The organism is Roseovarius sp. MS2 (assembly GCF_051447875.1).
Taxonomy (GTDB): domain Bacteria; phylum Pseudomonadota; class Alphaproteobacteria; order Rhodobacterales; family Rhodobacteraceae; genus Roseovarius; species Roseovarius mucosus_A.
On sequence record NZ_JBKHVF010000001.1, the window covers coordinates 1 to 51635 of the forward strand.

Consider the following 51635-nt stretch of genomic DNA (forward strand, 5'->3'; position numbering starts at 1 on the left):
GTAAAGCTCGGCACCGCCAAACTCGAGGAGGAACTCGACCGCGTCTGCCTCGCCGAGGGCCTCGACGTAGGGGCGGATCTGGACCGGGGTAAAAACCTCGCCCTCTGTCATGGTTGGGTCTTCTTGGCGTCGCCGCCCCGGGGGCTGCGTATGACGCCGGGTGACGGTCACAACGCATCCGCCCTCGATCCTGTAGACGAATCCGCCGCTGATCACGCCGCAGGCTCCGGCCTCGAGACCCTCCTCCACCACGCGCCCGATCTCGCGGCGCACCGCGTCGATATCCACGCCCTTGACCCGCTCGAGATAGCGGATCACGGCATGGTCAGAGGCGGGGTGGCGCGGCTTTTTCACCGGCGGTGATCCTCCCAATCGAAGTCGATGTTCTGGCGCTGGCCCCAAGATTTGAGCGCCTGAATGACGTCGTCGATCTGCTGCCACTCGCGCAGCATGTCGACGTCGGCCGGGACCGATCCCCAGACGCCTCCGAACCGGGCGCGAATGAACTTGTTGAGCCCGGCGCGGGAGGGATCGCGCAGCGCGCCCGACTGGCCGAGCTTGCGCCAAAGCACATGGATCATGCGCAGATCGGCGCGCGGTGCAGGCTTGTGGCGCGGATTGCGGGGTTTGTCCTCGAACCCGGCCTGCTTCAGCCGGTTGACGATCAGCTTCAACTCGCCGTCGTTCATGTCGCGCAACGACGTCTTGCCGGTGACGCTGACCTGCAAGTCGCGGCGCGCGTCCTCGTCGAGGCCCAGCTGGCGGCAGGCGGCGAAGATCAGCTGTTGCAGCGCGCGGTTCATGCGGCGGCCCCCCGTGAGAGGGGCCGCGCGGGGTCACTGGCGCGGTTGGAAGTCTTGCAGCGCCTCGCTTGCAGGTTCCAGCCGGTCATAGATGAGGCGCAGCAGGTATTCCAAGCCGCGCCGGTCAACCGGCTCGTCGGCCATGGTGAGCAGGCTGACCACGCCCCAGAGGGCCGTGGTGACCTCGTGCACCTCGTCGCGGGGATCAGGCATTGTCGAACAGCCCGGCTGCATGCCCGTGGGCAGATGCGGGATGAGACCCTGCGCCAGCATCTCGCGCGCCGCCTGCTCCAATTTGAACCGGCTGTAATTCGTGTCCCGCCAGAGCTGGTCGAAGCTCAGACCGGCGTCGACGTAGACCTTTATCCGATTGTAAATCGGCTTCTTCTGAAAGACGTCGCTGCGCAACTTGAGCAACATGCGCTTTGCGTCCGAAATCGCCTGCTCTTCCATCGCGACAATGGCGCGGACGATCTGCACCGAAACTGCATCCGCGACCGGCGTTTTCAAAACCCCAGACAGTGCCAACGCCCCGGCCTTCGTGAAGCCGATCAGAACACCACGGTTCACGCGGCTTGGTCCGCCAAAATGACGGACCAAAACCTGCACTTCGCCCTCGCGAAGCTCGAACCAGAAATCGTCGGGAAACCGGTTGGGGTTGCGCCTGAATTGCCGAACAACATTGTCCGGGGTCGTTTGATAGAAACCCGCCATATGGTGCGACGTCCAGAACTGCGGGCGTCCCGGCAAGAGCAAGGCCTTGTCCTGAATGTCCAGAATGGTCGGTATTCGGCTGTCGTGGGAAGTCATTTTTGATCGTTCCTTCGGTTACGGGGGCACACAGCCCCCGGGTGTTAGCTCGACTGCCGAAGGACAGCCTCCCCACGTCTTTAGGCGTGAGCCCTGGACATGCACGCGGGGCACCCGGAGAAGGATCGTCTCATGTGATGAGACGCCGTGTCGGGGCGTAACCGCCTTCGGTATCGAGGCCCGGGCGAGAGCTACTTCGCTTTCGGACGAGATCAGAATGCAGCGGTTCGCTGAAATTGTCAAATTGTATGGCGGCGACACCGCGTGTAGGCTCGCCGAAACGGAGGAGTTCAAATGATCAGAGCATTCACAATCCTGCTGATAGCCGTGGCGGCACCTGTCAAAGCTGACATAACCGACAGCGCCGCCTCCAAGTATCTCGACGCAAGCTGCGTAGCATTTCTGACGTTCTTGCGCGATCCGGGCCTGCTGAAAGGTGACGCAGTTCTGTTCTACGCTGGCCTGAAGCGGGGCATCGAGTTTAAAGACCGGAGCCAACCGCCTCTTGTCGAGAGATACGCGCGCAGTTGCACTAGCAATCCCACCGCCAATGTCGGGACCGTTTTGAACTGGGCCGTGCAGCAGGCCGAGTGACGCGGCGGAACTACCCATCCCCTCAGACCTTCGCCAGATCGAGAACCACCGTCTGCCACGGGGCCTCTGTGTTTGGCCGGTGCTTGACGCGGACGTAAGTCGCCTTGCCCACCACGCGCATGGCGTCGCGGATGGCGTCCATTGCCCGGTTCCACCGCGCGTCGGCGATGTCGAGCCGCAGGAGCATGAAGATCTCGGCGCGGTTGATTTGACCTTCCTTGTCGGTGTTGAAGGCGCGCGTCACGATGGCCTGAATTTCCGGGCGGCTGTCGGCGGACCATTCATTGAGGCACTCGTCGATCAGGCCCTTGGCGATCTGCAACTCGGGGCCGAAGTCCACCCGGTCCTGCACTTGGACCTGCACCTGAAAGAGCCCGTCATAGGTGGTCAGCGTCTTGTTGCCCTTGGCCCCGCCGACGCTGGTCCCATACTCCTGCGCGAGGATGGCCCCGAAATCCGAGATGTCGTCGAAAGTGTGTTCCTTGAACCGGCGGAGCTGGTCGCTGAGCGCCAGCGCATACCCAGCGATCTTGCGCACCTGTTCGTCTTGCAACTGGTCCTGCGGACGGACGAGATCAAGCGGCACTTCGCGGCCCTTGGCGTCGACCATTTTGCGGCGGCCGTTCTCCTCGATGATGCCTGACGGCACCGGATGGGGGGTGAATTCAGACATTTTACTCTCCTGTTGAAGGGGGTGTTTCGAATTGCTCGCGCTCGAAGGCATAGGCCTGCACGACGGCCATCCGCAGCGTGTCTCGAAGGCTGCAACGCGGCATCACGTCCAAAGACCGATGCAGCATCCATGATCCGAGTTTGAACCGGGCAAGGAGGTAGAAATCCAGCACCGCTACTCTCCTGTTGAAGGGGGTGTTGAAAGGAGGCTTGGACCCACGCCATGGAGCGCGCAGACGGCGGCCATGGCGGCGATCTCGTCCATCGAGCAAAGCGTGCTACCGCGCGGGCCAAGGAGATCCACCTTGGCCACGCCCGAGGCCGCAAGGCGCAGCATCTCGTCGGGACTCCAGCGGGCGATTTCGGGGGCGTTCATACTTCGGTCTCCTTGTCATCGAGAATGGCGTCGATCAAACCGTCGCGGATCACGACGTCGAGGATGCGGACGGCGAGCGCCTTGGTTTCCATCCCGCGCGCGATGGCATGCGGCTCGAGGGCGGCGCGGACCTCAGCGTTGAGCCGGGTCAACTGTGCGCCCTGAGGCCCGCAAGGCTTCCCAAGCCGAACCGGCGGGAACGAGATCCCGTGACGGCGCAGGTAGTGCAGCACGGAGTGGACGCGCTGCGTCGTGACCCCGAGGCGGCGCGCGATCTCTGAGGCGGGCACCGCCTGCGCCGCAAGCTCCCTCACCGGCGCATCGAGGCTGTCGTCATGCCGCGTCATCGTCGGCCCCCTTGTGGATGGGGCACCGATTGCAGGCGCGGTACATGGTGACGGTCTGCGAGTTCACATTCTCGAAGTTTGCCGCCTTGCCGCGCCACTTGCGGCAGACCTGTTTGCCGATCTCGCCCAAGGCGGGGCAGTCGACCACCGCGCGCATGAAATGCCCCCGCACAAGGTCCTCGACGATGCTGGTGTCGGCGGGGTAGCGGTTGCGCAGGATGTTCGACACAAGCGTTGCGCTGCGTTCCAACTTGAGCGCGACCTTGTTTTGGCTGGTCTCGTCGCAGGCCCGCGCCAAGGCGGCCACCCAATCCGGCATGGCCTCGCCCCAGAATTCCCGGGCGGTGTCACGCGCGCTCACGCGGCACCCCCGATCAGGTATCCAAGCACAAGGTAGACGACGGACATGAGTTGCAGTGCGACGCCGATGAAGGTCTTGATTTGCCAAGGGTCTCCGCGCTCGTATCGGCGCGCGCCCTCCTGCAAGAACTTTCCGGAGGCAAAGATCATCATTACGGTCGCAAGCCACCCCAAAAATGGGAGGGATACAGAGATCATACCGCACCGCCTTTCGCGGGGGCAAAGGCCCCGGTGTTGGGATCGAGAACCCCCGCGAGGCGGACGGCTTTCGGCGGGAAAGGCCCGCTGTCCTCGATCAACTGATAGATCGCCTCACGGCGTCCAATGATCGCCGTTTGCCTCACTTTCAGATGGCCGGACCCCAGCAGCTGACGGCAGTAGGCGCGGGCCTTCTCGACGGAGACCTCGACCCCGCCTGCGTTGGCATGCGCGGCCAAATCCGTCGGGCCGAACTGGACCAACCGCCGCATCGCGCGCCACATATTGCCCTCGGGGGTCGGGACGCCGTCTTGCACCTCGGGCGCGGCCAAACTCGCCGCGTTCAACTCGACGCTCCGGAATATCTTGCGGTGCATGTCCTTGCGGATGCATTTCACGAGGCCCGCGCGCTCCCAGCGGCGCACGAACTTCTGCGCGGTGTCGTCATGCACCCCAAGAGCCGCGATATCGGTCCAGTGGAATTCCTGCATGCCTTTGACACGGTCCCAAGTGTGGCGTTCCATTGTGCTGCGGAAAGGCTTCATTCGCGCGTCTCCTTCGCGATCTTCGCCAGAGGTACGACCGTGTCCTCCCGCTTCTCAGGCCGGGCCACCGGGCGGAAATCGTCGACCCGACGCACCGCCGGAGGCTGGCCGGTGTCAAAAACGCGGTTACCCCAAAGCTCGAGGTCGGCCAGACGCCGCCCCCGGCCCATGGCCAGTTCCTTGGCGCGCGCCAGATTGGTGGATACCCGGCGGATCGAGCCACCCGAGGCGGCCACGATGGCACCAAGCAGGTCGGGGGCCACGTCGACGCCAGCCGCGTAGATCGGGGCGAGTTTCTCCGCGTCCGTGAGGTTGCAGGCGAGCGCCGGTTCCCACGCGAGTTGGCGGTTGTGGATGTTCTCCCAACGGGTCAGATCCTGCGGCAGCTTTTCCTCGCCGACCAGAATGACCGGGGCCTGACTGCTCTCGTAGATATCGCGCGCCAACTCGACCATCCGCTTGCGCAGGAGGTATTGCGCGTCGTCGATGATCAGAGGGCGGTCGCTGCGGGCAAGCTGTGCGCCAATGGCGTCGACCATGGCGGCCACCCCGCGTTGGGGCGGCAGGCCGATTTCGCGCAGGATTGCTTGCGCCAGATAGGTCGGCGTCCAGCAGTCTTTGACCTGGACAACATGGGCCTGATACTCATTGGCCGCGACGGTCACGGCGGTGGTCTTGCCCCAGCCGGAGGGGCCATAGAACGTGGCCATCCCGGGCAGGCCAAAGGCGCGGGTCTGCACACGTTCGACAAGGCCAATCAGGGCCGCGACGTTTCGCAGGGGCGCAATGGAAGGTGTCATACTGCTCTCCTTTTCTTGTTACTCTTGGGCACCGAAATGGCGCGCCATGCGCAGCTGGGCGCGGAAGTCAGAACTCTGCTGGTAGTCGGCCAGCCAGTCGGCTTGTGCCTGCGTCAGCGCCTCACCCTCATCTCGCGCGCGCTCTAGGGCACAGGCGCGGGCGAACACGGCGGCAGGGTCTTCGTCGACCGGGTCGACGGGCCGGGCGCGATGCTCTTCGAGCCGCATAACCCGGGCCTCAATCTCGGCCAGATGCTCGATTTCCTCGGCGCTTTGGGCGCGCCGTTGCCGCTTGGGCGCGGCCTTATGTGGCGTGGCGAGTTGATGCACCTGCGCCTCAGGCAGCGGTTCGTCTGCCGCCAAACCTGACGCCGCGCGCACCCGGGCCGCGACCTCTGCCGCAGACAGTTCGCGCGCCGCTTTGGCTTCGGCCTTTTGTGCCTTGGCCCACGCCCCACGCTTGCGCGCATGGTCGCGTGCGGCCTCGACGTCGAAGAACTTCGCCGCCTCGGTACAGGCGGCGTGGCCAAGATAGTGGCCCGCCAGATTGTAGACTTCCAGCCCCGCCGTGAGATCATCCGCGTCGAACCGCGCAACCACCTTTTCGCCCGCGATCCGGTACATCCACTCGGACCAGTATTCCGTGTCGTAGAGCTTCAGAGCGCCATTGCCGGTCTTGGCCCGCACGCCTTCGGCCCGCAGGAGCCAGAGGCGCAGCTGCTCGTCGGTCGCGCGTTTGATTGTCGCCTTGGCGTAGCCCTCGTTGAACACCTCGTTGAACGACCGTCCCATGGCCACTTCGCTGCGCCGCCCCGGGCGGGCGTTGTGATGTGCGAGTTCTTCCTCGAGGACGAGACGGAACTCGTCGAGCGGGATGGCGCGGGTGCCGTAATCCTCCGGTTTGGCCTCCGGCTTGTTGCCGGTATAGGCCCCATCAAAGGCGGGATGCTTGGCCACCCGGTCGCAGAGATCACGGAATGCGCGCTCGATAGGTTTGGATTGCCCCGAATAGGGCGTGGCCCAATGGATATCGACGCCCAAAAGGGGCAGAAGGCCGGGGATATCCTCATCGGTGATCTTGAAGCGAAACCGTGTGGGCGTGCCTCCTGTCATCGCCTTGGCGGCGAATTCCCGGCCATTGTCGATGAGAACCGATTGCGGGATGCCATAGGTCCGGATCAGATCGCCGGTGACCAATTGCACCGTATGGCTATTTGCCGTCGGCGATAGCCGCCACGCCAAAAGCTTGCCGGAATAGACGTCCGACCAGACCATCATCTGCGGTCGCACGGGCTTGTCGTAGCCCGGCCAACTCACAAAGACGTCGAACTTGTGATAATCGCCCTGCACACATTCCAGCGGGACCATGAAAGCCTTGCTGCGCACCTGCGCGGGATAGAGACGGCGGAGCGCTTCCTCGCCTTTGCGCAGGTAGATTTCTGTTGGGGCCGAGACGCTGGCCTTGAGCCAACGGCGCACCTGATGCAGGGGCGGCACGGTGCTGTTGCGGCGCTCGGAGGTCCAGACACGCACGGCGCGGTCATAGCAACTGGTGAGTGAGGGCTGCGACAGGCGCAGCCAATCGCTGCGCACCAGCGCCAGAAAGTCGGGGGCGATATCGCCCCGCTGGGTGGGAGCACGCCGTACCGCGCGCCCGTCGATCAGGTAAGCCAGACGGTCAGCGCGCGCGACGCCCTCGACCAGCCCGAGATAATTCCAGAGAGATTTCTCCGACCGCCCCAGCTTGCGCGCCACCTCGCGCACAGCGGCCGAGCGGGTCAGCCCGGCTCCTTCCAGCAGTTCGACTTCGGCAATTGCCCCAAGCCGCGCCCCGGCCTCGGCGCGCGCCTTGTCGCCCGCCGCCGCATAGCGCTCCCATGCCGCGCCTGTGCCCGGCTTATCCGCCGGGGCCGCGACAAGACCGGCGCTAAGCCGCATCCGGGCGCGCAGTGGCAAGATGCTCCAGTGATACTCGAACCCGCCGCCCCGCCCTTTGCGACGCCGCGCCTTCCCCGGATGCCGCGCCCATGCCTCGCGCTCGGCCATCAGCTGCACGGCGCGCACGGTTTCCGGCAGGTCGGGCAGCCCGGCCTCGGCCAACTCTGCGGCATTCCACCACTCTTGCGCGGGGGCTGGCCCAGTCATGCTGCGCCCCCTTGCTCAAGCTCGCTGAACAGCGCCGCAACCTCCGCGCCGCGCTCCTCTAGGAAAGCCATGCGCGCGCCCTTGCCCGCCCGGTCCCATGCGTCCAAGAGGCGCGCGAGGGTAGCGTCTTTGGGGCTGGCAGCGGCGGGGGCCTCACCGCGCGCAGCGCGATAGGCTTTGCGGGCGGCTTTGGCGCTCTTTACCGTGCCAGCCGACAGCGCCCCAACCACGTCGTAGCGCTCAACCGTCTCCTCGATCTTGCCGATCTCGATCAGATCAGAGAGCGCGATGGGCTTGGGCGCGCGGCGCAACAGCTGGTAATCCCGGGGGTCGAGCTTTGACCCGGCGGCCATGATCTTGTAGACTTGACGCGGGGTGATACCACGCTTTTCGGCGATGCTCAGTGCCAGTGAACTAAAGTTCAGTTCGAACCAACGCGCCGCCGCCCCGGCCATCCCCTGTTTCATTTCCGGGTGTAGCTTCTGGACCGCCTCACGCCGCCGCGCGAGGAAATAGGCCTCGTCGAGCGTGCTCATATCGGCCCCGGCAAGGTTGCCGTCGATCTCGAACATTGCCGCCTCGGCGTCCGAGCAGCGCACCACGTCGCAGGGGATCGTTTCGGCCCCAAGTTCGCGCATCGCGGTCAGCCGGTGCGCGCCGTCGAGCACATAGTCGCCGTCCTTCTTGCGACGCACCGTGATCCGGCCCACAAACCCATTCTCGCGGATCGCTTCGACCAATGTAGCAACGCCGCTTGGCGAAACCTCGCGCAGGCGGCCTTCGATCCCGATTTCAGACACGGGCAATTCGGTTATTGTGGTGAGACGTTCAATCATTCTGGGGCCTTCGTCATTGTGTACCGGCAGATCAGCCGGTCAGCTTTGCGTTCGCGGGTGCAGAGGATTTCTGCGCCGTTGGCGCGCAGCTCGGAAATGCAGCTATTCACCGCCACCACATGCGCCCGCCGCACGATCTCGCGCGTGGTATGCGGGCGGCCATCCTTCAGGACGGCAAGCACCCGTTGCAGGCGGGGCGAGGTGAGCGGCGCGTGATGCATCAGCCCACCATCTGGGCGTCAAGCCCGGCGCAATTGGCGCGGCAGTCGCCGCACATGCGATGCCCCGGTCCCGTCGACCAGAACTCAGTGCCGCAGGTCAGGCAGGGGCGGTTGCGGGCATGCTTGGCCTTGGCCGCCTCGTCTTCCATGCGGTCTTGGGCGCGCAGGGCGACATCGCGGTTGCTGAATGCGCCGGAGACGCGATCCTTGCCACGGAAAACGGCATAGCCGTGGCCCCATTTTTTAACATGCAGGCACATCCCGTTCACCCACCAAAACTGGCGACGCCAAAGAGCACGGCGAACAGCGCCAGCGCCCCCACCACATCGCCGATGACAGAAAAAACGCCCCGGCCGGAGCAAGCAGACTGGGCACGGCCGGAGCGCAGGAACCGCGCGCCATACAGGCAAGCACGCGCGCGGAGACGAAACTTATGGGCAAGGCGGCGGATCATCGGGCACGCTCCCGAACAAACGCTTCCCTGCGGATCGACAGGTGATGGTCCTCGGCCAAGCGGCTCAGGCGCATCAGCGGCAACGCGCAACACGGCTCGTCGATATCGCGCACCAATTGCAGCGCCAGCGCCACGCGCTGCACCTGCGGTATGGCCGCAATCTCGGCCTGCAACTGGCCCGCATCGGGAATGAGATCGGAAAGCCGCATCACATTAAATCCTGTGTTGAAGGGGGTGTTTCAGGGGCGGCACCTTGGCGCAGCACCGCGACAGACAGGCCCGTGGCAACCACGGCCCAGAAGACCAGGGCAAAGGCAAAGGCCAGAACGAAGCCGGTTCCGGACATGGGGCGCGGGCTCATGCGGCGTCCTCCTGTTTGCTGGATGGGCGGGGGATGTCGCGGGGCCATTCGAGGTCCCGGTCCCAGTTTTCATCGAACCATGCGAGCAGCGCCGCCGCGCGCTTGACCGTGCACCCGCTACCGGCCGCAAGACTTCCGAAGAACTTGCCGTCATTCGCGGCGTAGGTTGAGACCGTCGATAGGGAGAGCCCCCTGTGCGACGCGAGGGCCCTCGCCAGCGCTAGTAACTGAAGTTCATTCATGCTCGCCTCCGTAACGTTACCGATTAAACTAGTGGTAACTTTACCGATATGCAAGCGGGTATTTTTTCGGTAAAGTCACCGAATCATGAACACCCTCGAACAATCATTTGCCGACATCGTTCGGCAGCGGCTAGAAGAGCTTGATAAACGGGCATTTACCGTAGAGCAGGAGCGTGGCTTGCCACGCGACGCGATCAGGAATGTTCTCCGAAGTGAGAAGCAAGACGGCCCAACTTTAAACCGTGCTCGCGAGATAGCCGAAGCCCTCGACCTCGATTTCTATATCGGCCCAAAACGCGAGACCGGCACGGTGTACACCACTCAGATCGACCACGAAGACTTCGCCGCGATCCCGCGCGTGGACGCGCGGCTAGCGGCAGGGGCTGGGGCAATGAACGGCGACGTGAGCTTGCAAGGCGCGCTGGCCTTTCGCCTGGACTGGCTCCGCGAGCGGGGCATCGCACCTGCGCAGGCCTGCCTATTGACGGTCGCGGGCGACAGCATGTCAACCACCCTGCACGACGGCGACTTGGTCATGATCGACGAGCGCCGCACCTCGGTACGCAACCGCCACGTCTACGCGTTCGTCGACGTCGACGGCAGCGCCCGCGTCAAGCGCGTGGAACACGTGCCCGGCCAGCTGGTCATCTTGACCTCCGATAACCCCGCACACCCCACTGAAACGCGGCACGGCGACGACATGAACCGCCTCCGTATACTGGGCGAGATTGTCTGGTCGGCGCATGAATGGTAAGGCAAAGACAACATTACTTAGGAGCTCAAAATGGCTGCTTTAAGGTACGCTGCATACGCATGTTTCGCGGCGTCATTTCTCTGCATTGTTGCGTTTTTTGTCAGCGAAGAAGTCTTCTTCATTGTACCTGCAGTATCCGTCTCTATTGTCGGGGTGCTGTTTCTGGCCTTTGACCGAGCCTTATCCATACTTGTCGATATCCGCGACGCGCTCATCGCGCCAAGTTCACTAAACCCGGCGCTGGATGAAATCCCAAGCTCGGTCTCCGGAAGCCTAGAGCATGCAGGAGGGTTAGAGCCTAATACGGCGGCGAATATTTCGGCTGACCTCGCCGATTTGTCGCGGCGTCTAGACGCGGCGCGTGGGCGCGGCCAAGCGTGAAATCACTTCGCAGTTAGCGCTTCGGATTAGGGTATGGTGAAAACACCATACCCTTTGTTTTTAAAGCGATATTCTCTTTCTGCGAAGTCAAAACCGAACTGCGCGCGCTACTTCGCAGTTCCGGACCCTTCGAGAGCCTCGATGTCGCCCTCTAAACGCCCCTGAAAGAGCCGTTTAAACCCTGTTTTAATGGGGTTTGGGCGCTTTTGAGCGCGTCCGTCGCCCGCCTTCCTCGTCGGCCCCGTTTTCGCTCTTTTGGGCGAATTTGCCCGTTTACTGCAAACTTCGCGCGCCCCGCCCTTGCCCGCCCAGCCCGCCCGCAAAACCCCTTATTTCATTGGCCTATCCGGCAAAGTCCGGCGTCAGTTTGGTTCTTCCGGCATCACTGTAAACTAAGGTGTAACCCTACAGTGGCCAAGGATTTTTCCGGCCTGCCCGCTTGGATCGTCAAGGCCGTTGGCGGCACCACGACCCATTGGGCCGGGGCTTCGATCCGCTTTCAGGACCATGAATGGAAGGCCAAGACCAATTACGGACCGGTGCAAGGGGCAAACCTGCTCGACTGGCCCATCGACGGGGCCGAAATGGAACCCTGGTATGATCTGGCCGAAAAAAAGCTGGGCGTGACCCAAACCAACAATCTGGCCGGACTGCCCGGCAACAATAACTACAAAGTGTTCGAAGCAGGCGCCAAGGCGCTTGGCTATAAGGAAGTGCACACCGGACGCATGGCCATCAACTCTGAGGAATATGACGGGCGCATGGCCTGCCAGCAGACAGGGTTCTGCTTTCAGGGCTGCAAATGGGGTGCAAAATGGTCCGCAGCCTATACCGATATTCCGCGCGGCGAGGCCACTGGCAATCTCGAGGTGCGCTCGAAGGCGCATGTCGCACGCATCCTGCATGATGACAGCGGCAAGGTGACGGGTGTCGAGTATTTCGACGAAGCGGGCAACCTTCAGATGCAAAAGGCGCGTGCCGTTTGCGTCGCGGGCAACTCGTTCGAATCTCCGCGCCTGCTCTTGAATTCCGCCTCGTCGATGTTCCCCGATGGGCTGGCCAATTCCTCGGGTCAGGTGGGGCGCAACTACATGCGCCACATGACCGGATCGGTCTACGGCGTGTTCGACAAGCCGGTGAAGATGTGGCGCGGCACGACCATGGCAGGCATCATTCAGGACGAATCGCGCCACGATCCTTCGCGCGGCTTCGTCGGTGGCTACGAGCTGGAAACGCTGGCCCTAGGCTTGCCCTTCATGGCGGCGTTCCTCGATCCCGGTTCCTGGGGCCGCGAATTCACCACTGCCCTCGACGCATACGAGAACATGGCGGGGATGTGGATCGTCGGCGAGGATATGCCGCAGGAAACCAACCGCGTCACCCTCAACCATGACGTCAAGGATCAATGGGGCTTGCCGGTGGCAAACGTGCATTTCTCCGATCACCCCAATGACATCGCGATGCGCAACCACGCCTACAAACAAGGCGCTGCGGTCTACGAGGCGGTCGGGGCCACCCGCACCTTCCCGACGCCGCCCTACCCCTCGACCCATAATCTTGGGACCAACCGCATGTCGGAAAATCCACGCGACGGGGTGGTGAACAAATGGGGTCAAACCCACGACATTCCCAACCTCTTCGTCTCGGATGGCTCGCAATTCACCACTGGCGCGGCAGAAAATCCGACGCTGACGATCGTGGCATTGGCCATCCGGCAGGCGGATCACATCGCAGGTGAGATGTCACGCGGCAACCTTTAAAGGACGCCCCGTCCCTCCCCCGGCACCTCAACTCTCCCCGAGTGTGCCGGGGGATATGGGCCAGTTTGGCCGTTAGTCTGACTTGAAATCCGCAGCAATGCGCAACTCGCGCAGGGGGCGGACAAGGGCGATACAATCGGCATAGATCGGATCGGCCTTATACGCGGCAAGGGCCGCCTCATCCGCGAATTCTGCATAGACCACCAGATCCACCTGAGCGCCCGCGATCACATCGCTTTGAAGATTGCGCCCCACTTCGAAATGCGACGAATGCGGTATCTGCGCCAGCATCATCAGGCCTGTGCGAATACGGTCGATATCGTCCGGGTTGGTGGCGGAAAAGAATACAATATGGCGGATCATGTCTCAGTCTTTCGAGCGGGAGGCTTTTTCTGCAAGGCCAGAGGTGCCCTGACGACGGGCAAGTTCAGCCATGACATCAGATAGGGCGACGTCGCGCGATTGCAGCATCACCAGCAAGTGAAAGAGCACATCCGCCGCCTCAGAGGTCAGACGCGCGCGGTCGCCTTTGACCGCTTCAATGATCGCCTCAATGGCCTCTTCGCCGAATTTCTCGGCGCATTTTTCCGGGCCTTTGGCCAAGAGTTTGGCGGTCCAACTGCTTTCGGGATCGGCGGCAGCGCGCGCGGCGATGATACGGGCAAGATCGTCGAGGGTCATGCCGCCAGCCTCATGGGAATGCCTGCGGCAGCCATATGTGCCTTGGCCTCGGCAATCGTGTAGGTGCCGAAGTGAAAGATCGAGGCGGCAAGCACCGCCGAGGCATGCCCCTCTGTGACGCCCTCTACCAGATGATCAAGCGTGCCCACACCGCCACTTGCGATCACGGGAATATCCACCGCATCGGCAATGGCCCGAGTGAGCGGCAGGTTGAACCCGGCGCGCGTGCCATCGCGGTCCATTGAGGTCAGCAAGATTTCCCCTGCCCCTTTGGCCGCGACAAGACGGGCAAATTCCACAGCGTCAATGCCTGTAGGTTTGCGCCCGCCATGGGTGAAAATCTCCCATTTGCCGGGGCTTACGGTCTTGGCGTCGATGGCCACTACAATGCACTGGCTGCCAAACTGATCGGCGGCGCGCGCCACAACATCAGGATCGGCCACAGCGGCAGAATTGAAGCTGACCTTGTCCGCCCCCGCCAGCAAAAGCGCGCGCACATCTTGCGCGCTCCGCACCCCACCGCCGACGGTCAGCGGGATATAACAGGCCTCGGCGGTGCGACGCACCACGTCGAACATGGTGCCGCGATTCTCATGCGTGGCGTGGATATCGAGGAAACACAGCTCATCCGCACCCGCCGCATCATAGGCGCGCGCGGCATCCACCGGGTCGCCCGCATCCCGCAAATCGACAAAGTTTACGCCCTTGACCACACGGCCATCGGCGACATCGAGACAGGGGATGATACGGGTCTTGAGCATATTACCGCTGTTACAGGAATTTCACGCCGTTGTTTATGGGCAAATCAGTTAACATGCCAGAGGATAAGACCCATATTAGCGTTGCAATTGAAGGAGTTTACCATGAAGCGTTTTCTTGTCGCCGCCGCGATGACCCTGACCGCCCTGCCCGCCCTTGCCAGTGACGATGACATCATTAAGGTGAAATCCACCAGCGATGTTGCCACCACCATGGACCGGCTTGAGGCTGCTGTGACGGGGGCCGGGGCCACGGTCTTTGCCCGGGTCGATCACGCAGCGGGCGCGGCCTCTGTGGACCTCGCGCTTGATCCCTCTCAGCTCTTGATCTTCGGCAACCCTAAAATGGGCACTGCGGCGATGCAGGATGACCCGGTAGCGGGGCTTTTCCTGCCGCTGAAGGTGCTGGTTTATCAAAACGCCGCAGGCGAGACATGGCTCGCCTATCATGACCCCGAGGATATGTTCGATGACACGACCATCAACGATGACGCCGCGTATATCAAGATGATGACCGGCGCGCTTGGCAAGCTGACGGCTGCAGCGGCAGGGCAGTAAGCAACCGCTCTGGCTGCGCTCAGCCCCTGAGCGTGGCCAAGGCCGCCCCAAGGTCGAGCGCCCCATCATAAAGCGCGCGGCCCGAAATCGCCCCATCAAGCGCCACGCCACAATCGCGCAAGGCGATCAGATCATCCAGCGACGACACCCCCCCCGAAGCAATCACCGGAATATTGACCGCCCGGGCCAAGGCCGCTGTCGCCTCGATATTGGGCCCCTGCATGGCCCCATCACGGTTGATGTCCGTGTAAATGAGTGCAGACACCCCGGCATCCTCAAAGGATTTCGCCAAATCTGTTGCGTCAACATCGGTCTCTGTGGCCCATCCCTTGGTTGCCACCCGGCCATTCCGCGCGTCGATGCCGACCGCCACATGCCCCGGAAAGGCGCGCGCAGCTTCGCGCACGAGGGTGGGGTTCTCTACCGCCACAGTCCCCAGAATGACGCGCGCCAACCCCTTGTCGAGCCAGGCTTCGATGGTGGCCATATCGCGAATTCCGCCGCCCAGTTGTGCAGGGACCTTGCACCGCGCAAGAATCGCCTCAACCGGGGCCGCATTGACCGGAACCCCGGCAAAAGCGCCGTTGAGGTCCACGAGATGCAGCCACTCGCAGCCCGCCGCGACAAATTCCAACGCCTGCGCCGCCGGATCTTCGTTGAACACCGTGGCAGCGCCCATATCGCCCCGCAAGAGACGCACGGCCTTGCCGTCCTTGAGATCGATAGCAGGGTAGAGGATCATTGCGCCGGGCCTTTCATCTGTAATGTCCGTGCGATTTGGCATGCACAGGCGGGAAATGCAACGCGACCCGACGTCAGACTTGATTTGTGCCGCAGCCGTGGCACAGGGTTTTCGCGGATGTCAGGGAGGATCAGACATGCGTAAACTCGTGATGATGACAGCGGTATTCACGTTGGGTGCCGGAATGGCGATGGCAGAGCCGCTCTTGGGCACATGGCGCACCGCCAAGGATGACAACGGCCATTCTGGCCTGATCGAGGTCGCCCCTTGCGGCGCAAAACTCTGCGGCACGCTGGTCAAATCCTTCGATGAAGCCGGCAAGGAAATGCAGAGCAAGAATATCGGCCGCAAGATCATTTCCGAAACGGCACCCACCGGCGGCGGGGAATACAAGGGCAAGGTCTATTCGCCCGACCGTGACAAGACCTATAATTCCAAGCTACAACTCTCGGGGGATACGCTCTCGGTCAGCGGCTGCGTTCTGGGCATCTGCCGCGATGGCGGCACCTGGCAAAAGGTCAAGTAACGGCCACAAGGCCCGACTTGGGGCAGATGCGGCGCATCTGTCCCGATCATGTCGGCCCGAATACCGACCATCCCGTGCGTGCGGCCAGTTGCTCCATCGCCTCGGTGCCCAGCTTGGAATTGCCATAGTGATTAAGGCCCGGCGACCAGACCGCAATCGCCGCGACACCCGGCACCACCGACAGAATACCACCCCCCACCCCGCTCTTGCCCGGCAGCCCCACGCGGAAGGCGTAGTCGCCCGATCCGTCATAGTGGCCGCAGGTCATCATCAGCGCGTTGATACGGCGGATGCGGGCCTGTGACACCAACCGTGGTGCCCCTGCCCCGCCCACCAGAAAAAGTCCGGCATTGGCCAATTGCGCGCAAGTCATCTCGACCGCGCATTGATGGAAATACGTGCCAAGTGTCAACTCTGGCGGATTTTTCAGATTGCCATGCGACAAAAGGTAATGCGCGAGGGCAAAATTGCGGTGGCCCGTGGCGATTTCAGAACGTGCGACGCGCTCGTTGATATGGATCGCCTCATCCCCCGCCGCCGCGCGAATGAACCGCAAAAGCGCGCCAAGGGTCTCGCGCGGGGTTGCCCCTTGCAGCACCGCATCGGTGGTCACAATTGCGCCTGCATTGATGAACGGATTGCGCGGATAACCCTTTTCCAACTCCAAAAGCAGCATCGAGTCAAACGAATGCCCCGACGGCTCGCGCCCGACGCGCGACCAAAGCCGGTCACCCAGCTTGCCAAGCGCCAAGGCCAGCATGAATACCTTGGACACGGACTGAATCGAAAATGGCACCTGCGCATCGCCCGCCATCACCGTTGGCTGACCGGGGCGCGCAATGGCGATGCCGAACTGGTCTGGATCGACGCCCGCCAACTCCGGGATGTAATCCGCCACCTTGCCTCGGTTTTCAGAGGCGCGGGCAACTTCGGTGATCTCGTCCAGAAGCGGTTGCAGCGGGGGCAATGCCTGCGCCATTCAAGGTTTCCAGCGCAGGAAGTTCGCAATCATGCGCAGGCCGGTTTGCTGGCTTTTCTCTGGGTGAAACTGCGTGCCCACAATCGTATCGCGCCCGACCACGGCCGTGATGGCCCCGGCATAGTCGACATGCGCCAGCAAATGCGCGGGGTCCTCGACCCGGAACTGATAGGAATGCACGAAATAGGCATGATCGCCGGTGCTGATCCCGTCAAAAATCGGATGCGGGTTGTCGATGACCAGATCGTTCCAGCCCATATGCGGCACCTTCAGCGCCGGGTCTGAGGGGGCGATTGCCTCAACCGTTCCGCGGATCCAGTCGAAGCCGGCGGTTTCCTCATATTCAAGCCCGCGCGTGGCCAGCATCTGCATGCCGATGCAAATCCCCATAAAGGGGCGCGCATGGGTGATCACCGCCTCTTCAATGGCCTCGAACACGCCGCGATGGTCATAGAGCGCGCGCCGACAGGCCGGAAAGGCCCCATCCCCCGGCAGCACGATCCGCGTCGCCGCGCGGATCACATCGGGGTCAGAGGTCACGATCACGGCCCCGGCCCCTGTCTCTTGCGCCATACGCTCGAACGCCTTTTGCGCCGAGTGCAGATTGCCGCTCTCGTAGTCAACAATGACGGTGGTCATGGGTTACAGGCTGCCCTTGGTCGAGGGAATCGCATCCGCCTTGCGTGGGTCGGTCTCGACCGCTTCGCGCAGGGCACGGGCCACCGCCTTGAACGCCGCCTCGGCCATATGGTGACTGTTGATCCCGTGCAGCGCATCGACATGCAGGGTAATCCCGCCATGGGTGCTGAGCGCCTGAAAGAATTCGCGCACCAATTCAGTGTCGAAGGTGCCGATTTTGGCCGTGGGCAGGTTCATGTTCCATACCAGATAGGGCCGCCCCGACAAATCAAGCGCAGCCCGCACGAGCGCATCATCCATCGGCAAGAGACAGGCCCCGTAGCGCCGGATGCCACGCTTGTCCCCAAGCGCTTGGCTCAGCGCCTGTCCAAGGGCGATGCCCACATCCTCGACCGTGTGGTGATCGTCGATATGCAGATCGCCCGCACATCGCACGGTCATGTCGATCAGCGAATGCCGCGCGAGTTGATCCAGCATGTGATCAAAGAACCCCACGCCGGTCTGATTGTCATAACGACCGCTGCCGTCGAGATTGATCTCGACGCTGATGTCGGTCTCGGCCGTTTTCCGGGTGAGTGTGGCGCTGCGCATGGGGCCTCCGTCAAGCTTTGGTGGCTCTATACTGCGCCCCGTGGCGCAGGCCAAGCCTCAAGCGCGGATTGTCCCGATCCCCCCGGCGGATCGCTCCAAATTTCTTTAATTTTAAGGAAATTTGGAGCGGGCGAGGCGATTCGAACGCCCGACCCTAACCTTGGCAAGGTTATGCTCTACCCCTGAGCTACGCCCGCATCCTTGGGTGAGGCGTGATCTATAAACTCTGGCGCGCGGCTGCAAGAGGAAAATTCGCGGCACCCGGAAAAATTTTACAATGGCCTCCGCCCGGCGCGGCTGCGACCTAAGTCGGAGCGTCAAAACGCCCTGCCCCCGCGCCGGGCGTGTTAGGGTTTGCGGGCATTTGGGCCGTGGGGGATGGTGGCCCGTCACATCAGGAGAAAGCACATGCCAGCCTATCTTATCGCGCAGGTCAAAATCACCGATGACGCCTGGGTTCCCGACTATGCGGCCCTCACCCATGATATCGCTGCCAAACATGGCGGGCGCTATCTGTCACGCAGTGCCAATATCGAGACGCTGGAAGGCGCGGCACCAGACACCACGCTGATCGCCCTTATCGCGTTCCCCTCGGCTGAGGCCGCTCGCGCCTTTGCGCATGATCCCGACTACGCACCACTGGCGAAGGCGCGGCAGGCGGGCAGCGAAGGGCATTTCTGGGTGATCGACGATACCGATGCCGCAGGCTCGATTCCCTATCTGCCCAAGGGCTGATCTGACCTCACGTTAGAGATCACGCGCCGCGCGGGGCCGCCGCACGGCGCAAGCGGTCGTTGATGGCGCGGCCCAGTCCCACCTCTGGAATCGGAGAGACCGCAATCGGCGCGTCTCGGGCATCAAGCGCGTGAAGATGCCCAAAAAGATTGGCCGCCGCCTCGATCAGATCACCCGAGGGCGAGAGGTTCATGTCGGCATCCACCGCACCGAACCCCAATAAAAGCTCGCCAGCCCGCCGATCTTGGGCATTGAGGCGCACCGGCGCACCGGGCGCGTAATGCGATTGCAGCTGTCCCGGCGCGACCAGCGGATCACCTGCAACGTGACGCGCCAAGGGCATACCCAACGCGGCCTCGATCGCCTCGACCGGCACGCCACCGGGCCGCAACAGGCAGGGTTCGCCTGCAAGACCCACAATGGTCGATTCCACGCCAACGGCACAGGCACCGCCCTCAATCACCGCTTCGATCCGCCCAGATAACCCCGCCAGCACATGCGCGGCCGTGGTCGGGCTGATCCGCCCCGAAGGATTGGCCGAGGGTGCCGCGACCGGACCTCCGAACGTGGTCAGCAGGCCACGCGCGACGGGATGCTCAGGCACGCGAATCGCCAATGTCGGCAGCTCTGCCGTCACAAGAGGCGAAAGGCCGGCATCGGCGCGCAGCGGCAATACAAGGGTCAACGGACCGGGCCAGAAGGCCGAAGCAAGGATTTCCGCCGCATCCGACCAAGTGACATAGCGCCGGGCCGCATCGACACTTTCGACATGCACGATCAGCGGATTGAACCGGGGGCGCCCCTTGGCCTCGAATATCCGCGCCACAGCCCTATCGTCGCGCGCATCGGCACCCAACCCATAGACCGTCTCGGTCGGAAAGGCGACAAGCCCACCGGCAGACCAAATCGCAGAGGCCGTCGCAAATCCGGCGAGGTCCGCTTGCAATATTTCGGTTGCATTTGGCATATACGTCCCCTGACCTGACGCCGCGTTTTGGTTGCCGCCGCCGAACCTTAGGCTAATCTGACAATCAAGGCCGGATCACTACAGGCCTTCGTGACGGATGCCAAGCGACGCCGACGAGATGAAAAGGAAAACGGAACATGCCCTATCGCGCCCCGGTTGATGAGTATCGCTTTCTGTTCGATCACATTGTTGGTCTCTCCCATGTCGTCGACACCGACCGTTTCGCCGAAGCAACGCCCGACATGACCGCCGCGATTCTCTCTGAGGCTGCGCGCCTGTGCGAAGAAGTGCTCTATCCCCTGCAACGCAGTGGTGATCTGCATCCTGCCAAGCTGGAGAATGGGGTGGTGCGCACCTCGCCCGGCTACGCCGATGGCTACCGCGCGATTGCCGATGGCGGCTGGGTGTCGATCAGCGCGCATCCCGATCATGGCGGCATGGGCCTGCCGATGACGGTGACGACCGCCGTAAACGAGATGATGTCTTCTGCCTGCCTCTCGCTGCAACTCAACCCGCTGATGACCCAAGGCCAGATCGAGGCGCTGGAACATCACGCCTCCGACCATCTCAAGGCAACCTACCTGCCCAAGCTGGTCAGCGGCGCGTGGGCGGGAACCATGAACCTGACCGAACCGCAGGCCGGATCGGATGTGGGCGCGCTCCGCTCCAAGGCCGAACCGATGGGCGACGGCACCTATGCCGTGACTGGGCAAAAGATTTACATCTCGTGGGGCGACAACGACTTTACCGAAAACGTCTGCCACCTCGTGCTTGCACGTCTGCCCGATGGCGTGCCGGGAACCAAAGGCATCAGCCTTTTTCTGGTGCCCAAGTTCATTCCAGACGAAAACGGCGCTCCGGGCAAGCGCAACAGCCTCAAGGTAGTCAGCCTTGAGCACAAGATGGGCCTGCACGGCAGCCCGACGGCGGTGATGCAATATGACGGCGCGATCGGATGGTTGGTGGGCGAAGCGCATGACGGCATGCGTGCCATGTTCACCATGATGAACAACGCCCGACTTGGGGTGGGTGGTCAGGGCATCGGCGTTGCCGAAGGTGCCTATCAGCACGCGCTCGCCTATGCGATGGATCGCAAACAGGGTCGTACGCCGGTTCAAGGTGGGTCGGGCAGCATTATCGAGCATGCAGATGTGCGCCGGATGCTGGCCACGATGAAGGCCGACATTTTTGCCGCCCGTGCCATTGCCCTTGCCTGCGCGCAGGCCATCGACATGCAGACCGCCACAGACAAGCCCCATTGGGCGGCGCGCGCAGCGTTTCTTACCCCGATTGCCAAGGCATTTGGCACCGATACCGGCATTGCAGTTGCCGAAATGGGGGTGCAGGTGCATGGCGGCATGGGCTTCATCGAAGAAACCGGGGCCGCGCAATATTCCCGCGATGTGCGCGTTACCGCGATCTACGAGGGCACCAACGGTATTCAGGCGATGGACCTCGCGGCGCGCAAGCTGATGGATGGCGGCGAGGCGGCCTATGCCCTGCTCGACGAGATCGAGGCACAGGCCGAGGCCGCCCGCGCCAGCCTGCCCGAACTGGCAGAACCCGTCTGGCAGGCCGCAGAGAGCCTGCGCGAGGCAGTGGACTGGATGCTTGGTCACCAAGACCTGAACCAGCGATTTGCCGGGGCGGCCCCGTTCCTGCGCGGCTTTGCAAGGGTCTTGGGCGGGCATTTCCACCTCAAGGCCGCCTTGACCGAAGCGGGCGATGGCCCGCGCACGCGTCTGGCGCGTTTCTATATCACGCGGCTATTGCCGGAACACGCCGGTCTCTTGGCCCATGCCACCCAAGGAGCGACCGATCTTTACGCCCTCACGCCCGAGGATTTCGCAGCCTGATGGATGGGGGAACGGTCATAGCTACGCCCTGGGACACGCCCCCCCAAGTGGGTCTGCGACCGAAGTGGCACCCGGTGTCCTTTGGCTGCGCCTGCCGTTGCCGATGGTGCTGGATCACGTCAATATCTACGCGCTGGATGAGGGTGATAGCTGGACCATCGTTGACACCGGCATTCATTCCAAGCGCAGCGTGGCCCTTTGGGAGGACATGCTCGCCGGTCCGCTCCAAGGCCGCCCGGTGCGCCGCGTGATCCTGACCCATCATCATCCCGACCATATCGGCATGGCGGGCTGGTTGATGGAGCGTTTCGGCGCAGAGCTTTGGGCCTCGCGCACGAGTTGGCTGATGGCGCGCATGCTGATCCTTGATGTCGAGGATAGCCCAACGCCGCAGGCCCTCGCCTTTTCACGGGCGGGCGGGATGGACCCCGAAATATACGAGGCCCGCAAGGCCGAGCGCCCCTATAATTTCTCAGACATCTGCGCCCCCATCCCGGTGGGCTATACCCGTATCCAAGAGGGGGATGTGATCCGCGCAGGCGGCTATGATTGGGATGTGCGGATGGGCGGGGGGCATGCCCCTGAACATGTCACGCTGTGGTCGCGGACCGGCAATCTGGTTCTGGCCGGGGATCAAATCCTGCCCGGTATCAGCCCCAATATCGGCGTTTATCCGACCGAGCCAGAGGCCGATCCGCTGGACGACTGGCTGGCAGCCTGCGACCGTCTGGCGGCCCATGCCCATGACGATCACCTCGTCTTGCCCGGACATAAACTGCCCTTTACCGGCCTGCCGTTTCGCATGCGGCAATTGCGGGACAATCACCATGGCGCACTCGACCGGCTGCGCGATTTTCTCAGCACGCCGCACACCGCCGCCGAGTGTTTCCCCCTTCTCTTCAAGCGCCAGATTGACCGGGGCACCTATGGTCTGGCGCTGGTCGAGGCCATTGCGCATCTCAACCACTTGCTGCACGCTGGTGAGGTAACCCGCTGGCGACGCGCAGATGAGGCGTGGCTCTGGCAAATCAAGGATCTCTGACAAGGGGCCGCCCCATGGACCAGACCATCCACACCACCGCCGACGCCGTTGAGGCCGATGCGATGCCGCGCGCGCATGAGGTGCATTCCGACCCGAACCAGCCCTGTATCGAAACAGCCGCTAACTCTCTGACCAATGGTGCAGGCCAGACCAAAAGTGCGGCGCAATGGGCCTATGAACGCCTGATTCTCTATATCCAGAACTTTGAGAAAACACTTGATGAGGCGCATGAGGTGGCCATGGGCTTTGCCGGGAGCGATAGCGGCGTGATCCGCATCGAAGGCATGGGCTATTTCGAGCCGGACATCCTGACGTTTTATGGACAGGATCAGATGGGCATGCGCACGCAACTGATCCAGCATGTCGGACAGCTTAGCGTGATGCTGCGCGCCCTTCCGAAACAGGTCGAGACAGCAGAGCCGAACCGGATCGGATTCCGCCTCGCCCAAGACCTTAACAAAGCCTGAGACCGCGACAGCTTGGGTGGTGACAGGCCCAGCCAAATGGGCTATCCAACGGCGGAATTTGAACGGAAGTCAGCAAGGGACACGCAGAACATGGCCGAGCACAAGCATGGTGAAATGAATATCGACGTTCAGGAAAAGACCTTTGATGGGTTCATCAAGTGGGTGACATATGTCGCCATCGCCTGCATCGTCCTGTTGCTCTTTATCGCTGCGGTCAACGGCTGATCTGGCGGTTCGGCTCCCGCGCTGAGGGTATGTAATGCGGTCATTGGTTCTGGCGCTTGCCGCCTCTCTCACGCTGGCGGGATGTTCGGCGGAATCGGTCTGGGCACCGGATGAAGAGGTGGCGCGCGCCGCCTATCGCCATGACGGCCCGCCGCGCCTGACCCTTTATACGATGATCAACAATGGTAACGGTTCTGGCGCGCATACTTCGCTGATGGTCAACGGATCACAGCGGGTGATTTTTGATCCTGCGGGATCCTTCAACAAGGCCAAGCACCTACCCGAGCGCAATGATGTTCTCTTTGGGATCAATCCTCAGGTCGAGGATGTCTATACCCGCTACCATGCGCGCGAGACCTTTCGGGTGCAGATACAGAAACTCGACGTCTCGCCGGAATTGGCCGAACGCGCGCTGCAACTGGTAAAGGCCAACGGACCGGTGCCGCAGGCACAATGCTCGTTCGCCACGTCACGCATTCTGGCAGAGCTTTTTCCCGGCCAGATTCCCACCTCTTGGTATCCGCGCAAAACCGCCGAGGCCTTTGGCCAAATCCCCGGCGTAACCGAGCAGACGCTGTACGAATACGACAGCGACGACAATTCCAATGTCCTCGCCGCTTGGGACCCGCAGCGCGCCAAGGCACAGTGATCCGCACAAAAGGCTTGGCCTGACTCGTCTCACGCCATGCGATGCGTCCTGAAATGTCCTAGATGATCTTCGCACGAGTGGTCGTAGGGCCAAATCCGCTTGCCTGAGATGTGGCGCTCTCGGCACCATCTCGTGGCAACGCCGCCCGTGGGGATTGGGGCAAAAGACAGCACTATCCCCCTGCCAGATGCAGAGCCGCCGCCCCCCCAAACAGAAAACCCCGCCCGCACAAGGCGGACGGGGCTTTGATTTCGTGGAATTGAGCGAGGGGGTTATTCCGGCTGGCCCCCAGCCATAACCGAGAGACCGCGCAGGATATCAATGGCATAGGCAAGTTGATAATCATCTTCGCGCAGCTTGGCCGCCAGTTCGGCCCGTGCCCGATCTTCTTCGATCTGCTTGATCTCATCCTCGGTCAGGCTGTCATTGTTCAGGCGTCCACGAAGATCGGCCTCAGAGCGGTCGGGACGATTCGTGGTCTCTTCCTCCTCGGTCTGCGGCGCGCGCGGCGGCTGCTCGACAAGAATGTCAGGGCTCACACCAAGTGCCTGAATAGAGCGGCCCGATGGCGTGTAATACCGCGACGTGGTCAAGCGCATTGCGCCGTTCCCCCTCAGCGGCATGACCGTCTGCACCGAGCCTTTGCCAAAGCTCTTGGTGCCCACAACGATAGCCCGGTGATGATCCTGCAACGCACCTGCCACGATTTCTGAAGCGCTCGCAGAACCGCCATTGATCAAAACCACGATCGGCTTGCCATTGGCCAGGTCGCCGGGCGTGGCATTAAAGCGCTCGCCATCCTGCGGGTTGCGGCCTCTTGTGCTTACGATTTCGCCCTTGTCCAGAAACGCATCCGAAACTTTGATCGCCTGCGTAAGCAGGCCGCCCGGATTGTTGCGCAGATCAAGGATGATGCCGCTCACCTCATCTTCGCCGCCCAATTCCTCGATCTTTTCGGCAAGGCCACTTGCAAGATTCGCATAGGTTTGATCGTTGAATGTGGTCACGCGCAGAACAACCGCATCTTGTTCGGCACGCGCGCGCACCGCCGTCAGTTTGATCGTGTCACGGATGATCGAGACGTCAAACGGCTCCGGCGACCCCTCACGCACCACGGTGATAAGGATCTCGCTACCTACCGGCCCGCGCATCAAATCCACCGCCTCGTCAAGCGTCAGACCCAAAACGCTGGCCCCATCGACATGGGTGATAAAATCGCCCGCCTCGATACCCGCCTGATCCGCCGGGGTGCCATCCATGGGCGAGACCACCTTGACGAAGCCGTCCTCTTGCGTGACCTCGATCCCCAAACCGCCGAATTCGCCCCGCGTCTGCACCTGCATGTTCTCGGCATCATCGGGCGAGAGATAGCTGGAATGCGGATCGAGCGAGGTCAACATGCCGTTGATCGCCGCCTCGATAAGCTCCTTGGTTTCAACCTCTTCGACATATTGCGCGCGGATGCGTTCAAAAATATCTCCAAACAGATCAAGCTGTTCGTAGACGTTATTGGTCGTCTCGGCCTCCTGCGCCAACAGCGGGGCGGCCACCTGTGTCGTTACCACGGCGCCGGTCAAAATGCCGGCAGAGGCAGCCATCAGGAATTTTTTCATGTCTCAACCATCCTTATCGGTCTTGAACCACGTGAGCGGGTCCACTGGAGAATTGTCTTGCCGCACCTCAATATAGAGCGTCTGCGTGCGTCTGGCACCCGTATCCTGCACATTGGCGGCAAGTAGCAGATCACCTTCGGTGCCCGCGCCCCCCATAAGCCCCACTGGGCTACCGCCCGGCAGGACCTGCCCTGCCTGACCATAAACAACATCAAGGCCCGCAAACACCAGCAAAATCCCCGCCTGTGGTTCCAGAATGATCACATTTCCGTAGTCAAGCAAAGGACCGCGATAGCGCACGGTCGCGGCACTGGGCGAAGTGACAAGGGCACGCGGGCGCGTGGCCAATAGAATGCCGGGGCGTGCAATCCCGGCGGCGTCTGCCTCGCCCGCGCGGCGCAGGATCACCCCTTCGGCAGGCAGCGGAAGCGCGCCTTTGCGCGCCGTGATATCAGGTAGGCTACCGGGTGCCTCATCTACCGCAATCTCGCTGAGACCACTGGCGAACCCCTCCAGCGTCTCGGTCGAGGCGATCAGCAACGCGGTCCTGACCGGGTCCTCGGTAAAGCGGCGCGGCAGGTCTGTGCGCTCGGCCATGGCGGTGCTGAGCGCGGTGCGCGCCTCTTGCACGCCTTCCAGCCCCTCTTGCAGCTTGTCTGCCGCACTTTGCTGAAGCACACGCAACACGCTCAACTCCTGCACCTTGTCGCGCAGTTCGAGCGCGCGCGCATCCAGCGCCGGTGCAACCTCGGACAGGATCATACCCGCCCGCGCCGTGCCAACCGGCCCCGATGGATGCATCAGCAGCACCGGCACCGGCGCACTGCCCATGCCCGAGAGCACGCCCAGCAACTGGGCAATCTCGGCCTCGCGCGCCTGCAATTCCGCCCCAAGCGCCTGTTCGCGCAGTGACGCCCGGCGCAGCCCGTCGCGCATCGCCTCAAGCCCATCCTCATAGGCCGAAATCACTTGGGTCAGGGCCTTGACCCGGTTCTGTGCGCCCTCTGCCTCAGCCAGGGCCTCGGCGGCAAGGCTGAGCTGTTCACTGGCCGCCCGTGCTGCAGCCGCAGGGTCCTGCGCCAAAGCGGGCGAAAGCGTGCCACAGAGCAGAAATACAGCGCAACAGGTGGGCAAAAACCTCATGTCAGCAGGGTCTCCCCGGTCATTTCCACCGGTTGTTGCAGCCCCATCAGCTGCAACACCGTCGGTGCGAGATCCGCCAACCGCCCCCCCGCACGCAGGCCTGCCCCCTCTGGCCCACCCAACAAAATCACTGGAACGGGGTTGAGCGTGTGGGCGGTATGCGGCCCGCCGGTTTCAGGATCGACCATCACTTCGCAATTGCCGTGATCCGCGGTGACAATCATCGTGCCGCCCACTTCTGCGAGCGCCGCGACAACCTTGCCAAGCCCTCGGTCCACAGCCTCGCAGGCTGCCATAGCCGCCTTGAGATCGCCGGTATGGCCGACCATATCGGGATTGGCGTAGTTCACCACGATCAGATCATAGCGCCCTCGGATCGCCGCGACCAGCCGGGTCGTCACCTCGTCGGCGGACATCTCGGGCTTGAGATCATACGTCGCGACATTGGGCGAGGGGGCCATGTAACGATCCTCGCCCGGCTCCGGTTGCTCTTTGCCCCCGTTCAGGAAAAAGGTCACATGCGGATACTTCTCGGTCTCGGCCAGATGAAACTGGCAAAGCCCGTGTTGCGCCACCCATTCAGCAAGAGTGTTGACGATGTCGCGCGAGGGAAAAACTGTATCGAACCACGCAGTATGCGCCTCGGAATATTCCACCATCCCAAGCAGCGCCGCCCACTGCGGACACTCTCCCCGCTCGAATGCGGCAAAGGCCGGATCGGCAACCGCTTGCAGGATCTCGCGGGAACGGTCAGCGCGAAAGTTGAGACAAAAGAGACCATCGCCATCTCGCGCGCCGGCGTAATCGCCAATCACCGTCGCGGTGATGAATTCGTCGGTCTCGGACCGCGCATAGGCATTGGTGATTGCCATCCGCGGATCGGGGCAGCGCAGGCCGCGCCCTGAAACAATCGCCTCATAGGCTTCTTGAACGCGCGACCAGCGGTTGTCACGGTCCATGGCAAAGTAGCGCCCCGTGACGGTGGCGATACGCACCTCCGGCGGCATCAAGTCGCGCAAGGCCTCCAACTGCACCCGCGCCGATTTCGGGGCCACGTCCCGCCCGTCGGTCAGGGCATGAAGCAGAACCGGCACGCCCGCTTCGGTCAGGGCACGCGCCGCCGCCGCGATGTGATTGAGATGCCCATGCACCCCGCCATCTGACATCAGCCCCAGAAGATGTGCGCGCCCGCCACTCGCCTTCATCTTGGCAATAAAGCCCTGCAAGGCGGTGTTTGAAAAGAAGGATCCATCGTCAATGGACAGGTCGATCTGGCCCAGATCCATCGCCACAACGCGCCCCGCGCCGATATTGGTGTGACCCACCTCGGAATTGCCCATCTGCCCGCGCGGCAGGCCCACATCCGGGCCATGGGTGATCAATGTGGCATGGGGGCACGTGGCCATCAACCGGTCGAAAACAGGCGTCTGCGCCAGATGCGGCGCATTGGCATGGGGGCTGTCGCTCAGCCCCCAACCATCAAGGATGCACAGGACGACGGGTTTCGGCATGCTTTCTCCTGACCTTCGTGTTGCCGCCTTCTAGCCTGTCGGGACCGCAGGGTGAAGGTGCTTTGCAATCGCGCCGCAATCCGGCGGAAACCTGTCGCGCCTCGCGCGGTTCGTCTTCGTGCCGCGCTCTATCAGAGCGCTACGGTCCAACGTCACGCAGGCGGCCCCCTCAGGATGCTTGCGAAGGCGGCGGAATTCCGCTTGAACGGGCCAGCGGACAAGGAAAGGCACAAAATGACAACCTGGATCACCATCTGCGACACCTGCAAACGCGAGGATTGGGACGCCGCCACGCACAGCCGCCCGCATGGCGAAGATCTTGCCGCCCTCGTCGAGCGCGCGGCAGAAGGCCATCCCAACGTCCGCACGCGCCGGGTGGCCTGTCTCATGGGCTGCGGCAAGGGCTGTAACGTCGCCATTCAGAGCGCGGGCAAGCTGGCCTATACCTTGGGCGATTTCACCCCCGAGAGTGACGCCGCCGAAGCGATTGTCGCCTATGCCGCGCTGCATGCCGACAGCGCGACAGGGCAAGTGCCCTACAAACAATGGCCGCAGGGGGTAAAGGGGCATTTCGTAACCCGACACCCCCCTCTGCCCACCGAACCAGAGGTCTAAGACCCATGCACCGGGATCACGGCGGCGGCCTTGACGCGGCGCGGGCAGACTATGGCGGGGCGCGGGCCGATTGGCTTGACCTGTCGACAGGGATCAACCCCTTGCCCTACCCGGTCGAGATCACATCCCCCGAGGCTTGGACCGCCCTGCCCGACCGCGCCGCGCAAGAGGCGCTGACCACGGCCGCACGGGTATTTTGGCAGGTGCCCGATGAGGCGGCGGTGCTGGCCGCGCCCGGTGCCTCTGCTGTGATCGCGCGCCTGCCGGGGCTGCGCCCGCCCGGTTCGGTGCACATCCCCGGCCCCACCTACAATGAACACGCCGCCAGCTTTCGCGCCCATGGCTGGCAGGTGATCGACACCCGCACAACCGATGCGCCCATCGACGCGCGGGTGATCGTGCATCCCAACAACCCCACGGGACAGTTCTACGGGGCGCAAGATCTGACCGCTCCCCTGACGGTGATCGACGAGAGTTTCTGCGACGTGGCCCCGGATCGCACGCTGGTGCGCCATGCGACGACACCGGGCACAATCGTGCTCAAGAGCTTCGGCAAGTTCTGGGGGCTGGCGGGGCTGCGGCTTGGCTTCGCCATCGGCGCACGCGCCGAGGTGGATCAGTTGGCCGACATGCTTGGGCCATGGCCGATCTCTGGCCCGGCACTGGAAATCGGGGCAAAGGCACTCAACGATCCCGACTGGGCGCGCGAAACGCGGGTGCGCCTGAATGAAGAGGCCGCGCACCTCGACGCGCTGATGTGGCGCGCCGGGGCCGAGGCGGTCGGCGGCTGTGCGCTGTTCCGGCTATACCGGGTCAACTCTGCGCAGGCGTGGCACGAGCGGTTGGCGAAACACCGCATCCTCATCCGGGTGTTTCCCTATGCAGAGGATCTGATCCGTCTGGGCTTGCCGGGGCCGGATGGCTGGGCACGGCTCGAGGCGGCGCTGTGATCCTTGTATGGGCAATGCTGCTCGATGCAGCCTTGGGCGAACCACGTTGGCTCTGGGATCGGCTGCCGCATCCGGCGGTTCTGATGGGGCGTGCAGTGGGCTGGTGCGACCGGGTGCTCAACCGCGGCGTGGCGCGGCGCGCGCGGGGTATTGCGGCCATGACCGGGATCGGGGTCTTGGCCCTAGGGCTCGGATGGGCCTTGGCGCAACTTGGCCCTGTGGTCGAGGTCATCGTTGCCGCGATCCTCTTGGCGCAACGCTCGCTTGTGGATCACGTGGCAGCCGTGGCGCGGGGCTTGCGTATTTCCTTGGGCGACGGGCGGCACGCGGTGGCACAGATCGTGGGGCGCGACACGGCGGCGATGCAGCCCTCGGATGTGGCGCGCGGGGCCATCGAATCAGCCGCTGAAAACCTCAGCGACGGGGTCATCGCACCTGCCTTCTGGTTTCTGATCGGGGGGCTGCCGGGGCTCATGCTCTACAAGATCACAAATACCGCCGACAGCATGATCGGCTATCGCACACCGCGACATGAGGCCTTTGGCTGGGCGGCGGCGCGATTCGACGACCTGCTCAATCTGGCACCCGCACGCCTGACGGCCGCGCTGATCCTCGCCACTCACGGGCTCTGGTGGCAATGGGATCAGGTCGCGCGCGAGGCGCGCCAACACCGCTCGCCCAATGCCGGCTGGCCCGAGGCCGCGATGGCGCGGGCCTTGGGCGTGGCCCTGTCCGGCCCCCGCTCTTACCACGGCACGCGCCAAGAGTTTCCCTATGTGAACGCGACCGGGCAACGTGACATCGGCGCGGCAGAGATTGAGGCCGCCTGCGGCGCGCTCTGGCGGGCGTGGAGCGCGGCTCTGGCTTTGGTGGCGGTCTCGACGCTTCTGATCTGACGCCTTAGCCGATCAGCATCTTCAGACCTTGGGTGACATCCGAGCGCACCGCAAGACGCAGGCTCGGCTCATCCCCTGCCTTGAGGGCCGCGATGATCAACCGGTGATAATGCGGCGGGTCTTTGCGCCGCAGGCGGCCATAGAGGGCCCGCATGGTCGGGCCAAGCTGAAGCCATACGGTTTCCGCCATCGCCAACATGGCTGGCGCTTGGGCGCGCAGATAGAGCGTGCGGTGAAATTCCAGATTGCGTCGGATATAGGCCACCGCGTCCTGTCGGGCGATATCCTCAGACACGCGGGCGTTGATGCTCTGGAGACGGTCAATCAGCGCGATATGCGCCCGCGGCAGCGCGCGACTGGCCAGTTCCACCTCGATCAGCGCACGCAGCGCCGCCAGCTCTTCGATCCGTTCGCTGTTGGGTTCCGGCGTAGACACGCGGCCAGAGCTGGACATGGTCAGCGCACCCTCGGCCGAAAGACGGCGCACGGCCTCACGCGCAGGCGTCATCGACACGCCGAACTCTGCGCCAATTCCCCGCAGGGTCAGTGCCTGCCCCGGAGCAATCTCGCCATGCATGATGCGCGACCGCAGACCGCGATAGACGCGGTCATGCGCAGACGGAGACGGATCGGGGCGTGGCGGCAAAAGCATGCGCCCATGTGATCACAAACTGCGCTTAGGTCAATTGCCGAAACGATACCGGTGCAACGCCCCGCCTTCGCGCCGAAGCCAGGCGCGCCGCGTTTCATACTCGGGCATCAGCCGCGCCACTTCGGCCCAGAACGCGGGCGAATGGTTCATCTGCGCCAGATGCGCCACCTCATGCGCCGCCACATAATCCAACACAGCGGGCGGCGCGAGGATCAGCCGCCAAGAATAGCTCAGCGCCCCCGAGGCCGAACAAGACCCCCACCGCGACCGCGTGTCGCGCAGGGTCAGCCGGGTATAGCGCCGCCCCAAAAGGCCCGCGTAATGATCCGAGGCCGCCGCCAGCCGATCCCGCGCCCGCGCTTTGAGCCACCCTTCCAGACGCGCCGCAGCACTTTCTTCTGGCCCCGGCACACAAAGTTGCCCCGGCGCGCGCTGAACACGCCGCCCACTGCCCGGCACGATTCGCAATATCTCGCCCTCAACCGGAAGATCGCAGCCAATGCCCACAACCATCTGCCCCGGCCGCCCCTCCAGATGACCGCGCAGCCAATCAGCCCGCGACCGGGCAAAGGCCAAAGCCTCTGCCTCGCTTACACCGCGCGGAATCGTCAGGGTCACACGCCCGTCCAGCCCCGACACACGCAGCGAAATGCGCCGCGCGCGCGCGCTGTGGCGCAAAGTGAGGGCAACCGGGGGGTTGCCCGTCAGCATGTGATGGCCCATATGCGCTCCTGCTCGGGGTCCGGGTGTCACCGTCAAAGGCTTTGACAGCCATTCAATGTTATGGCAGGGGACGCGGATCGTCGACAAGACCAGAGATTCAAAGGGGATCACCCATGCCCAAGGAAGAATGGGGCGTCAAGCGTATCTGCCCGACAACCGGCAAACGCTTTTACGACCTGAACAAGAACCCGATCGTCAGTCCCTACACCGGCGAGGTGGTGGAACTGTCGTCGCACAAATCGCGCTCGATGGCTCCGGACGCTGAAGATGCGGAAACGAAGAAACTGAAGGCAGGGAGCATCCTTGATGATGATGCGGATCTGCTGGATGATGATGACGTTGATGTCGAGCTGGATGATGATCTGCTCGAGGATGACGAGGACGAGGATGTGTCGCTCGACGACATCGCCGACGTGGCCTCGGACGACAACGATCTTTAATGATCGGAGGGCGGGATTTTCCACTTGATCCCGCCCGCCGCTTTGCTTAGAGAGCGGCGCACGGCCCAATGCGGCCATGGAATTGGGGCCTTAGCTCAGCTGGGAGAGCGCTTGCATGGCATGCAAGAGGTCAGGGGTTCGATCCCCCTAGGCTCCACCAATTCCCCGTCATCCACTGATAGTAGACCGCCTTCGACCAAAAGACCGACCTTGCAGTCGCCGTCTCGGTTTTGGGCCGGACAGCCTCGCCAACGGCGACCACAGGCTCGAGACCCAGAACGTTAGGGTAAGCTTCCCGATTGCGGCAAATTCGGCCCGAGAATCCCTTGACGCGCCTGTGCTTTGAGCCTAAAGACGCCAAATGGAATTCGGGGCGCTGCCTGTGGTGGTGCCCGTTTGTGTTAAGAAGGGCCAGCACGCGCCCTCAGCAAGAACGAGGATGATCTCATGTCGCGCCGCTGTGAACTGACCGGAAAAGGCCCGATGGTTGGCAATAACTCCAGCCACGCCAACAACAAGACACGTCGTCGGTATCTGCCGAACCTCAACGACGTGACCCTGCAATCCGAGACCCTGAATCGCGGCATCAAGCTGCGGATCTCGGCGCATGCTCTGCGCAGCGTCGACCATCGCGGTGGTCTCGATGCGTTTCTCGCCAAAGCCAAGGACGACGAGCTGTCGGCCTCCGCTCTGAAGGTCAAGAAAGAGATTGCCAAGGCGCAGGCTGCAACCGCCTGAACCAAAGCGTAAACTGTTTCGCGAACAGCCCTGCCCAACCGGCGGGGCTGTGCTTTTTTGTCGCTTGCCCATGCCGGGCGCGCAGGCCTATACCTCTGGCCGATGAGACCACTGCACCCGATCCTGGCCTTGGCCCTCTGCCTTGTTCTGGCCCTTACAAGCCAGAGCCTTGCCGTGGCACGCGGCATGGCACAGCCCGTAGGCCAGATTGTGCTCTGCACCGGCACAGGGCCGATCACAGTCGCGGTGGACGCAGAGGGGCAGCCCCTTGCAACGCCCCACCTCTGCCCCGATTGCTTGCCCGGTTTTGCCGTTGTGCTGGACGCGCCCCCTGCCCTTGGCCTGTGGCTGGCGTCAGAGCGGCGGATCAGCACAATCACAGTGGAACGCCATGCTGCGATGCGCAGCCTGCCCCCGAATGTCGCACGGGCACCGCCTGTGGCGGTCTGACAGCCAATTTCAGACCGTAACTCAGACATTCAAGGAGCGACCCATGTCCTTCAAATCCACCCTTCTGGCGGCCTTCGCCACAACCATCCTTGCCGTGCCCGCACTGGCCCAAGAAATCCAAGTGCTTGACACCTACGCCCGCAGCGCCAGCCCCACGGCCAAGACCGGCGCGGCCTTCATGCTGATCGAGAATATCGGCGATGCTGATGACCGCCTGATCGGCGCGGTCTCGCCCGCCGCGCAACGGGTCGAGTTGCACACCCACATCGAAGAGAGCGGCGTGATGAAGATGGTGCATGTCGAAGAAGGCTTTGCCATCACGGCAGGTGAGACGCTGGTGTTGGAACGCGGCGGCGCGCATGTAATGCTGATGGGCCTCACCGAGAGCTTTGAGCAAGGCAAGATCATACCGATAACGCTGGTGTTCGAGAAATCCGGCGAGATCGTAGTCGACGTGCCCGTCGATCTGGCGCGCAAACCAGAAGAGGGCCACGGCAAAGCGCACGGGACCAAACACTAACCGGTTTAGGCCCTCGTAAGGCATCGCAACGCAAATTTCTGATCGCCTTCAAAGTGTTTCGGTTGTTCATTGGAACGCCGAAACACTTTTTTTGCTTGATCAGGCCCTGCCGAACGTCGCTAAAATATCAGCCGACGGCGCGACCAGCCATCTTTTCAAGATGCGCGCGCAGTTGTTCCGCCTCATAGCGCGCCTCGCGCAGACCGTCCATGGTGGCGGCCAGTTCTGCCTCGGTCTGGCTGATCTGATTGGTCAACTCCGCCTCACGCTGTTGCAGATAGGTGATCGCCTGATCGCGGGTTTCTTCGGCCTCGTGCAGTTCTTGCGCCAACCGCTCCAGTTCCCCTACATCCGATCCCGGCACGCGGATAAAGCGATGTACCAGCCAATTGGCGAACCAGCCCATGCAGAACGCCACGAAAAGAACGATGGCGGTTGCGATGATGAATTCGGTTCTATTCATTCGGTTGGCGTATCCTGCGTGGTCTCTTCTGCCTCTGCACCTTCTTCCCCCGGTTCTTCAAGGCTTTCAAGCGCTGTTTGCTCATCTGGCAGTGGCTCGGGGCGGATCAGGCGAAATTCAATACGGCGGTTGGTCTCGCGGCCCTCTTCGGTCTCGTTATCAGCGATGGGCACGCTCTCACCATAGCCCTTGGCGTCAATGCTCGATGTCAGCACGCGGCGCATGCGCAATTCGTCCAGAACCGCGCGCGCACGCGAGAGGCTGAGTTGCGCGTTCATATCCTCGCCACCCTGGCTATCGGTATGGCCGCCGATTTCCATCCGAACCTCGCCGCATTTTTTCAGCACATCGGCAATGTCATCCATGATGGCCGCCCCTTGGGCGTCAATCTTGGCCGATCCCGGCTCAAAGTTGATTTTGCGCTCTGCTTGGATCCCAGCGATTTGCGCCTCGCATTCCTCTGGCGTCGGAAGCCCGGCCACAGGATCGAGGGCCTCTTTATACGTCACGTCGATAGAGTATTGTTCTGCCTCGCCCAGCTTTTCCGCAAGAAACTGCGCGATTTCCGCACTGGCAGTCTTGCGGCCCGTATTTCCCTTAACGCCTATATTATCGGGCGTGACGGTTACGACACCGTTCGACAGATAGGACAAGGCTTCAAGCCCGGTCAGAACGCGGATCGGCCAATCACGCGGCAAACCCTCGGCGACCCGCGCCGTCAGATGCACCGAATCTGACGAAAACCGCGCCTTGGCAAAACTACGCACCGTCTCGCGGCTGGTCTCGCTGCCCACCCGGCCCCGAATCAGAACCTGACCTTCGGGCGACAGAGTGGCCACAAACTCTGGCGCTGCGGGCTGCGCGGCATCGGGCGGCGGCGGCAACGTGGCAGTAAGGGCAAAAACCTCGGGCAGATCGGCCTCAAGTTTGCCCGCCACATCGTCAAAGAGGCTCTGCGCCGTGCCTTCGGGCGCCAAAAGCGCTACATCGGCATCCGAAAACGTAACCGTCCCGCCGCCAAGGTCCGCGACCGCCGCGATGGCCAGTTCTGCCGCCCGCGACCATTGGGGCGAGGGCACACCCATCCCGACCACACAGTCGGCCTTGGTCTGGATGCCAGCCTTGCCCGCAGCGCGCAAAATACCATCGCGCGCCTCTTCGGTATCCGCAGAGCAGGAGTCGAATCGCGCGCCTGTTTCGTCGATGACGAACCGCAGGGTAAACGGCGTGATCACTGGCCGCGGTGCCGAGATTGCGAGCGCCAGGCGCACATCGTCCGGGGCCGTGCGCGCCAGATCCGTCTCGATCCGGCGCTGTGCCTCTGTGCTGTCAACCATGGCCTTGATCTCGACCCTGTCCGCGCTCACGGAAATCTTGGCGCGCGGCAGTTTTCCCAGCGACCGCACCGCATAACGCAGCGCTGCGGGCCATGTCTCTGGATACGGGTAATCTGCGGAATCAAGCAGGTCGGCCACCGGGACGTCATCGGTCACAGACGCGATATCCGCCAAAAGCTTATCTCGGTCCGTGGCCGCAGGCACCAGCCCGATCAAGGAAATGCCGCTATCGTTGCGCAGGATTTCGATGGCAAAGCGCGGCGGCGCGATATCGGCCGCATCCTGCACCAACATCTGGTCGATCACCCGCGCTGCATCAACCACCGTGCCCGCCAGCGACAGCGCCTTGAACCGCAACGCCTCAGAGGGCGCAGTGCCCGCCAGAAAGAGTTGCAGCCCGTCCGTATCGACATCGGCCCAGACCAATCCAACCCGGTCCAACGTGTCACGCACCGCCCGCCGAGAGCTGTCTTCGATGGCGCTCACAGCAAAGCCTGCGGCAACAACCGCAAGCACCGCTGCCCCGACAAAGGTTCCGGCGATCGTAAAGGCAGATGATAAACGCATCGGGCAATAGCCAATTTATGAGTGCTGCCCACGTCTTTAGGCGTGCGGCGACCTGAGTTCAATCACAGCAGACAAGCGACGGCGAAAAACGGCACAGGCAAGAGACCTGCATCGCGATTGGACCGGAAAAGGTGAAGCAAGCGCGCGGTATCGTCCAACCGCAAGCGGCGCATCTGGCCTTGCATATGCCAGCCCATCATCCACGGTCCGCAGAGCGCCACAAGAAGCGCCGTCATCCGGGCGTCCGGCACCGCAAGAATAACCGCCAACGCCATCAAAGAGACAGTCGCCACCAAAAACCACCGCAGCCAGCGCGGGGAATTGTCGCCAAAGAGCCGCGCCGTGGATTTCACCCCGATAAGGGCGTCATCCTCGGCGTCCTGATGGGCATAGATCGTGTCATAAAAGAGCGTCCAGGCGATACCCGCGAGATAAAGGATCACAGCAGGTATCTCGAGGCGTCCGCTATGGGCCGTCCAGGCCAAAAGCGCGCCCCAGTTAAAGGCAAGACCCAGAAAGACCTGCGGCCACCAGGTGAACCGCTTGGCAAAGGGATAGACGGCGACGGGCAAGAGCGAGAGTATGCCAAGCACGATTGCGGCGGTGTTGAACGTCAGCAGAATCCCGAATGCAATCAGCGCCTGCACCGCCATCCAGATCAGCGCGCCGCGCACCGTGACCTGCCCCGAAGGAATAGGCCGCGAGGCCGTGCGCGCGACAGAGCCGTCGATATGCCGGTCGGTGATGTCATTCCAGGTGCAGCCCGCCCCGCGCATAAGAAAGGCACCAAGACCACAGCCGATGAAGATCCACAGATCATGCCACCCCGCCTGCCCATCTGACAGCATCGCCAGCGTCAGCCCCCACCAGCAGGGCAAAAGCAATAGCCATGTGCCAATCGGTCGATCTGCTCGGCTCAGCCGCAAATAGGGGCGCGTCGCCGCAGGGGCCAATCGGTCCACCCAATTGCCCGCATAGGCATCGGCCACCTGTCCCGTGGCCTCTGGCGTCTGGTTCTTTGCGGTCATATGTTGGCCCCATGAAAGCAGCGAAGATCAGGCTTTATGTAGAGCACCCGTTGGGGGAAGGGCAAACCATTCCTCTGACGCAACCACAGGCCCATTACCTCTTTGGGGTGATGCGACAAGGCGTCGGTGATGCTGTGCTGCTCTTTGATGGGCGGCACGGCGAATGGCGCGCCGACGTGATCGAGGCAGGCAAGCGCGGCGGGGTGTTGCAGGTGGCAGAGCAGACAGCCCCTCAGCGCGATCCGCCGGATCTTTGGCTCTTGTTCGCCCCGATCAAAAAGGCGCGGACCGATTTCATCGTCGAAAAAGCCGCCGAGATGGGGGCAGCGCGGATCATCCCTGTTCAGACCGAGTTCACCAATGCCGAACGCATCCGACAGGACCGCCTTCAGGCTCATGCCGTCGAGGCCGCAGAACAATGCGGCGGCACCTTTGTGCCCGAAGTCGGCGATCTGCACCGCCTTGACCGGATGCTTGCAGACTGGCCCAAGGACCGGCAGTTGATGTTTTGCGATGAGGGGCTGGCGGGCCACGCGGCAACGCTTGCCGGTGATTTGCCGCGCGGCGCGCCTTGGGCCATCCTGATCGGCCCCGAGGGCGGGTTTTCAGAGGCCGAGCGCGCGCGCCTCGCGGCGCTGCCGCAGGCGCATGCCGTCAGCCTTGGGCCTCGCATCCTGCGCGCCGATACGGCGGCGGTGGCGGCAATGACGCTCTGGCAACGCGCTTTAGGGGATTGGACATGAGCTTTATTCGCCCGCAAGCGCGCGCTGCTCTCTGGCGCTGGCGCGAAGTGCTCAGCGGTGTCGGGCTAGCAGCACTTGGGCTTTGGTGGGGGATTGGCAGCTATGGCCTTTTGCAATGGCTGGGCTACGCGCTTTTGATCCTTGCCGGGGCAGTACTGGTGATGGGGCTGCAACGCGCGCGATTTCGCGCAGGCGCGGGCGGCCCCGGCGTGGTGCAGGTGGACGAGGGGCAAGTCGCCTATTTCGGGCCTCTGACGGGGGGCGTGGTGGCCATTCGCGATCTTGATGCGCTCACGCTCGATCCCACAGGCAAGCCGCCACATTGGGTGCTAAGCATAGATGGCGCGCCCGCGCTGCATATCCCGCTCAACGCCGAAGGGGCCGAAGCGCTCTTTGACGCCTTCGCCGCCCTGCCCGGCCTGCGCACCGAACATATGCTGGCGCAGATGCGCCGCCTACCCGATCACCCAACCGTGATTTGGCAGAACCCGCAAAGCGCGGTCTCGCACCTTAGGCTGCATTGACAGTCCGTGTGTTTGCCGCCAACTGTGTCGCCCGAGACAATGCCCTGATCAGGAGGCCCGAATATGTCTATCCCACAATCCGGCGGCGGGCCGATCGAACGCCATGAGCAACTTGCAGAATATCTGGCAAGTGGTTGCAAACCCAAGCAAGATTGGCGCATTGGCACCGAGCATGAAAAGTTCGGCTATTGCAAGGACACGCTGCGTCCCATTCCCTACGAGGGGCCGCGCAGCGTATTGGCGGTGCTTGAAGGCCTGCGCGATGTGCATGGCTGGTCGCCCGTAGAAGAGGGCGGCAAGCTCATCGGCTTGGAAAAGGACGGGGCGAATGTCAGCCTCGAGCCGGGCGGTCAACTAGAGCTTTCGGGTGCGCCGATTGAGACCATTCACCAAACCTGCGACGAGGTGAACGACCACCTGCGCGAGGTCAAAGACATCGCCGACAAGGTGGGCGTGGGCTTTATCGGCCTGGGTGCTGCCCCGATCTGGATGCATGACGACATGCCGCTCATGCCCAAGGGCCGCTACAAGCTGATGGACAGCTATATGCAGAAAGTCGGCACCATGGGTCGCACCATGATGCGCCGCACCTGCACCGTGCAGGTCAATCTCGATTTCTCCTCGGAACCCGACATGGTGCAGAAACTGCGCGTGGCGCTGGCCTTGCAGCCGGTGGCAACAGCCCTTTTCGCCAATTCGCCGTTTTTCGAGGGCAAGCCCAATGGGCACAAAAGCTGGCGCGCCCGCGTCTGGCGCGATCTTGATCCCGCGCGCACCGGCATGTTGCCCTTTGTGTTCGAAGAGGGTTTCGGGTTTGAGGCCTATGCCGATTACGCGCTCGATGTGCCGATGTATTTCGTCTATCGCGACGGCAAGTATATCGACGCTCTGGGGCAGTCGTTCCGCGATTTCCTGCGCGGTGAGCTTCCTGCCCTGCCCGGCGAGAAACCAACGCTGAGCGATTGGGCGGATCACCTGACCACCACTTTCCCCGAGGCGCGGATCAAGAAATTCATGGAGATGCGCGGGGCCGATGGTGGCCCGTGGCGCAGGCTCTGTGCGCTGCCTGCCTTCTGGGTGGGGTTGATGTATGACCAATCCGCACTTGATGCGGCATGGGACGTCTGCAAGGGCTGGGATGCCGAGACGCGCGATGCGCTGCGGGTGGCGGCTAGTGTGGACGGGCTTCAGGCGCGGGTGGGCGACATCCACATGCACGAACTGGCCCGCGAGGTTCTCAACATCTCTGAGGCGGGCCTTAAGGCGCGCGCGCGGTCGGGCGGCGGCGGCATGATCCCCGACGAGACGCATTTCCTCAATGCGCTGCGCGAAAGCGTCGAGACCGGCAAGGCCCCGGCGGATGAATTGCTCGACCGGTATAATAGCGATTGGGCGGGTGATCTTAGCCGGATTTACGCTGACTACAGCTATTAACCGCCTGTTCAGGCCGGCAGCGGGTTGCCCGTTCTGGTCCGGGTGCGCATCAGGATCAGAACCATGATCCCGATGTTGAGGAAATTCCAAGCAATGCCGTTGAGAAACGCCATGTGATAGCTGCCGGTCAGGTCATAAATCCAGCCCGACATCCAGCCGCCAATCGCCATCCCGGCGATGGTTGCCATCATCACAAATCCCACGCGCCGCCCAGCCTCGGCACTGGGCATATACTCTCGCACGATCACCGCATAGCTGGGCACAATGCCGCCCTGCGCCAAGCCAAAGACAAGGCTGACGACATAAAGCGAGGTCAGCCCGCCCGAGGGCAGGTAGAGGAACAGCGCCAGACATTGCAGCGCCGAACCGATCAAAAGCGTGCGCACGCCCCCCAACCGATCCGCAAGCAGGCCTGAGACCAGACGCGATGCAACCCCGCCCAAAAGCATGAGCGACAGCATCTGTGACCCCACGGCAGGGCCATAACCCAGATCAACGCAATAGCTTACGATATGGACCTGCGGCATCGACATCGCCACGCAGCAGCCCACCCCGGCAAGGCCCAGAAGCAAGGCCAGAGTGCGCGGCGACAGCCCCGTCGCCCCAGCACGGGCCGAAGACAGGCTGTCAGCATGGGCGCGCGCCGCCAAAGGCACCCGGCGTCGCAACAACAGCGCAAGCGGGATCACCCCTGCCACCGTGACGACCGCCAGCACCATATAAACCGCCCGCCACCCCTGCTCTGCCAGAATACCGGCAAGGATCACCGGCCAAATTGCCCCTGACAGGTAATTGCCGCTGGCGGTGATCGCCACAGCAATCCCGCGCCGCTTTAGAAACCAGAGCGAGACATCAGCAATCAGCGGCCCGAAACTGGCGGCAGATCCAAAACCGATCATGAATTGAAGCGTCGAGAGCAACAAAACCGTGGGACTCATCGCAGCCAGGGCCGTCGCAGTGGAGATCAGAAGCGCTGACCCGATCAGCGCCGCCGTGACACCAAAACGGTCCACCACCCGCCCGATACCAAGGTTGCCCAGCGCAAACCCCACCATGGTCAGCGTATAGGGCATAGAGGCCGCCGCGCGGTCGACGCCAAACTCGGCCTGCATGGCGGGCATGACCACGATGATGGACCACATACCGGCATTGCCGATCATGGCAATGGCCAAAGACACGCCAAGGCGTGTCCAGGCATAGCGGCTGTCGAGAAGGGCGGTATCGGCGTTCATGGCGCGACGATAGGACGGCGCGCAGAGACTGACCAGATGGAAAAGAGCGGCCTTCAACGGGTTGTGATGGGGCGGCATTTTGCTGCAATCTCTATCCCGTGCTTGGCCCGGCGCGCGCGACAGGCTAACACTTGCCGCAAAAAGGAGGGCTCAGCCCATGTCGACCGCCAAGACCCAAACCGGGACCCAGATCGAAACCCCGACCGAGATTGCCCGCGACGTCATCCGGATCGAGGCCGAGGCTCTCAGCGCCCTCCACGCGGACCTGCCCATCGACTTCGATGCAGTGGTGACGCGCCTTCTTGAGGTCAAGGGTCGGGTCATCGTCTCTGGCATGGGGAAATCTGGCCATATCGCCGCCAAGATCGCCGCAACCATGGCCAGCACCGGCACGCCGGCGCAATATGTCCATCCGGGCGAGGCAAGCCATGGCGATCTGGGCATGATCACACGGGAAGATGCGCTGATCCTGATCTCCAACTCTGGCGAAACCCGGGAACTGGCCGATATCATTGCCCATAGCCGCCGCTTTGCGATCCCTCTCATCGCCATAACCAAAAAACCCGACAGCACCCTTGGACAACAGGCCGATTTCCGTCTGACCCTGCCCAATGCCCCCGAGGCCTGCGCCATCGGCATGGCCCCCACCACCAGCACCACCTGCACGCTGGCCTTGGGCGATGCTCTGGCTGTGGCGATGATGCGGCTGCGGGGCTTTGAGCGCGAGAATTTTCTGGCCTTTCACCCCGGCGGCACGCTGGGCGCACAGCTTTTGCGCGTCTCTTCGGTCATGCACAGCGGCGCGGCGCTGCCCGTGGTCAGCGCCGAGACCCCGATGGGCGAAACCTTGATCGAGATGACGGCCAAGGGCTTTGGCGTGGCGGCCGTGGTCGAGGAAGGTCGGCTAATGGCGGTGATCACCGATGGCGATTTGCGCCGCAACCTGTCGGACCTCATGGCACGCACTGCCGGAGAGGTAGCCACCCGCAACCCCCGCAGCATCCTGCCCGAGGCGCTCTTGTCCGAGGCTTTGGGCGTGATGAACACCCACAAAATCAGCGCGCTCTTTGCCGTGGACGAGAGCGGGCAATTGCGCGGCCTCGTTCATATCCATGACATTCTGCGCGCCGGGGTGGCGTGAAACCCACTCAGGCGCTCAGAAAGCTCGCATAGGGGATGTAACGCACCGGATCACCCGGCTGAATGGTCACCGCACCGTCAGGCAATTCCACCAGACCTTCAGCCCAGCTTAGGCCACTGATCCGCCCTGATCCTTCCGAGGCGAAAACCTCTGCCCGCCCCTCGCGGATCCGCGCGCGCAGATATTCACGGCGGCCCGGTTTCTTGCGCTTCTCAAAACCGGCGGGCACGTGAAATCCCTGCGGCACAGACCAGCCCGCTCCGGACAAGAGCCGCAACGCAGGCCGCGCAAAGATCAACGCACAGACAAGGGCCGCTACCGGATTGCCCGGCAGGCCAAAGACCGGCACGCCCCGCCAGAGGCCAAGCGCCAAGGGCCGCCCCGGTTTCAGGGCGATACGCCATTCGGCCATGGCCCCCGCCTCATTCAACAAGGCCGATACGTGATCCTCATCCCCCGACGACGCGCCGCCAGAGGTGAGAATGGCATCCGAATTTTCCGCCGCACGATCCAACGCGACGCGAAGCGCTGCGCGATCATCGGCAATACGCCCCAGATCAAGCGGCGCATAGCCCATCTGCCCTACAAGGCCCAAAAGCATAGGACGGTTCGCATCATAGATCTGGCCGGGTCGGGCGGGATGACCGGCCTCTACCAGTTCATCGCCGGTGGAAATGACCGCGACGCGCAGCTGTTCATGCACTGGCAGATCCGCCACGCCCACAGCGGCGCAAAGCGCCAGATCGGCAGGGCTAATCACACGGCCCGGCGCAAGTACCGGCGCATCTGCCGCCACATCCTCGCCCGCGCGGCGTGTATTGGCACCGGGCTTTAGCCCCGCACGAAACGCGATACGCCCCGCGCCCAAGGTCACATCCTCTTGCAGGATCACGGTATCAACGCCCTCAGGCAGCGCAGCCCCCGTCAGCACGCGCACCGCATGGCCAGAGGGCACGCTGCCGGGATAGGGCACACCAGCGGCGGCGCGCCCCTCAACGAGCGGCAGCGTTTGATCGCCAGCGGTCAGGCTGGCATGGGCAAAGCCATAGCCATCCACGGCGGTATTCGCCTCGGGCGGGTTGGCGCGCAGCGCGGTGACGGGTGCGGCCAGAACGCGGCCCAAGGCCTGAGCGAGCGGCGCGCGGGTCTGGCCCACCACGGGACGCAGCCGGTCTTGCAAAAGCGCCAATGCGTCATCGACCGGCGTCCAATCCACGCCCGCAGGCAGTGCAAAACAATCATTCCGCAGGGGCGGCGGCTTGAGCACGTCGTCACATGCGGCAATCAACGCCGCCTCATATCCCAAACCCAGAATCCAGCCTTCCTCCGGCGCATCCACCGCCAGCATTTCGGCCAGTTGCTCCTGAGGCAAACGCGCCAATGCGCGCGCCATCAGCCGTACCTGATGCGCATCCCGGATCTCGCCCAAGGGTTTGACAGCGGCATTGATCAGCCCCGGCCAGATTTCGACCAGCGCCACGGGCTTGTCCAACACCTCGAACGGCCAGACAGACACTTGCCCGTAAAACCTGCGTCTGAGCCGGTTAAGCACCGGCAGCCCGGTCAGAACCTGCCCACCCACGGCCCCCGCGCCCCCCATCTGCCAGCAGGTGAAGGCCCCCGGTGCCCGCGCCTCGGCTGCCCGCCGCTCGGTCATGCCATGCCCTGCCCGCGTATCCTTGCGCGGCAAACCGGCAATCTCACGCTTCAACCCGTTGAACCAGAATGGCCCCACGCCGGGAAAGCGCCCGTTGATCTCGCCCGCCACATCAAAGCGGTTATTGCCGCCCGGTGCATCCTCGATCACCGTTTCCAGCCAGTCCCAGACGGCAAAGGGATTGTCGCAGCCAGTCAAACCTCGGGCAAACCCCGCCGGAAAGCCAAAGGGAAAATCCACTCCGATCAACAGCCTGCGCCCCGCCGCAAGCTCTGCCGCAATCAGGGCCACTAGCGCCGCCTCGGCCTCGGCCCGGTTGCGCAGATACATCGGGGCCTCATCCACCCCGTCGCGTGTCACCCCCAGCCAGATCGCATCCCGACACGGGCGCGCCCCGGTGTCGTTGCCGCCCGACCAATCCAGCATCGCAAACGTGTCAAACCGGTTCACAACGCCACCTCCGCCAAGATGAAATCGGCAATTGCCTTGGTGTCGTTAAGGTCGAACAGAGGCCGGTCGATCGTCAACGCCGTATCGCTCGCCACGGCGCGGATGGTGGGATCATCGGTGGCAATCAGCGGATTGCCGGTTTCGGCGCGAAACGCCTCGACCTTGGGATGGCGATCACGCTTGTAGCCCTCGACCAACACCAGATCGACAGGGGACAGTTTCTGCAAAAGCGCTTCAAGCGTCGGTTCGCCCTCTTCGCGCAGTTCATGCATCAGGGCAAAGCGGTTACGCGAGGCCAAGAGCACCTCGGTCGCGCCCGCCACGCGGTGGCGGTGACTGTCCTTGCCCGGTTGGTCCACGTCAAAGGTATGATGCGCGTGTTTCACAGTGGAAACCGTATAGCCGCGCCCCGTGATCTCGGCCACCAGCCGCTCCATCAGCCCGGTCTTGCCCGCGTTCTTCCAGCCGGTGACGCCATAAATCCTCATGCTGATAGTCTCCTGCGTGCCGCGTCCAGATCCTCGGGCGTATTGACGTTGAAAAAGGGATCGAGCGCGTCGTCAAATACCGCCTCGCGCCCGTCATGTTTGTCGGTCCAGAGCACCACCTTGCGCAGCCCGTCCAACAGCGCCGCGCGCAGATCATGCCGCAGCGCCGTGGGCCAGAGGCCAAAGGTGGGATGGCGGATCAAACCGCTGCCGCTCATGGATTTGGTCTCGGTGTCACCACGTGGGGTGGCGGCAAGAACGAGGGGACGCGCCATGCCCTCTCCCGTCTGTGCCAAATGCGCGACCAGGTCGGTCGGGAAAAACGGCGTATCGGCGGCGACGGTCACGATTGAATCGGCCCCCTGCCCCGCAGCCCAATCAAGACCGGCCAGAACGCCCACCAGCGGCCCGGCGAAACCGGGAATGGGATCGGGCAGCACCGGCAGGCCAAAGGCCGCAAAGCGGGCGGGCTCGCCATTTGCATTCAGCGCCATCGCCCCCACCTGTGGGGCCAGACGGTCGATCACATGCGCAAGGATCGGGCGCTCATCAAGGGCCAACAGCCCCTTGTCGCCGCCGCCCATGCGCGTGGCCTGCCCGCCGGCAAGGATAACACCAAGGGGCTCGGTCATTCGTCGGCCCCTTTGCGGCGGTGTTTTTTCTCCTCATCGCCCGCGCTCTCGGGGTCCGCATCCCGCAACAGGCGGTCATCCCCCGCAAGACAGACAAAGCGCTTGCCGCGCATCCGGCCAATCAGCGTCAGCCCCACCTGACGTGCGATTTCCACGCCCCATGCGGTAAAGCCAGAGCGAGAGGCAAGCACCGGAATGCCCATCATCGCGGTCTTGATCACCATTTCCGAGGTCAAACGCCCGGTGGTGTAAAGCAGTTTATCCCCCGCATCGACACCCTCGCTCAGCATCCAGCCCGCGATCTTGTCCACGGCGTTGTGGCGGCCCACATCCTCCATATAGACCAGCGGGCGGTTGCCTTGGCAAAGCACGGTGCCGTGAATCGCCCCCGCCTCAAGGTAAAGCGAGGGGGTGCGGTTGATCACACTGGCCAAGGCATAAAGATCCGAGGTCTTGACCGTCACGGCAGGCAGGGTCACGCCCTCCAACCCCTCCATCATATCGCCAAAGACCGTGCCCACGGCACAGCCGCTGGTGCGGGTCTTTTTCTTGAGCTTTTCCTCGTAACTGGTCTGGCCATCGGTGCGCACGACGACGGTGTCCAACTCTTCGTCGTAATCCACGCCCAAGACCGTCTCTTGCGGCCCCAGCATCCCCTGATTGCGCAGGAACCCAAGCGCCAGATATTCAGGGTAATCGCCAATCGTCATGGCAGTCACGATTTCCTGCGCATTGAGGAAAATCGTCAAGGGGCGCTCCTCGACCACCGAAATCTGCGTGCGGTTGCCCTCGTGATCCATGCCCTCGACCGCGCGCGTAAGGCGCGGGGCGGCAGGATCGGGCGCGATGAGATAAGACAGGAGGTCCTCGGTCGTGGCCAATTGCATCTCCTTCTGGCATTGGATAGGCGGTGTCAGGGCACGGGGGCAACTTAGGGGGCAAGCGGTGCATAGGCAAACCACCAATTCGACCTATTGGCAAGGCGTGCGCGACGGTGCGCCCTTCATTCTCGTGATCGTGCCCTTCTCGTTGCTCTTTGGCGTGGTCGCGACCGAGGCTGGATTGAACGTGTTTGAAACGCTCAGCTTTTCGGTTCTGGTGATCGCAGGCGCGGCGCAATTCACCGCGTTGCAACTGCTCAGTGATGGCGCGCCCACCGCGATTGCGCTCATTTCCGCCTTGGCGGTCAATCTGCGGATGGCGATGTATTCGGCCTCTCTCACACCCTATATCGGCGGGGCGAGTTTGGGGCAGCGGGCGCTGGCCGCCTATTTCACCGTCGATCAAAGCTATACCTGCGCCATCGTCGCCTTTGAAAAAAACCCCGGTTGGTCAATTCCCCAAAGGCTCGCGTATTTCTTTGGCGTGGTCACGCCGATTTGCCCGCTTTGGTATATCTTCACGCTGGTGGGGGCGCTGGTTGGCACCTCGATCCCCGAGGGGCTGGCGCTTGATTTTGCGCTGCCGATCACCTTTCTGGCGATGATCGCGCCAATGCTGCGCACGCCGGCGCATCTGGCGGCGGCGTTTGTATCCGTCACACTGGCGCTGGTCTTTGCGTTCCTGCCCTATAACCTTGGGCTTCTGGTCGCCGGCGTTGCGGGCATGATGACCGGCGCGCAAGTCGAGCTGATGCTCGAGCGGCGCAAGGAGGCGCGGTTGCCATGATCGACAAAACAAGCCTCTGGACCGTGATCGTGCTTTTGGGTCTGGGCAGCTTTGGGCTGCGCTTTGTCTTTACCGGGCTGATCGGCGACCGACCCCTGCCCGCGTGGCTGCTCCGGCATCTGCGCTATACGGCCGTCGCGGTGTTGCCCGGATTGGTGGCCCCGCTGGTGGTCTGGCCTGCGGCGACGGGTGGCACGCTTGATGCCCCGCGCATGGCGGCGGCGCTGGTGACGTTGATCGCGGGCTATCTGCTGCGCAATGTGATCGTGGCGATTCTCTTGGGCGCGGTCACGCTTTATGGCGGGCTTGCCCTGATGGGGCAGATGTAAAGGCAAACGCCCTCAGGCGAAAATCTGCGCCGCATGCTCGGCCATGTAAATCCGCAACCATGGCGTATAGCGCGTGGGATGCATGCGGATCGCGGCGTTCAGCGCATTCAGCGAGATCCAGCGCGTCTCCATCACCTCATCCGGGTTCGGGGCAAGCGCACAGCGCGCAGGCAGGCGGCACATGAACATATCCACCACCTCATGCTCGGTCAGACCACCGCCCACATCGGCGCGGTATTCGACCTGATCGCGATGGGTGAGCGAGAGGCCGGTGATGCCCAACTCTTCGGACAGCCTGCGATGCGCGCAGGCCAGCGGATCTTCGCCCCAATGCGGATGGGTGCAGCAGGTATTGGCCCACAGACCGGGCGTATGATATTTGCCAAGCGCGCGGCGCTGAATCAAAAGATCCTCACCCGCCATGACAAAGACCGACACCGCCTTGTGCCGCAAGCCGCGCTGATGCGCCTCGAGCTTGTCCACGGCAACCAGATCACCGCCGATCCATGTCGGGATGAGCGCTGTCATGTTCGGGTCGCGGACACCAGCCGCGTCAGATGGGCGAGATTCTTCAACCCGATCTTGAGATGTGCCATGGGTCGCGCCTTGACCAGTTTCTTGTTCATATAGGCCTCGAATGTCAGCCGCTGCACGTCGATGTCATGGCAGAGCGAGACAAAGCGCTCGCGCCGCTCGTCGGACCTATAATAGGCATTTTGCATCGACGCCAGAACCCGGAACACCGTTTTATGCTCGCGCATGAAAAGCTGTCGCGCAAGTTTGAGATCGCGCACCCGCCCCGAGGCAAGGCAAGCACTCGCCGCCGTCGCGGCCACCCGACCGCCGACCATGGCATAGTAAATCCCCTCACCCGAAGACGGCGCAACCACGCCCGCCGCATCGCCCGCCAAGACCACATCGCGGCCATTATCCCAGCAGTCCAACGGCTTGAGCGGAATCGGCGCGCCCTCGCGGCGGATTGTCGTGCAGTCCGTAAGGCCAGAGGCCGCGCGCAAATCGGCGGTGGCCTGTTTCAAATCGACATCCTTGATCATGCTGCCCATGCCAACGCTCGCGGATTTGCCATGCGGAAACACCCAGCCGTAGAAATCCGGCGAAATCGCCCCGTCATAGATCACATCACAGCGCTTGGGATCATAGGCGGCGGTGGCCTCCGGCGCCTCGATGATCTCGTGATAGGCGATGACATAGGGGATGCGCTCGGCCCCCGGCACCTCGTCCCGCGCCACGCTGGAGCGCGCGCCATCGGCCCCGATGATCAGCCGCGTGGGCAGGCTGCGTGCGTTACCCGTAACCTTGTCGCGGTAGATCACCGCCGGTGTCGGCCCGCTGCGATCAATTCGCAGATAGGTGCCCGTGGCGCGCACAGCCCCGGCCTGTGCCGCACGAACACGCAGGAACTCGTCGAAATGCTCGCGATCCACCATGCCGACAAAGCCGTTTTCAATCGGAATATCCACGTGCCGCCCGGTGGGCGAGATCATGCGCGCGGTGGTGATCTTGGCCACGATCTGCGCGTCAGGCAGGTTGAAATCGGCAATCAGGCGCGGCGGGATGGCCCCGCCGCAGGGCTTGATCCGCCCGGCACGGTCCAAAAGCGCCACCTTATAACCCGAGCGGGCCAGATCCTCGGCTGCAGTGGCCCCAGACGGACCGCCCCCGATTACAACTACGTCAAACATGGTCATTCCCCCGGAACAAGCGTCGCGCCGCGGTCGCGGCCATGATCAATCACCCTGAGCGCCATCAGCGCCGAGAGTACGAAAAGTCCGGCCTCAAAGAAAAAGACCGTGCCGAACGCCGTAGCATCCGTATCAGACAATAGGCGCATCACATCGACCGAGGCCGCGCCCATCAGCCCACCGAAACCTGCGGCCATCGCTTGTGCTGCGCCCCAGAGACCCATCCGCGTGCCTTCGCGCGCCTCGCGCCCCTGCCCCGCCAGCGCCATCATCGCGCCAATCGCGCCCACCGCGAACATGCCGTTGAAGAACCCGAGCACGACGACGATCGGGACGAATGCCGCCGCCGCGCCCGAGGCCCCGAGCAGCGCAATCGCTGCAAGCGCCGAAGCCGAACCCAAACAGCCCCCCACCACCCAATGCCGGATCGAACCAAGCCGAAGCCCCGTGGCGGCAACCCCGACGGTCAGCATGCCAAGGAACACCCCGCCATTCTGCGCACCGCTGAGCTGCGTGGATTGGCCGGGGGTGAAATGAAACACCAACCCGGCATAGGGTTCCAAGATGAGTTCCTGCATGAAATAAGCTGTCATCGACAGGAAGACGAAAATCGTAAAAAGCCGCGCCTCGCGCTCGGCCCAGATTTCGGCCAAACCTTCACGAAACCGCAGCGGCGCATCAGCACGGGCAGGCTGCGCCCCAACGCGCGCCTCGATGCCGTGAATGGCAAGCGCGGTCAGCACCACCGCGCCCAGTGCCACAACGCCCACGATTTCCAGCAACAAGGCCGGGGTATAGGGGTCGAGAAAGGCACCCACCGTGGTTGCGGTTACGGCGATGCCGCCGATCATCATCAGCCAGGTGATCGTGGCCGCCGCCGCCCGCCGCCGCGGGGCTGTGGCCGTGGCCAAAAGCGCCAAAAGCGAGGTGCCCGACGCGCCGACACCCAGCCCGATAAGGGCATAGGCAAGAATAGACAGGCCCAGACCAAGGCCAAATTGGCTTTCCATGATCACCACCGCAAGCGCCGCGAGATACCCACCCGAGGCCAGGACCGCCATTCCCCCGATGATCCAGCGGGTGCGATGCCCGCTCGTATCCGAGAGATACCCCCAATTGGGCCGCGTGATCTGAATGCCGTAATGCAGCGCCACCAAAAGACCCGGCAGCACCGCAGGCAGCGCCAGTTCCACCACCATCAGGCGGTTGAGCGTCGAGGTGGTCAGCACCACCACCGCGCCAAGGCACATCTGCACCAGACCCATACGGAAAATCTGCAACCAACTCAGCGTCATGGCGCGCCTCCGATCATGCGCAGGGCAAAGGCCGCGATCATCATTCCGGTGACATAGGCCATCACGCCTGTTCCGTTATACCAAGGCGCACGGCCCTTGGGATCAGAGAGAAGAATACGCATTGCCCAAAACTGGCCAAGCAAAAGCACGGCGATTGCGGCAGCATGCCACGGGCGGCCCCAGGCCAACAAAAGGCCGATCACCGCCAGTTGCGGCAGGGCCATCACGATACAGGCCACGCGCGCCGCCCGTTCCGGGCCAAGCGTGACGGGCAAGGAATTGACGCCCGTCTGGCGGTCGCCCTCCAATGCCTTGAAATCATTGAGTGTCATGATGCCATGCGCGCCAATGGCATAGAGCGCAGCAATCACGATAACCGGCCCGCTGGGCGCGCCTGCGGCCAACACCGCCGCGCCCGTGAACCACGGCAGCCCCTCATAGCACAGCCCGACAAGGCCCGGCCCCCAGATACCCGACCGCTTGAGGCGCACCGGCTCTGCCGAATAGGCCCAAGCCGCCAGCACGCCAAACACCGTCGCGCCAAAGCCCCAAGGCCCGAGGAACGCCCCCATCCCCAGCGCCAGCGCCGACATCGCCAGCGCCACCCACAGCCCCCAAC

The 51635-nt window shown here is 63.0% G+C and carries 68 protein-coding genes, 2 tRNA genes and 1 pseudogene (1 of these 71 running past the window's edge); 26 read left to right on the forward strand and 45 right to left on the reverse strand.

The features are described from left to right. The 3 genes from ACLGGT_RS00005 to ACLGGT_RS00015 form a co-directional block, all read right to left on the reverse strand. The coding region (locus ACLGGT_RS00005; protein WP_437194768.1) for a hypothetical protein at nucleotides 1–354 on the reverse strand (354 nt) is incomplete at its 3' end. Beyond that, entirely contained in the window at nucleotides 351–803 is a 453-nt protein-coding gene (locus ACLGGT_RS00010) for a gp16 family protein (protein WP_437194769.1), read from the reverse strand. The genes ACLGGT_RS00005 and ACLGGT_RS00010, both read right to left, overlap by 4 nt. 33 nt (nucleotides 804–836) lie before the next feature. Beyond that, nucleotides 837–1613: an ORF6N domain-containing protein gene (locus ACLGGT_RS00015; protein ID WP_437194770.1), complete on the reverse strand. Its 777-nt coding sequence runs from the start codon at nucleotides 1611–1613 to the stop codon at nucleotides 837–839. 294 nt (nucleotides 1614–1907) lie between these two features. On the opposite strand from ACLGGT_RS00015, the gene ACLGGT_RS00020 reads away from it, so the two are divergent. Further along, nucleotides 1908–2207 (forward strand): hypothetical protein, encoded by a 300-nt coding sequence (locus ACLGGT_RS00020; RefSeq protein ID WP_437194771.1) that lies wholly within the window; start codon nucleotides 1908–1910, stop codon nucleotides 2205–2207. Nucleotides 2208–2229: 22 nt separating this feature from the next. Here ACLGGT_RS00020 and ACLGGT_RS00025 read toward each other — a convergent pair whose 3' ends face one another. From ACLGGT_RS00025 to ACLGGT_RS00100, 16 genes are read right to left on the reverse strand one after another with little or no spacing between them, the layout of a single operon-like run. After that, nucleotides 2230–2880 carry a DUF3164 family protein gene (locus ACLGGT_RS00025; protein WP_437194772.1) on the reverse strand — a complete coding sequence of 217 codons (651 nt, stop codon included), beginning with the start codon at nucleotides 2878–2880 and terminating at the stop codon, nucleotides 2230–2232. Nucleotide 2881: 1 nt separating this feature from the next. Then, nucleotides 2882–3052 carry a hypothetical protein gene (locus ACLGGT_RS00030; RefSeq protein ID WP_437194773.1) on the reverse strand — a complete coding sequence of 57 codons (171 nt, stop codon included), beginning with the start codon at nucleotides 3050–3052 and terminating at the stop codon, nucleotides 2882–2884. Nucleotides 3053–3054: 2 nt separating this feature from the next. Then, nucleotides 3055–3255 (reverse strand): hypothetical protein, encoded by a 201-nt coding sequence (locus ACLGGT_RS00035; protein WP_437194774.1) that lies wholly within the window; start codon nucleotides 3253–3255, stop codon nucleotides 3055–3057. Next, nucleotides 3252–3602, reverse strand: coding sequence for a hypothetical protein (locus ACLGGT_RS00040; RefSeq protein ID WP_437194775.1), 351 nt, complete (start codon nucleotides 3600–3602; stop codon nucleotides 3252–3254). The genes ACLGGT_RS00035 and ACLGGT_RS00040 overlap by 4 nt, the downstream gene beginning before the upstream one ends. Beyond that, entirely contained in the window at nucleotides 3589–3963 is a 375-nt protein-coding gene (locus ACLGGT_RS00045) for a hypothetical protein (RefSeq protein ID WP_437194776.1), read from the reverse strand. The genes ACLGGT_RS00040 and ACLGGT_RS00045 overlap by 14 nt, the downstream gene beginning before the upstream one ends. Further along, complete coding sequence (locus ACLGGT_RS00050; protein ID WP_437194777.1) at nucleotides 3960–4160, reverse strand: hypothetical protein; 201 nt, start codon at nucleotides 4158–4160, stop codon at nucleotides 3960–3962. The genes ACLGGT_RS00045 and ACLGGT_RS00050 overlap by 4 nt, the downstream gene beginning before the upstream one ends. Further along, nucleotides 4157–4705: a hypothetical protein gene (locus tag ACLGGT_RS00055; protein ID WP_437194778.1), complete on the reverse strand. Its 549-nt coding sequence runs from the start codon at nucleotides 4703–4705 to the stop codon at nucleotides 4157–4159. Before ACLGGT_RS00055 ends, ACLGGT_RS00050 begins: the two co-directional genes overlap by 4 nt. After that, the gene (locus ACLGGT_RS00060; RefSeq protein WP_437194779.1) at nucleotides 4702–5505 is read right to left on the reverse strand and encodes an AAA family ATPase; all 804 of its coding nucleotides are present in this window, start codon (nucleotides 5503–5505) and stop codon (nucleotides 4702–4704) included. The genes ACLGGT_RS00055 and ACLGGT_RS00060 overlap by 4 nt, the downstream gene beginning before the upstream one ends. An 18-nt stretch (nucleotides 5506–5523) precedes the next feature. Next, nucleotides 5524–7650, reverse strand: coding sequence for a transposase domain-containing protein (locus ACLGGT_RS00065; protein ID WP_437194780.1), 2127 nt, complete (start codon nucleotides 7648–7650; stop codon nucleotides 5524–5526). Next, entirely contained in the window at nucleotides 7647–8486 is an 840-nt protein-coding gene (locus ACLGGT_RS00070; protein WP_437194781.1) for a ParB N-terminal domain-containing protein, read from the reverse strand. The genes ACLGGT_RS00065 and ACLGGT_RS00070 overlap by 4 nt, the downstream gene beginning before the upstream one ends. Further along, nucleotides 8483–8707, reverse strand: coding sequence for a helix-turn-helix domain-containing protein (locus tag ACLGGT_RS00075; RefSeq protein ID WP_037268626.1), 225 nt, complete (start codon nucleotides 8705–8707; stop codon nucleotides 8483–8485). The genes ACLGGT_RS00070 and ACLGGT_RS00075 overlap by 4 nt, the downstream gene beginning before the upstream one ends. Next, nucleotides 8707–8967 carry a hypothetical protein gene (locus ACLGGT_RS00080; RefSeq protein WP_437194782.1) on the reverse strand — a complete coding sequence of 87 codons (261 nt, stop codon included), beginning with the start codon at nucleotides 8965–8967 and terminating at the stop codon, nucleotides 8707–8709. Before ACLGGT_RS00080 ends, ACLGGT_RS00075 begins: the two co-directional genes overlap by 1 nt. Nucleotides 8968–8972: 5 nt before the next feature. Continuing rightward, nucleotides 8973–9161, reverse strand: a complete 189-nt coding sequence (locus ACLGGT_RS00085; RefSeq protein ID WP_437194783.1) for a hypothetical protein — start codon at nucleotides 9159–9161, stop codon at nucleotides 8973–8975. Continuing rightward, the gene (locus ACLGGT_RS00090; protein WP_437194784.1) at nucleotides 9158–9370 is read right to left on the reverse strand and encodes a hypothetical protein; all 213 of its coding nucleotides are present in this window, start codon (nucleotides 9368–9370) and stop codon (nucleotides 9158–9160) included. Before ACLGGT_RS00090 ends, ACLGGT_RS00085 begins: the two co-directional genes overlap by 4 nt. Next, nucleotides 9370–9522 carry a hypothetical protein gene (locus tag ACLGGT_RS00095; RefSeq protein ID WP_437194785.1) on the reverse strand — a complete coding sequence of 51 codons (153 nt, stop codon included), beginning with the start codon at nucleotides 9520–9522 and terminating at the stop codon, nucleotides 9370–9372. Before ACLGGT_RS00095 ends, ACLGGT_RS00090 begins: the two co-directional genes overlap by 1 nt. Next, complete coding sequence (locus ACLGGT_RS00100; protein WP_437194786.1) at nucleotides 9519–9764, reverse strand: hypothetical protein; 246 nt, start codon at nucleotides 9762–9764, stop codon at nucleotides 9519–9521. Before ACLGGT_RS00100 ends, ACLGGT_RS00095 begins: the two co-directional genes overlap by 4 nt. Before the next feature lie 85 nt (nucleotides 9765–9849). Between ACLGGT_RS00100 and ACLGGT_RS00105 the strand changes: the two genes are divergently transcribed. The 3 genes from ACLGGT_RS00105 to ACLGGT_RS00115 all read left to right on the forward strand — a co-directional run bounded on the left by ACLGGT_RS00105 (nucleotide 9850) and on the right by ACLGGT_RS00115 (nucleotide 12659). Continuing rightward, nucleotides 9850–10518, forward strand: coding sequence for a S24 family peptidase (locus ACLGGT_RS00105; protein ID WP_437194787.1), 669 nt, complete (start codon nucleotides 9850–9852; stop codon nucleotides 10516–10518). Nucleotides 10519–10548: 30 nt separating this feature from the next. Then, a complete protein-coding gene (locus tag ACLGGT_RS00110; RefSeq protein ID WP_437194788.1) occupies nucleotides 10549–10899 on the forward strand; it encodes a hypothetical protein in 351 nt (116 codons plus the stop codon). Nucleotides 10900–11309: 410 nt separating this feature from the next. Continuing rightward, nucleotides 11310–12659, forward strand: coding sequence for a GMC family oxidoreductase (locus ACLGGT_RS00115; RefSeq protein ID WP_437194789.1), 1350 nt, complete (start codon nucleotides 11310–11312; stop codon nucleotides 12657–12659). 72 nt (nucleotides 12660–12731) lie between these two features. On the opposite strand, the gene ACLGGT_RS00120 is transcribed toward ACLGGT_RS00115, so the two are convergent. From ACLGGT_RS00120 to hisF, 3 genes are read right to left on the reverse strand one after another with little or no spacing between them, the layout of a single operon-like run. Beyond that, on the reverse strand, nucleotides 12732–13022 hold the full coding sequence (locus ACLGGT_RS00120; protein WP_008282574.1) for a Dabb family protein: 291 nt from the start codon (nucleotides 13020–13022) through the stop codon (nucleotides 12732–12734). Between the two features lie 3 nt (nucleotides 13023–13025). Further along, complete coding sequence (locus tag ACLGGT_RS00125; RefSeq protein ID WP_081506549.1) at nucleotides 13026–13340, reverse strand: phosphoribosyl-ATP diphosphatase; 315 nt, start codon at nucleotides 13338–13340, stop codon at nucleotides 13026–13028. Next, on the reverse strand, nucleotides 13337–14101 hold the full coding sequence (gene hisF / locus ACLGGT_RS00130; protein WP_151979499.1) for an imidazole glycerol phosphate synthase subunit HisF: 765 nt from the start codon (nucleotides 14099–14101) through the stop codon (nucleotides 13337–13339). Before hisF ends, ACLGGT_RS00125 begins: the two co-directional genes overlap by 4 nt. 102 nt (nucleotides 14102–14203) lie before the next feature. On the opposite strand from hisF, the gene ACLGGT_RS00135 reads away from it, so the two are divergent. Beyond that, nucleotides 14204–14656 carry a DUF302 domain-containing protein gene (locus ACLGGT_RS00135; RefSeq protein WP_081506551.1) on the forward strand — a complete coding sequence of 151 codons (453 nt, stop codon included), beginning with the start codon at nucleotides 14204–14206 and terminating at the stop codon, nucleotides 14654–14656. 19 nt (nucleotides 14657–14675) lie between these two features. Here the strand turns inward: ACLGGT_RS00135 and hisA are convergent, their stop codons facing one another. Then, nucleotides 14676–15398, reverse strand: a complete 723-nt coding sequence (gene hisA, locus ACLGGT_RS00140) for a 1-(5-phosphoribosyl)-5-[(5-phosphoribosylamino)methylideneamino]imidazole-4-carboxamide isomerase (RefSeq protein WP_081506552.1) — start codon at nucleotides 15396–15398, stop codon at nucleotides 14676–14678. Between the two features lie 136 nt (nucleotides 15399–15534). On the opposite strand from hisA, the gene ACLGGT_RS00145 reads away from it, so the two are divergent. Continuing rightward, nucleotides 15535–15924, forward strand: coding sequence for a DUF2147 domain-containing protein (locus ACLGGT_RS00145; protein ID WP_008282579.1), 390 nt, complete (start codon nucleotides 15535–15537; stop codon nucleotides 15922–15924). Between the two features lie 46 nt (nucleotides 15925–15970). Here the strand turns inward: ACLGGT_RS00145 and ACLGGT_RS00150 are convergent, their stop codons facing one another. The 4 genes from ACLGGT_RS00150 to ACLGGT_RS00165 form a co-directional block, all read right to left on the reverse strand. Continuing rightward, nucleotides 15971–16903, reverse strand: coding sequence for a glutaminase (locus ACLGGT_RS00150; RefSeq protein ID WP_008282580.1), 933 nt, complete (start codon nucleotides 16901–16903; stop codon nucleotides 15971–15973). Beyond that, nucleotides 16904–17542 (reverse strand): imidazole glycerol phosphate synthase subunit HisH, encoded by a 639-nt coding sequence (gene hisH, locus ACLGGT_RS00155; protein WP_008282581.1) that lies wholly within the window; start codon nucleotides 17540–17542, stop codon nucleotides 16904–16906. A gap of 3 nt (nucleotides 17543–17545) precedes the next feature. Beyond that, nucleotides 17546–18133 carry an imidazoleglycerol-phosphate dehydratase HisB gene (gene hisB, locus ACLGGT_RS00160; RefSeq protein WP_008282582.1) on the reverse strand — a complete coding sequence of 196 codons (588 nt, stop codon included), beginning with the start codon at nucleotides 18131–18133 and terminating at the stop codon, nucleotides 17546–17548. Nucleotides 18134–18255: 122 nt separating this feature from the next. Then, nucleotides 18256–18330, reverse strand: a tRNA-Gly gene (locus ACLGGT_RS00165). Between the two features lie 211 nt (nucleotides 18331–18541). Here ACLGGT_RS00165 and ACLGGT_RS00170 point away from each other — a divergent pair. Then, a complete protein-coding gene (locus tag ACLGGT_RS00170) occupies nucleotides 18542–18868 on the forward strand; it encodes a DUF1330 domain-containing protein (RefSeq protein WP_008282583.1) in 327 nt (108 codons plus the stop codon). Nucleotides 18869–18887: 19 nt separating this feature from the next. On the opposite strand, the gene ACLGGT_RS00175 is transcribed toward ACLGGT_RS00170, so the two are convergent. Then, complete coding sequence (locus ACLGGT_RS00175; RefSeq protein ID WP_437194791.1) at nucleotides 18888–19835, reverse strand: L-threonylcarbamoyladenylate synthase; 948 nt, start codon at nucleotides 19833–19835, stop codon at nucleotides 18888–18890. 137 nt (nucleotides 19836–19972) lie between these two features. Here ACLGGT_RS00175 and ACLGGT_RS00180 point away from each other — a divergent pair, with 137 nt between their 5' ends. The 5 genes and pseudogenes from ACLGGT_RS00180 (at nucleotide 19973) to ACLGGT_RS00200 (ending at nucleotide 24074) form a co-directional block, all read left to right on the forward strand. Then, nucleotides 19973–21691 (forward strand): acyl-CoA dehydrogenase, encoded by a 1719-nt coding sequence (locus tag ACLGGT_RS00180; protein WP_437194792.1) that lies wholly within the window; start codon nucleotides 19973–19975, stop codon nucleotides 21689–21691. Next, nucleotides 21691–22733: pseudogene (locus tag ACLGGT_RS00185) on the forward strand (MBL fold metallo-hydrolase). Before ACLGGT_RS00180 ends, ACLGGT_RS00185 begins: the two are co-directional and overlap by 1 nt. A gap of 14 nt (nucleotides 22734–22747) precedes the next feature. Then, a complete protein-coding gene (locus ACLGGT_RS00190) occupies nucleotides 22748–23200 on the forward strand; it encodes a hypothetical protein (protein ID WP_219434693.1) in 453 nt (150 codons plus the stop codon). A 90-nt stretch (nucleotides 23201–23290) separates the two neighbouring features. Then, entirely contained in the window at nucleotides 23291–23425 is a 135-nt protein-coding gene (locus ACLGGT_RS00195; protein WP_008282588.1) for an aa3-type cytochrome c oxidase subunit IV, read from the forward strand. 34 nt (nucleotides 23426–23459) lie between these two features. Beyond that, the gene (locus ACLGGT_RS00200) at nucleotides 23460–24074 is read left to right on the forward strand and encodes a hypothetical protein (protein ID WP_375553238.1); all 615 of its coding nucleotides are present in this window, start codon (nucleotides 23460–23462) and stop codon (nucleotides 24072–24074) included. 272 nt (nucleotides 24075–24346) lie between these two features. Here ACLGGT_RS00200 and ACLGGT_RS00205 read toward each other — a convergent pair whose 3' ends face one another. The 3 genes from ACLGGT_RS00205 to gpmI are packed head-to-tail and all read right to left on the reverse strand — an operon-like array spanning nucleotide 24347 to nucleotide 28341. Next, complete coding sequence (locus ACLGGT_RS00205) at nucleotides 24347–25687, reverse strand: S41 family peptidase (protein ID WP_008282590.1); 1341 nt, start codon at nucleotides 25685–25687, stop codon at nucleotides 24347–24349. A 3-nt stretch (nucleotides 25688–25690) separates the two neighbouring features. Then, on the reverse strand, nucleotides 25691–26830 hold the full coding sequence (locus tag ACLGGT_RS00210) for a murein hydrolase activator EnvC family protein (protein ID WP_081506559.1): 1140 nt from the start codon (nucleotides 26828–26830) through the stop codon (nucleotides 25691–25693). After that, entirely contained in the window at nucleotides 26827–28341 is a 1515-nt protein-coding gene (gene gpmI, locus ACLGGT_RS00215; protein WP_151992570.1) for a 2,3-bisphosphoglycerate-independent phosphoglycerate mutase, read from the reverse strand. Before gpmI ends, ACLGGT_RS00210 begins: the two co-directional genes overlap by 4 nt. Before the next feature lie 234 nt (nucleotides 28342–28575). Between gpmI and ACLGGT_RS00220 the strand changes: the two genes are divergently transcribed. From ACLGGT_RS00220 to cbiB, 3 genes are read left to right on the forward strand one after another with little or no spacing between them, the layout of a single operon-like run. Continuing rightward, the gene (locus ACLGGT_RS00220; protein ID WP_198385575.1) at nucleotides 28576–28956 is read left to right on the forward strand and encodes a DUF1636 family protein; all 381 of its coding nucleotides are present in this window, start codon (nucleotides 28576–28578) and stop codon (nucleotides 28954–28956) included. Between the two features lie 5 nt (nucleotides 28957–28961). Next, nucleotides 28962–29906, forward strand: coding sequence for a threonine-phosphate decarboxylase CobD (gene cobD / locus ACLGGT_RS00225; protein ID WP_437194793.1), 945 nt, complete (start codon nucleotides 28962–28964; stop codon nucleotides 29904–29906). Nucleotides 29907–29920: 14 nt separating this feature from the next. Beyond that, on the forward strand, nucleotides 29921–30802 hold the full coding sequence (gene cbiB, locus ACLGGT_RS00230) for an adenosylcobinamide-phosphate synthase CbiB (protein WP_437197381.1): 882 nt from the start codon (nucleotides 29921–29923) through the stop codon (nucleotides 30800–30802). Nucleotides 30803–30806: 4 nt separating this feature from the next. Here the strand turns inward: cbiB and ACLGGT_RS00235 are convergent, their stop codons facing one another. Further along, the gene (locus ACLGGT_RS00235; protein ID WP_437194794.1) at nucleotides 30807–31454 is read right to left on the reverse strand and encodes a GntR family transcriptional regulator; all 648 of its coding nucleotides are present in this window, start codon (nucleotides 31452–31454) and stop codon (nucleotides 30807–30809) included. Between the two features lie 30 nt (nucleotides 31455–31484). Further along, nucleotides 31485–32177: a M48 family metallopeptidase gene (locus tag ACLGGT_RS00240; RefSeq protein WP_375553234.1), complete on the reverse strand. Its 693-nt coding sequence runs from the start codon at nucleotides 32175–32177 to the stop codon at nucleotides 31485–31487. A gap of 113 nt (nucleotides 32178–32290) precedes the next feature. Here ACLGGT_RS00240 and ACLGGT_RS00245 point away from each other — a divergent pair, with 113 nt between their 5' ends. The 5 genes from ACLGGT_RS00245 to ACLGGT_RS00265 all read left to right on the forward strand — a co-directional run bounded on the left by ACLGGT_RS00245 (nucleotide 32291) and on the right by ACLGGT_RS00265 (nucleotide 34325). Beyond that, nucleotides 32291–32617 (forward strand): TIGR02300 family protein, encoded by a 327-nt coding sequence (locus tag ACLGGT_RS00245; RefSeq protein ID WP_008280342.1) that lies wholly within the window; start codon nucleotides 32291–32293, stop codon nucleotides 32615–32617. A gap of 84 nt (nucleotides 32618–32701) precedes the next feature. Further along, nucleotides 32702–32777: transfer RNA gene (locus tag ACLGGT_RS00250), tRNA-Ala, on the forward strand. Nucleotides 32778–33064: 287 nt separating this feature from the next. Next, nucleotides 33065–33355, forward strand: a complete 291-nt coding sequence (gene rpmB, locus ACLGGT_RS00255; RefSeq protein WP_008280343.1) for a 50S ribosomal protein L28 — start codon at nucleotides 33065–33067, stop codon at nucleotides 33353–33355. Nucleotides 33356–33457: 102 nt separating this feature from the next. Beyond that, nucleotides 33458–33805 (forward strand): hypothetical protein, encoded by a 348-nt coding sequence (locus ACLGGT_RS00260; RefSeq protein WP_437194795.1) that lies wholly within the window; start codon nucleotides 33458–33460, stop codon nucleotides 33803–33805. Between the two features lie 43 nt (nucleotides 33806–33848). Then, nucleotides 33849–34325: a copper chaperone PCu(A)C gene (locus tag ACLGGT_RS00265; protein WP_081506566.1), complete on the forward strand. Its 477-nt coding sequence runs from the start codon at nucleotides 33849–33851 to the stop codon at nucleotides 34323–34325. Nucleotides 34326–34452: 127 nt separating this feature from the next. Here ACLGGT_RS00265 and ACLGGT_RS00270 read toward each other — a convergent pair whose 3' ends face one another. The 3 genes from ACLGGT_RS00270 to ubiA all read right to left on the reverse strand — a co-directional run bounded on the left by ACLGGT_RS00270 (nucleotide 34453) and on the right by ubiA (nucleotide 37720). Beyond that, nucleotides 34453–34788 (reverse strand): hypothetical protein, encoded by a 336-nt coding sequence (locus tag ACLGGT_RS00270; RefSeq protein ID WP_008280346.1) that lies wholly within the window; start codon nucleotides 34786–34788, stop codon nucleotides 34453–34455. Beyond that, on the reverse strand, nucleotides 34785–36692 hold the full coding sequence (locus ACLGGT_RS00275; protein ID WP_081506567.1) for an OmpA family protein: 1908 nt from the start codon (nucleotides 36690–36692) through the stop codon (nucleotides 34785–34787). Before ACLGGT_RS00275 ends, ACLGGT_RS00270 begins: the two co-directional genes overlap by 4 nt. Nucleotides 36693–36754: 62 nt before the next feature. Further along, on the reverse strand, nucleotides 36755–37720 hold the full coding sequence (gene ubiA, locus ACLGGT_RS00280; RefSeq protein ID WP_151979519.1) for a 4-hydroxybenzoate octaprenyltransferase: 966 nt from the start codon (nucleotides 37718–37720) through the stop codon (nucleotides 36755–36757). A gap of 11 nt (nucleotides 37721–37731) precedes the next feature. Here ubiA and ACLGGT_RS00285 point away from each other — a divergent pair, with 11 nt between their 5' ends. From ACLGGT_RS00285 to ACLGGT_RS00295, 3 genes are all read left to right on the forward strand, one after another. Continuing rightward, entirely contained in the window at nucleotides 37732–38463 is a 732-nt protein-coding gene (locus ACLGGT_RS00285; RefSeq protein ID WP_008280349.1) for a 16S rRNA (uracil(1498)-N(3))-methyltransferase, read from the forward strand. After that, nucleotides 38460–38987, forward strand: a complete 528-nt coding sequence (locus tag ACLGGT_RS00290) for a hypothetical protein (RefSeq protein ID WP_008280350.1) — start codon at nucleotides 38460–38462, stop codon at nucleotides 38985–38987. The genes ACLGGT_RS00285 and ACLGGT_RS00290 overlap by 4 nt, the downstream gene beginning before the upstream one ends. A 63-nt stretch (nucleotides 38988–39050) precedes the next feature. Beyond that, nucleotides 39051–40421, forward strand: a complete 1371-nt coding sequence (locus ACLGGT_RS00295; RefSeq protein ID WP_008280351.1) for a glutamate--cysteine ligase — start codon at nucleotides 39051–39053, stop codon at nucleotides 40419–40421. An 8-nt stretch (nucleotides 40422–40429) separates the two neighbouring features. Here the strand turns inward: ACLGGT_RS00295 and ACLGGT_RS00300 are convergent, their stop codons facing one another. Further along, the gene (locus ACLGGT_RS00300) at nucleotides 40430–41653 is read right to left on the reverse strand and encodes an MFS transporter (RefSeq protein WP_151979910.1); all 1224 of its coding nucleotides are present in this window, start codon (nucleotides 41651–41653) and stop codon (nucleotides 40430–40432) included. Nucleotides 41654–41810: 157 nt separating this feature from the next. Between ACLGGT_RS00300 and ACLGGT_RS00305 the strand changes: the two genes are divergently transcribed. Beyond that, nucleotides 41811–42794, forward strand: a complete 984-nt coding sequence (locus ACLGGT_RS00305) for a KpsF/GutQ family sugar-phosphate isomerase (RefSeq protein ID WP_008280353.1) — start codon at nucleotides 41811–41813, stop codon at nucleotides 42792–42794. A gap of 7 nt (nucleotides 42795–42801) precedes the next feature. Here ACLGGT_RS00305 and ACLGGT_RS00310 read toward each other — a convergent pair whose 3' ends face one another. The 4 genes from ACLGGT_RS00310 to ACLGGT_RS00325 are packed head-to-tail and all read right to left on the reverse strand — an operon-like array spanning nucleotide 42802 to nucleotide 46908. Beyond that, complete coding sequence (locus ACLGGT_RS00310; RefSeq protein WP_437194796.1) at nucleotides 42802–44901, reverse strand: molybdopterin-binding protein; 2100 nt, start codon at nucleotides 44899–44901, stop codon at nucleotides 42802–42804. Then, nucleotides 44898–45389: a molybdopterin-guanine dinucleotide biosynthesis protein B gene (mobB, locus tag ACLGGT_RS00315; RefSeq protein WP_151979521.1), complete on the reverse strand. Its 492-nt coding sequence runs from the start codon at nucleotides 45387–45389 to the stop codon at nucleotides 44898–44900. Before mobB ends, ACLGGT_RS00310 begins: the two co-directional genes overlap by 4 nt. Continuing rightward, nucleotides 45386–46021 carry a molybdenum cofactor guanylyltransferase MobA gene (mobA, locus tag ACLGGT_RS00320; RefSeq protein ID WP_219434703.1) on the reverse strand — a complete coding sequence of 212 codons (636 nt, stop codon included), beginning with the start codon at nucleotides 46019–46021 and terminating at the stop codon, nucleotides 45386–45388. The genes mobB and mobA overlap by 4 nt, the downstream gene beginning before the upstream one ends. Then, nucleotides 46018–46908: a formate dehydrogenase accessory sulfurtransferase FdhD gene (locus tag ACLGGT_RS00325; RefSeq protein WP_437194797.1), complete on the reverse strand. Its 891-nt coding sequence runs from the start codon at nucleotides 46906–46908 to the stop codon at nucleotides 46018–46020. Before ACLGGT_RS00325 ends, mobA begins: the two co-directional genes overlap by 4 nt. Before the next feature lie 58 nt (nucleotides 46909–46966). Between ACLGGT_RS00325 and ACLGGT_RS00330 the strand changes: the two genes are divergently transcribed. Both ACLGGT_RS00330 and ACLGGT_RS00335 read left to right on the forward strand, forming a co-directional pair. Further along, complete coding sequence (locus ACLGGT_RS00330; RefSeq protein WP_008280358.1) at nucleotides 46967–47689, forward strand: AzlC family ABC transporter permease; 723 nt, start codon at nucleotides 46967–46969, stop codon at nucleotides 47687–47689. After that, entirely contained in the window at nucleotides 47686–48018 is a 333-nt protein-coding gene (locus tag ACLGGT_RS00335; RefSeq protein ID WP_437194798.1) for an AzlD domain-containing protein, read from the forward strand. The genes ACLGGT_RS00330 and ACLGGT_RS00335 overlap by 4 nt, the downstream gene beginning before the upstream one ends. Before the next feature lie 12 nt (nucleotides 48019–48030). Here ACLGGT_RS00335 and idi read toward each other — a convergent pair whose 3' ends face one another. The 4 genes in view from idi to chlG are tightly spaced (at most 2 nt apart) and all read right to left on the reverse strand, a layout consistent with a single transcriptional unit that may run on beyond the window. Next, nucleotides 48031–48546: an isopentenyl-diphosphate Delta-isomerase gene (gene idi / locus ACLGGT_RS00340; RefSeq protein WP_008280360.1), complete on the reverse strand. Its 516-nt coding sequence runs from the start codon at nucleotides 48544–48546 to the stop codon at nucleotides 48031–48033. Continuing rightward, nucleotides 48543–49721 carry a geranylgeranyl diphosphate reductase gene (locus tag ACLGGT_RS00345; RefSeq protein ID WP_437194799.1) on the reverse strand — a complete coding sequence of 393 codons (1179 nt, stop codon included), beginning with the start codon at nucleotides 49719–49721 and terminating at the stop codon, nucleotides 48543–48545. The genes idi and ACLGGT_RS00345 overlap by 4 nt, the downstream gene beginning before the upstream one ends. Nucleotides 49722–49723: 2 nt before the next feature. Beyond that, on the reverse strand, nucleotides 49724–51016 hold the full coding sequence (locus ACLGGT_RS00350; RefSeq protein WP_008280362.1) for a BCD family MFS transporter: 1293 nt from the start codon (nucleotides 51014–51016) through the stop codon (nucleotides 49724–49726). Next, nucleotides 51013–51635, reverse strand: partial view of a chlorophyll synthase ChlG gene (gene chlG, locus ACLGGT_RS00355; RefSeq protein WP_151979524.1) — the 3' portion only. The gene runs 289 nt beyond the window's last position; 623 of the gene's 912 nt are visible here — the last part of the coding sequence; the start codon falls outside the window, past its right edge — the gene reads right to left on this strand; the stop codon is at nucleotides 51013–51015. Before chlG ends, ACLGGT_RS00350 begins: the two co-directional genes overlap by 4 nt.

Bases quoted from the DNA above. Each gene is read 5' to 3' on its own strand.
- ACLGGT_RS00265 (WP_081506566.1), top strand. From the start codon at position 33,849: ATGTCCTTCAAATCCACCCTTCTGGCGGCCTTCGCCACAACCATCCTT.
- ACLGGT_RS00040 (WP_437194775.1), bottom strand. From the start codon at position 3,602: ATGACGCGGCATGACGACAGCCTCGATGCGCCGGTGAGGGAGCTTGCG.
- ACLGGT_RS00095 (WP_437194785.1), bottom strand. From the start codon at position 9,522: ATGAGCCCGCGCCCCATGTCCGGAACCGGCTTCGTTCTGGCCTTTGCC.
- cbiB (WP_437197381.1), top strand. From the start codon at position 29,921: ATGCTGCTCGATGCAGCCTTGGGCGAACCACGTTGGCTCTGGGATCGG.
- ACLGGT_RS00090 (WP_437194784.1), bottom strand. From the start codon at position 9,370: ATGCGGCTTTCCGATCTCATTCCCGATGCGGGCCAGTTGCAGGCCGAG.
- ACLGGT_RS00135 (WP_081506551.1), top strand. From the start codon at position 14,204: ATGAAGCGTTTTCTTGTCGCCGCCGCGATGACCCTGACCGCCCTGCCC.
- ACLGGT_RS00270 (WP_008280346.1), bottom strand. From the start codon at position 34,788: ATGAATAGAACCGAATTCATCATCGCAACCGCCATCGTTCTTTTCGTG.
- ACLGGT_RS00100 (WP_437194786.1), bottom strand. From the start codon at position 9,764: ATGAATGAACTTCAGTTACTAGCGCTGGCGAGGGCCCTCGCGTCGCAC.
- ACLGGT_RS00125 (WP_081506549.1), bottom strand. From the start codon at position 13,340: ATGACCCTCGACGATCTTGCCCGTATCATCGCCGCGCGCGCTGCCGCC.
- ACLGGT_RS00010 (WP_437194769.1), bottom strand. From the start codon at position 803: ATGAACCGCGCGCTGCAACAGCTGATCTTCGCCGCCTGCCGCCAGCTG.
- ACLGGT_RS00180 (WP_437194792.1), top strand. From the start codon at position 19,973: ATGCCCTATCGCGCCCCGGTTGATGAGTATCGCTTTCTGTTCGATCAC.
- ACLGGT_RS00050 (WP_437194777.1), bottom strand. From the start codon at position 4,160: ATGATCTCTGTATCCCTCCCATTTTTGGGGTGGCTTGCGACCGTAATG.
- ACLGGT_RS00080 (WP_437194782.1), bottom strand. From the start codon at position 8,967: ATGTGCCTGCATGTTAAAAAATGGGGCCACGGCTATGCCGTTTTCCGT.
- ACLGGT_RS00290 (WP_008280350.1), top strand. From the start codon at position 38,460: ATGAGCTTTATTCGCCCGCAAGCGCGCGCTGCTCTCTGGCGCTGGCGC.
- ACLGGT_RS00150 (WP_008282580.1), bottom strand. From the start codon at position 16,903: ATGGCGCAGGCATTGCCCCCGCTGCAACCGCTTCTGGACGAGATCACC.
- ACLGGT_RS00195 (WP_008282588.1), top strand. From the start codon at position 23,291: ATGGCCGAGCACAAGCATGGTGAAATGAATATCGACGTTCAGGAAAAG.
- hisH (WP_008282581.1), bottom strand. From the start codon at position 17,542: ATGACCACCGTCATTGTTGACTACGAGAGCGGCAATCTGCACTCGGCG.
- ACLGGT_RS00175 (WP_437194791.1), bottom strand. From the start codon at position 19,835: ATGCCAAATGCAACCGAAATATTGCAAGCGGACCTCGCCGGATTTGCG.
- ACLGGT_RS00245 (WP_008280342.1), top strand. From the start codon at position 32,291: ATGCCCAAGGAAGAATGGGGCGTCAAGCGTATCTGCCCGACAACCGGC.
- ACLGGT_RS00110 (WP_437194788.1), top strand. From the start codon at position 10,549: ATGGCTGCTTTAAGGTACGCTGCATACGCATGTTTCGCGGCGTCATTT.
- ACLGGT_RS00240 (WP_375553234.1), bottom strand. From the start codon at position 32,177: ATGGGCCATCACATGCTGACGGGCAACCCCCCGGTTGCCCTCACTTTG.
- ACLGGT_RS00070 (WP_437194781.1), bottom strand. From the start codon at position 8,486: ATGATTGAACGTCTCACCACAATAACCGAATTGCCCGTGTCTGAAATC.
- ACLGGT_RS00205 (WP_008282590.1), bottom strand. From the start codon at position 25,687: ATGAAAAAATTCCTGATGGCTGCCTCTGCCGGCATTTTGACCGGCGCC.
- ACLGGT_RS00200 (WP_375553238.1), top strand. From the start codon at position 23,460: ATGCGGTCATTGGTTCTGGCGCTTGCCGCCTCTCTCACGCTGGCGGGA.
- hisF (WP_151979499.1), bottom strand. From the start codon at position 14,101: ATGCTCAAGACCCGTATCATCCCCTGTCTCGATGTCGCCGATGGCCGT.
- ACLGGT_RS00170 (WP_008282583.1), top strand. From the start codon at position 18,542: ATGCCAGCCTATCTTATCGCGCAGGTCAAAATCACCGATGACGCCTGG.
- idi (WP_008280360.1), bottom strand. From the start codon at position 48,546: ATGACAGCGCTCATCCCGACATGGATCGGCGGTGATCTGGTTGCCGTG.
- ACLGGT_RS00285 (WP_008280349.1), top strand. From the start codon at position 37,732: ATGAAAGCAGCGAAGATCAGGCTTTATGTAGAGCACCCGTTGGGGGAA.
- ACLGGT_RS00305 (WP_008280353.1), top strand. From the start codon at position 41,811: ATGTCGACCGCCAAGACCCAAACCGGGACCCAGATCGAAACCCCGACC.
- ACLGGT_RS00260 (WP_437194795.1), top strand. From the start codon at position 33,458: ATGAGACCACTGCACCCGATCCTGGCCTTGGCCCTCTGCCTTGTTCTG.
- hisB (WP_008282582.1), bottom strand. From the start codon at position 18,133: ATGCGCAGCGCCACACTCACCCGGAAAACGGCCGAGACCGACATCAGC.
- ACLGGT_RS00145 (WP_008282579.1), top strand. From the start codon at position 15,535: ATGCGTAAACTCGTGATGATGACAGCGGTATTCACGTTGGGTGCCGGA.
- ACLGGT_RS00060 (WP_437194779.1), bottom strand. From the start codon at position 5,505: ATGACACCTTCCATTGCGCCCCTGCGAAACGTCGCGGCCCTGATTGGC.
- ACLGGT_RS00075 (WP_037268626.1), bottom strand. From the start codon at position 8,707: ATGCATCACGCGCCGCTCACCTCGCCCCGCCTGCAACGGGTGCTTGCC.
- ubiA (WP_151979519.1), bottom strand. From the start codon at position 37,720: ATGACCGCAAAGAACCAGACGCCAGAGGCCACGGGACAGGTGGCCGAT.
- ACLGGT_RS00300 (WP_151979910.1), bottom strand. From the start codon at position 41,653: ATGAACGCCGATACCGCCCTTCTCGACAGCCGCTATGCCTGGACACGC.
- ACLGGT_RS00275 (WP_081506567.1), bottom strand. From the start codon at position 36,692: ATGCGTTTATCATCTGCCTTTACGATCGCCGGAACCTTTGTCGGGGCA.
- ACLGGT_RS00055 (WP_437194778.1), bottom strand. From the start codon at position 4,705: ATGAAGCCTTTCCGCAGCACAATGGAACGCCACACTTGGGACCGTGTC.
- ACLGGT_RS00210 (WP_081506559.1), bottom strand. From the start codon at position 26,830: ATGAGGTTTTTGCCCACCTGTTGCGCTGTATTTCTGCTCTGTGGCACG.
- ACLGGT_RS00190 (WP_219434693.1), top strand. From the start codon at position 22,748: ATGGACCAGACCATCCACACCACCGCCGACGCCGTTGAGGCCGATGCG.
- ACLGGT_RS00350 (WP_008280362.1), bottom strand. From the start codon at position 51,016: ATGACGCTGAGTTGGTTGCAGATTTTCCGTATGGGTCTGGTGCAGATG.
- hisA (WP_081506552.1), bottom strand. From the start codon at position 15,398: ATGATCCTCTACCCTGCTATCGATCTCAAGGACGGCAAGGCCGTGCGT.
- ACLGGT_RS00335 (WP_437194798.1), top strand. From the start codon at position 47,686: ATGATCGACAAAACAAGCCTCTGGACCGTGATCGTGCTTTTGGGTCTG.
- rpmB (WP_008280343.1), top strand. From the start codon at position 33,065: ATGTCGCGCCGCTGTGAACTGACCGGAAAAGGCCCGATGGTTGGCAAT.
- ACLGGT_RS00025 (WP_437194772.1), bottom strand. From the start codon at position 2,880: ATGTCTGAATTCACCCCCCATCCGGTGCCGTCAGGCATCATCGAGGAG.
- ACLGGT_RS00345 (WP_437194799.1), bottom strand. From the start codon at position 49,721: ATGTTTGACGTAGTTGTAATCGGGGGCGGTCCGTCTGGGGCCACTGCA.
- ACLGGT_RS00325 (WP_437194797.1), bottom strand. From the start codon at position 46,908: ATGCAATTGGCCACGACCGAGGACCTCCTGTCTTATCTCATCGCGCCC.
- ACLGGT_RS00015 (WP_437194770.1), bottom strand. From the start codon at position 1,613: ATGACTTCCCACGACAGCCGAATACCGACCATTCTGGACATTCAGGAC.
- ACLGGT_RS00020 (WP_437194771.1), top strand. From the start codon at position 1,908: ATGATCAGAGCATTCACAATCCTGCTGATAGCCGTGGCGGCACCTGTC.
- ACLGGT_RS00235 (WP_437194794.1), bottom strand. From the start codon at position 31,454: ATGCTTTTGCCGCCACGCCCCGATCCGTCTCCGTCTGCGCATGACCGC.
- mobA (WP_219434703.1), bottom strand. From the start codon at position 46,021: ATGACCGAGCCCCTTGGTGTTATCCTTGCCGGCGGGCAGGCCACGCGC.
- gpmI (WP_151992570.1), bottom strand. From the start codon at position 28,341: ATGCCGAAACCCGTCGTCCTGTGCATCCTTGATGGTTGGGGGCTGAGC.
- ACLGGT_RS00220 (WP_198385575.1), top strand. From the start codon at position 28,576: ATGACAACCTGGATCACCATCTGCGACACCTGCAAACGCGAGGATTGG.
- ACLGGT_RS00035 (WP_437194774.1), bottom strand. From the start codon at position 3,255: ATGAACGCCCCCGAAATCGCCCGCTGGAGTCCCGACGAGATGCTGCGC.
- ACLGGT_RS00295 (WP_008280351.1), top strand. From the start codon at position 39,051: ATGTCTATCCCACAATCCGGCGGCGGGCCGATCGAACGCCATGAGCAA.
- mobB (WP_151979521.1), bottom strand. From the start codon at position 45,389: ATGAGGATTTATGGCGTCACCGGCTGGAAGAACGCGGGCAAGACCGGG.
- ACLGGT_RS00085 (WP_437194783.1), bottom strand. From the start codon at position 9,161: ATGATCCGCCGCCTTGCCCATAAGTTTCGTCTCCGCGCGCGTGCTTGC.
- cobD (WP_437194793.1), top strand. From the start codon at position 28,962: ATGCACCGGGATCACGGCGGCGGCCTTGACGCGGCGCGGGCAGACTAT.
- ACLGGT_RS00105 (WP_437194787.1), top strand. From the start codon at position 9,850: ATGAACACCCTCGAACAATCATTTGCCGACATCGTTCGGCAGCGGCTA.
- ACLGGT_RS00120 (WP_008282574.1), bottom strand. From the start codon at position 13,022: ATGATCCGCCATATTGTATTCTTTTCCGCCACCAACCCGGACGATATC.
- ACLGGT_RS00065 (WP_437194780.1), bottom strand. From the start codon at position 7,650: ATGACTGGGCCAGCCCCCGCGCAAGAGTGGTGGAATGCCGCAGAGTTG.